43 protein-coding genes and 1 tRNA gene (1 of these 44 running past the window's edge) are annotated in these 53,985 nt (G+C 63.6%); 24 read left to right on the top strand and 20 right to left on the bottom strand.

The features are described 5' to 3' along the window. The 11 genes from acs to infB all read left to right on the top strand — a co-directional run. Window positions 1-1,881, top strand: a 1,881-nt coding sequence (gene acs / locus ACP15I_RS16665; RefSeq protein ID WP_424974092.1) for an acetate--CoA ligase, incomplete at its 5' end; no start/stop codon positions are given. A gap of 5 nt (window positions 1,882-1,886) precedes the next feature. After that, complete coding sequence (locus tag ACP15I_RS16660; RefSeq protein WP_424975946.1) at window positions 1,887-2,576, top strand: adenylate kinase; 690 nt, start codon at window positions 1,887-1,889, stop codon at window positions 2,574-2,576. Window positions 2,577-2,632: 56 nt separating this feature from the next. Beyond that, window positions 2,633-2,890, top strand: coding sequence for a DUF4212 domain-containing protein (locus ACP15I_RS16655; RefSeq protein ID WP_424967220.1), 258 nt, complete (start codon window positions 2,633-2,635; stop codon window positions 2,888-2,890). An 18-nt stretch (window positions 2,891-2,908) separates the two neighbouring features. After that, the gene (locus ACP15I_RS16650; protein WP_424967219.1) at window positions 2,909-4,678 is read left to right on the top strand and encodes a sodium:solute symporter family protein; all 1,770 of its coding nucleotides are present in this window, start codon (window positions 2,909-2,911) and stop codon (window positions 4,676-4,678) included. Window positions 4,679-4,795: 117 nt separating this feature from the next. Then, a complete protein-coding gene (locus tag ACP15I_RS16645; RefSeq protein WP_424975945.1) occupies window positions 4,796-6,616 on the top strand; it encodes a putative nucleotidyltransferase substrate binding domain-containing protein in 1,821 nt (606 codons plus the stop codon). 12 nt (window positions 6,617-6,628) lie between these two features. Beyond that, window positions 6,629-7,144 (top strand): hypothetical protein, encoded by a 516-nt coding sequence (locus tag ACP15I_RS16640; RefSeq protein ID WP_424975944.1) that lies wholly within the window; start codon window positions 6,629-6,631, stop codon window positions 7,142-7,144. A gap of 50 nt (window positions 7,145-7,194) precedes the next feature. Continuing rightward, window positions 7,195-8,622, top strand: coding sequence for an exonuclease domain-containing protein (locus ACP15I_RS16635; protein ID WP_424967216.1), 1,428 nt, complete (start codon window positions 7,195-7,197; stop codon window positions 8,620-8,622). A gap of 163 nt (window positions 8,623-8,785) precedes the next feature. Then, complete coding sequence (gene rimP, locus ACP15I_RS16630) at window positions 8,786-9,376, top strand: ribosome maturation factor RimP (protein WP_424967215.1); 591 nt, start codon at window positions 8,786-8,788, stop codon at window positions 9,374-9,376. A 14-nt stretch (window positions 9,377-9,390) separates the two neighbouring features. Then, window positions 9,391-11,028: a transcription termination factor NusA gene (nusA, locus tag ACP15I_RS16625; RefSeq protein ID WP_424975943.1), complete on the top strand. Its 1,638-nt coding sequence runs from the start codon at window positions 9,391-9,393 to the stop codon at window positions 11,026-11,028. A gap of 20 nt (window positions 11,029-11,048) precedes the next feature. Beyond that, the gene (locus tag ACP15I_RS16620) at window positions 11,049-11,687 is read left to right on the top strand and encodes an RNA-binding protein (protein WP_424975942.1); all 639 of its coding nucleotides are present in this window, start codon (window positions 11,049-11,051) and stop codon (window positions 11,685-11,687) included. Further along, window positions 11,684-14,173, top strand: a complete 2,490-nt coding sequence (infB, locus tag ACP15I_RS16615; RefSeq protein ID WP_424967212.1) for a translation initiation factor IF-2 — start codon at window positions 11,684-11,686, stop codon at window positions 14,171-14,173. The genes ACP15I_RS16620 and infB overlap by 4 nt, the downstream gene beginning before the upstream one ends. Before the next feature lie 366 nt (window positions 14,174-14,539). Here the strand turns inward: infB and ACP15I_RS16610 are convergent, their stop codons facing one another. The 3 genes from ACP15I_RS16610 to ACP15I_RS16600 all read right to left on the bottom strand — a co-directional run bounded on the left by ACP15I_RS16610 (window position 14,540) and on the right by ACP15I_RS16600 (window position 17,108). Further along, window positions 14,540-14,938, bottom strand: a complete 399-nt coding sequence (locus ACP15I_RS16610) for a (deoxy)nucleoside triphosphate pyrophosphohydrolase (protein WP_424975941.1) — start codon at window positions 14,936-14,938, stop codon at window positions 14,540-14,542. Further along, a complete protein-coding gene (gene argJ / locus ACP15I_RS16605) occupies window positions 14,935-16,143 on the bottom strand; it encodes a bifunctional glutamate N-acetyltransferase/amino-acid acetyltransferase ArgJ (protein WP_424975953.1) in 1,209 nt (402 codons plus the stop codon). The genes ACP15I_RS16610 and argJ overlap by 4 nt, the downstream gene beginning before the upstream one ends. Window positions 16,144-16,265: 122 nt before the next feature. Continuing rightward, a complete protein-coding gene (locus tag ACP15I_RS16600) occupies window positions 16,266-17,108 on the bottom strand; it encodes a peptidylprolyl isomerase (RefSeq protein WP_424975940.1) in 843 nt (280 codons plus the stop codon). 227 nt (window positions 17,109-17,335) lie between these two features. Between ACP15I_RS16600 and secA the strand changes: the two genes are divergently transcribed. After that, entirely contained in the window at window positions 17,336-20,053 is a 2,718-nt protein-coding gene (gene secA, locus ACP15I_RS16595) for a preprotein translocase subunit SecA (RefSeq protein WP_424975939.1), read from the top strand. Further along, entirely contained in the window at window positions 20,032-21,564 is a 1,533-nt protein-coding gene (locus ACP15I_RS16590; RefSeq protein WP_424975938.1) for a hypothetical protein, read from the top strand. Before secA ends, ACP15I_RS16590 begins: the two co-directional genes overlap by 22 nt. On the opposite strand, the gene radC is transcribed toward ACP15I_RS16590, so the two are convergent. From radC to dnaK, 3 genes are all read right to left on the bottom strand, one after another. After that, window positions 21,536-22,297: a RadC family protein gene (gene radC, locus ACP15I_RS16585; protein WP_424975937.1), complete on the bottom strand. Its 762-nt coding sequence runs from the start codon at window positions 22,295-22,297 to the stop codon at window positions 21,536-21,538. The genes ACP15I_RS16590 and radC overlap by 29 nt on opposite strands. 34 nt (window positions 22,298-22,331) lie before the next feature. After that, window positions 22,332-23,489 carry a molecular chaperone DnaJ gene (gene dnaJ / locus ACP15I_RS16580; protein WP_424975936.1) on the bottom strand — a complete coding sequence of 386 codons (1,158 nt, stop codon included), beginning with the start codon at window positions 23,487-23,489 and terminating at the stop codon, window positions 22,332-22,334. Between the two features lie 75 nt (window positions 23,490-23,564). Then, window positions 23,565-25,484: a molecular chaperone DnaK gene (dnaK, locus tag ACP15I_RS16575; protein ID WP_424967205.1), complete on the bottom strand. Its 1,920-nt coding sequence runs from the start codon at window positions 25,482-25,484 to the stop codon at window positions 23,565-23,567. 166 nt (window positions 25,485-25,650) lie between these two features. On the opposite strand from dnaK, the gene ACP15I_RS16570 reads away from it, so the two are divergent. Then, window positions 25,651-26,286, top strand: coding sequence for an alpha-ketoglutarate-dependent dioxygenase AlkB family protein (locus tag ACP15I_RS16570; protein WP_424975935.1), 636 nt, complete (start codon window positions 25,651-25,653; stop codon window positions 26,284-26,286). A gap of 10 nt (window positions 26,287-26,296) precedes the next feature. Here ACP15I_RS16570 and ACP15I_RS16565 read toward each other — a convergent pair whose 3' ends face one another. Continuing rightward, entirely contained in the window at window positions 26,297-27,121 is an 825-nt protein-coding gene (locus ACP15I_RS16565) for an ABC transporter permease (RefSeq protein WP_424967203.1), read from the bottom strand. Window positions 27,122-27,263: 142 nt separating this feature from the next. On the opposite strand from ACP15I_RS16565, the gene cysQ reads away from it, so the two are divergent. From cysQ to ACP15I_RS16525, 8 genes are all read left to right on the top strand, one after another. Then, window positions 27,264-28,061, top strand: a complete 798-nt coding sequence (gene cysQ, locus ACP15I_RS16560; protein WP_424975934.1) for a 3'(2'),5'-bisphosphate nucleotidase CysQ — start codon at window positions 27,264-27,266, stop codon at window positions 28,059-28,061. Continuing rightward, window positions 28,061-28,861, top strand: coding sequence for a 3-deoxy-manno-octulosonate cytidylyltransferase (locus ACP15I_RS16555; RefSeq protein ID WP_424967201.1), 801 nt, complete (start codon window positions 28,061-28,063; stop codon window positions 28,859-28,861). The genes cysQ and ACP15I_RS16555 overlap by 1 nt, the downstream gene beginning before the upstream one ends. Beyond that, window positions 28,858-30,138: a glycosyltransferase family 2 protein gene (locus ACP15I_RS16550; protein WP_424975933.1), complete on the top strand. Its 1,281-nt coding sequence runs from the start codon at window positions 28,858-28,860 to the stop codon at window positions 30,136-30,138. Before ACP15I_RS16555 ends, ACP15I_RS16550 begins: the two co-directional genes overlap by 4 nt. A gap of 116 nt (window positions 30,139-30,254) precedes the next feature. Then, window positions 30,255-31,148 (top strand): UTP--glucose-1-phosphate uridylyltransferase GalU, encoded by an 894-nt coding sequence (gene galU, locus ACP15I_RS16545; protein WP_424975932.1) that lies wholly within the window; start codon window positions 30,255-30,257, stop codon window positions 31,146-31,148. A gap of 69 nt (window positions 31,149-31,217) precedes the next feature. Next, complete coding sequence (locus tag ACP15I_RS16540; RefSeq protein WP_424975931.1) at window positions 31,218-32,405, top strand: glycosyltransferase family 4 protein; 1,188 nt, start codon at window positions 31,218-31,220, stop codon at window positions 32,403-32,405. A 79-nt stretch (window positions 32,406-32,484) separates the two neighbouring features. Then, on the top strand, window positions 32,485-33,501 hold the full coding sequence (locus tag ACP15I_RS16535; RefSeq protein ID WP_424975930.1) for a glycosyltransferase family 2 protein: 1,017 nt from the start codon (window positions 32,485-32,487) through the stop codon (window positions 33,499-33,501). Further along, window positions 33,498-35,207 (top strand): beta-1,6-N-acetylglucosaminyltransferase, encoded by a 1,710-nt coding sequence (locus ACP15I_RS16530; RefSeq protein ID WP_424975929.1) that lies wholly within the window; start codon window positions 33,498-33,500, stop codon window positions 35,205-35,207. Before ACP15I_RS16535 ends, ACP15I_RS16530 begins: the two co-directional genes overlap by 4 nt. 4 nt (window positions 35,208-35,211) lie before the next feature. Beyond that, complete coding sequence (locus ACP15I_RS16525) at window positions 35,212-36,639, top strand: sulfotransferase domain-containing protein (protein ID WP_424975928.1); 1,428 nt, start codon at window positions 35,212-35,214, stop codon at window positions 36,637-36,639. A 9-nt stretch (window positions 36,640-36,648) separates the two neighbouring features. On the opposite strand, the gene ACP15I_RS16520 is transcribed toward ACP15I_RS16525, so the two are convergent. From ACP15I_RS16520 to ACP15I_RS16480, 9 genes are all read right to left on the bottom strand, one after another. Further along, window positions 36,649-37,113: a PTS sugar transporter subunit IIA gene (locus ACP15I_RS16520; protein WP_424967228.1), complete on the bottom strand. Its 465-nt coding sequence runs from the start codon at window positions 37,111-37,113 to the stop codon at window positions 36,649-36,651. 38 nt (window positions 37,114-37,151) lie between these two features. After that, complete coding sequence (gene hpf / locus ACP15I_RS16515) at window positions 37,152-37,727, bottom strand: ribosome hibernation-promoting factor, HPF/YfiA family (RefSeq protein ID WP_424967194.1); 576 nt, start codon at window positions 37,725-37,727, stop codon at window positions 37,152-37,154. Between the two features lie 86 nt (window positions 37,728-37,813). Next, window positions 37,814-39,130: an RNA polymerase factor sigma-54 gene (locus tag ACP15I_RS16510; protein ID WP_424975927.1), complete on the bottom strand. Its 1,317-nt coding sequence runs from the start codon at window positions 39,128-39,130 to the stop codon at window positions 37,814-37,816. A gap of 7 nt (window positions 39,131-39,137) precedes the next feature. Continuing rightward, window positions 39,138-39,896: an LPS export ABC transporter ATP-binding protein gene (gene lptB / locus ACP15I_RS16505; protein WP_424975926.1), complete on the bottom strand. Its 759-nt coding sequence runs from the start codon at window positions 39,894-39,896 to the stop codon at window positions 39,138-39,140. After that, a complete protein-coding gene (locus ACP15I_RS16500) occupies window positions 39,893-40,402 on the bottom strand; it encodes an LptA/OstA family protein (RefSeq protein ID WP_424975925.1) in 510 nt (169 codons plus the stop codon). Before ACP15I_RS16500 ends, lptB begins: the two co-directional genes overlap by 4 nt. A 13-nt stretch (window positions 40,403-40,415) precedes the next feature. Then, window positions 40,416-41,018 carry a hypothetical protein gene (locus ACP15I_RS16495; RefSeq protein ID WP_424967190.1) on the bottom strand — a complete coding sequence of 201 codons (603 nt, stop codon included), beginning with the start codon at window positions 41,016-41,018 and terminating at the stop codon, window positions 40,416-40,418. Between the two features lie 3 nt (window positions 41,019-41,021). Next, window positions 41,022-41,984, bottom strand: a complete 963-nt coding sequence (locus ACP15I_RS16490) for a KpsF/GutQ family sugar-phosphate isomerase (protein ID WP_424975924.1) — start codon at window positions 41,982-41,984, stop codon at window positions 41,022-41,024. Between the two features lie 11 nt (window positions 41,985-41,995). Continuing rightward, the gene (locus tag ACP15I_RS16485; RefSeq protein WP_424975923.1) at window positions 41,996-42,607 is read right to left on the bottom strand and encodes a ribonuclease D; all 612 of its coding nucleotides are present in this window, start codon (window positions 42,605-42,607) and stop codon (window positions 41,996-41,998) included. Window positions 42,608-42,680: 73 nt separating this feature from the next. Continuing rightward, window positions 42,681-42,767: transfer RNA gene (locus tag ACP15I_RS16480), tRNA-Leu, on the bottom strand. A gap of 171 nt (window positions 42,768-42,938) precedes the next feature. Here ACP15I_RS16480 and ACP15I_RS16475 point away from each other — a divergent pair. Next, window positions 42,939-43,922, top strand: a complete 984-nt coding sequence (locus ACP15I_RS16475) for a complex I NDUFA9 subunit family protein (protein WP_424975922.1) — start codon at window positions 42,939-42,941, stop codon at window positions 43,920-43,922. 72 nt (window positions 43,923-43,994) lie between these two features. On the opposite strand, the gene xrtE is transcribed toward ACP15I_RS16475, so the two are convergent. The 4 genes from xrtE to ACP15I_RS16455 all read right to left on the bottom strand — a co-directional run bounded on the left by xrtE (window position 43,995) and on the right by ACP15I_RS16455 (window position 52,481). After that, window positions 43,995-45,623 carry an exosortase E/protease, VPEID-CTERM system gene (gene xrtE, locus ACP15I_RS16470; protein WP_424975921.1) on the bottom strand — a complete coding sequence of 543 codons (1,629 nt, stop codon included), beginning with the start codon at window positions 45,621-45,623 and terminating at the stop codon, window positions 43,995-43,997. A 103-nt stretch (window positions 45,624-45,726) separates the two neighbouring features. Next, the gene (locus tag ACP15I_RS16465) at window positions 45,727-45,921 is read right to left on the bottom strand and encodes a hypothetical protein (protein WP_424972650.1); all 195 of its coding nucleotides are present in this window, start codon (window positions 45,919-45,921) and stop codon (window positions 45,727-45,729) included. Between the two features lie 142 nt (window positions 45,922-46,063). Then, complete coding sequence (locus ACP15I_RS16460; RefSeq protein ID WP_424975920.1) at window positions 46,064-51,274, bottom strand: SdrD B-like domain-containing protein; 5,211 nt, start codon at window positions 51,272-51,274, stop codon at window positions 46,064-46,066. A gap of 403 nt (window positions 51,275-51,677) precedes the next feature. Further along, complete coding sequence (locus ACP15I_RS16455; RefSeq protein WP_424975919.1) at window positions 51,678-52,481, bottom strand: undecaprenyl-diphosphate phosphatase; 804 nt, start codon at window positions 52,479-52,481, stop codon at window positions 51,678-51,680. Between the two features lie 219 nt (window positions 52,482-52,700). Between ACP15I_RS16455 and ACP15I_RS16450 the strand changes: the two genes are divergently transcribed. Beyond that, window positions 52,701-53,985: the 5' portion of an NAD(P)-dependent oxidoreductase gene (locus tag ACP15I_RS16450; protein ID WP_424975918.1), read on the top strand. Its footprint extends 155 nt past the window's final position; only the first 1,285 of its 1,440 coding nucleotides appear in the window; the start codon lies at window positions 52,701-52,703; its stop codon lies off the right edge, out of view.

Below are 53,985 nucleotides of genomic sequence, written 5' to 3'. Positions count from 1 at the left end.
GACGCGATGTATTCTGCGTCGGTTTCTGATCCTGAGGGGTTTTGGGGGGAGCATGGTCGGTCTTTGGACTGGATCAAGCCCTATACGAAGGTGAAGGACACGTCCTTTGCGCATGATGATGTGCATGTGAAGTGGTTCGAGGATGGCACGCTGAACGTGGCGGCCAATTGCATCGACCGGCATCTGGCCACGCGCGGGGATCAGACCGCGATCATCTTCGAGCCCGATGATCCTGCCGAGCCGGCCCAGCACATCACCTACAAGGCGCTGCACGCTTCGGTCTGCAAGATGGCCAATGTTCTTGAAGAGATGGGCGTGCGCAAGGGCGACCGGGTCATCCTCTATCTCCCGATGATCCCCGAGGCGGCCTATGCGATGCTCGCCTGCGCGCGGATCGGCGCGATCCATTCGATCGTCTTTGCGGGCTTCTCCCCCGATGCCCTGGCCGCCCGTGTGAACGGCGCCGATGCCAAGATTGTCATCACGGCCGATTACGCCCCCCGTGGCGGCCGTCAGACCCCGCTCAAGTCCAATGCGGATGCGGCCCTGCTGCACACCAAGGACAGCGTCAAGATGCTGGTGGTCAAGCGCACCGGCGGTCAGACCACCTGGGTCGACGGGCGCGATTTCGACTATAACGAGATGGCGCTGGAGGCCTCGGACCACCACATGCCCGTCGAGGTCGAGGCCGAGCATCCGCTGTTCATCCTCTATACCTCCGGCTCCACCGGTCAGCCCAAGGGCGTGGTGCACAGCTCGGGCGGGTATCTTCTCTATGCGGCGATGACCCAGAAATACGTCTTCGACGTGCATGAGGGCGACATCTACTGGTGCACGGCCGATGTGGGCTGGGTCACCGGCCACAGCTACATCGTCTATGGCCCGCTCGCCAATGGCGGCACCACGGTGATGTTCGAGGGCGTGCCGACCTATCCGGACGCGTCCCGCTTCTGGGAGGTCTGCGACAAGCACAAGGTCACCCAGTTCTACACCGCCCCCACCGCGATCCGCGCGCTGATGGCGAAGGGGCCGGAGTTTGTCGAGAAATGCGATCTGAGCACGCTCAAGGTGCTGGGCACCGTGGGCGAGCCGATCAACCCCGAGGCCTGGAACTGGTACAATGACCATGTGGGCAAGGGCAAATGCCCGATCGTCGACACCTGGTGGCAGACCGAGACCGGTGGGCACCTGCTGACGCCGCTGCCCGGGGCCACGGCCCTGAAGCCCGGCTCGGCCACGACGCCCTTCTTCGGCGTCCAGCCCGTCGTGCTCGAGCCCACCACGGGCGAAGAGATCACCGCGACCGAATGCGAGGGCGTGCTCTGCCTCAAGGACAGCTGGCCGGGCCAGATGCGCACGGTTTACGGCGACCATGAGCGCTTCGTGAAGACCTACTTCTCGGACTACAAGGGCTACTACTTCTCGGGCGATGGCTGCCGCCGGGACGCGGATGGCTATTACTGGATCACCGGCCGGGTCGATGACGTGATCAACGTCTCGGGCCACCGGATGGGCACCGCCGAGGTCGAAAGCGCGCTCGTGGCCCATGCCAAGGTCGCCGAGGCCGCCGTGGTCGGCTACCCGCACGAGATCAAGGGCCAGGGCATCTATTGCTACGTGACCCTGATGAATGGCGAAGAGCCCTCCGAGGAGCTCCGCAAGGAGCTGCGCACCTGGGTCCGCACCGAGATCGGCCCGATCGCCGCGCCGGACCTGATCCAATGGGCCCCGGGCCTGCCGAAAACCCGCTCCGGCAAGATCATGCGCCGCATCCTGCGCAAAATCGCCGAAGACGACTTCGGCGCCCTCGGAGACACATCAACCCTCGCAGACCCCTCCGTCGTCGACGACCTCATCGAAAACAGAATGAATAAGGGGTGATCGACATGGATGGCGCAACTCTGACAACTGCGAAAACCGTCAATGTGATCCTGCTCGGCCCTCCGGGGGCCGGCAAGGGCACCCAGGCCCGGATGCTCGAAGAGAAGTTCGGCCTGGTCCAGCTCAGCACCGGAGATCTGCTTCGCGCGGCTGTGGCGGCGGGAACCGAGGCGGGCAAGGAAGCCAAGGCCGTGATGGAGTCCGGTGGGCTGGTCTCTGACGAGATCGTTCTGGCGATCCTGAAGGATCGTCTGGCCGATGATGATGTGAAGGCCGGGGTCATCCTCGACGGCTTCCCGCGCACCACGGCTCAGGCCGAAGCGCTGGACACGCTGCTGGCGGATACCGACCAAGGTATTGATGCGGCAATTTCGCTCGCGGTGGATGACGAGGCGATGGTCGAGCGGATTTCCGGTCGCTTCACCTGCGGAAGCTGCGGCGAAGGCTATCACGATACGTTCAAGGCGCCTGCGAAATCAGGCACTTGCGACAAATGCGGCGGCACGGACATGAAGCGTCGTGCCGACGACAACGCTGAGACGGTGCGCGAGCGGCTCAAGGCCTATCACGCCCAGACGGCACCCCTGATCACCTACTACGACAAAAAGCGCAGTTTGACCGAGATCAATGCCATGGCGGCGATCGATGAGGTTGCATCCTCGCTTGAGACTATCGTTAAGCGTGTTTTGGGATAACCCATGGGAGCGCCTCGCGCAGGGGCGTCTTCCTGATTTTGGAAAGGGAGAGAGTCGTGTCGGACAATTCTGACAATAGTGGCTACTGGGCGGCCAATATTCGCCTTGTGAAAATCTGCCTCGTAGTCTGGGCGCTTGTGTCGTTCGGATTTGGCATTCTACTGCGTCCGTTGCTTTCGGGCATCGCGGTGGGGGGAACAGACCTGGGCTTTTGGTTCGCCCAGCAGGGATCGATCCTCGTATTCCTGGCACTGATCTTCTTCTACGCCTGGCGCATGAACAGCCTCGACAAAGAATACGGCGTCGAAGAGTAATCCGAGGGACACGGAACAATGGATCAGTTTACCTTGAACCTGCTGGTGGTTGGCGCGACCTTTGCGCTTTACATCGGCATCGCGATCTGGGCCCGTGCGGGTTCCACATCTGAGTTTTACGCCGCGGGTCGCGGTGTTCACCCGGTCACCAACGGTATGGCGACTGCGGCAGACTGGATGTCTGCGGCCTCGTTCATCTCGATGGCGGGCCTCATCGCCTTCACCGGCTATGACAACTCCTCCTTCCTGATGGGTTGGACCGGTGGTTACGTGCTTCTGGCGCTGCTGCTGGCTCCGTATCTGCGGAAGTTCGGCAAGTTCACCGTGCCGGAATTCATCGGCGACCGCTTCTATTCGCCGACCGCGCGCATGGTGGCCGTGATCTGCCTGATCGTCGCCTCCGTGACCTACGTGATCGGTCAGATGACCGGCGTGGGCGTGGCCTTCTCCCGCTTCCTCGAAGTGGACAATGCGACCGGCCTCTTCATCGGCGCGGGCGTTGTGTTCTGCTACGCGGTTCTCGGCGGCATGAAGGGTGTGACCTACACCCAGGTGGCGCAGTACTGTGTTCTGATCACCGCCTATACGATCCCGGCGATCTTCATCTCGCTGCAGCTGACCGGCAACCCGATCCCGGGTCTGGGTCTGTTCGGCACGCATGTGTCCTCTGGCCAGCCGCTCCTGCAGCAGCTCGACCAGGTGGTTCAGGAGCTCGGCTTTGCGTCCTACACGGGCCACCATGCCGATACGCTGAACATGCTGCTCTTCACGATCTCGCTGATGATCGGTACCGCGGGTCTGCCCCACGTGATCATGCGCTTCTTTACGGTGCCCCGCGTGGCTGACGCCCGTTGGTCCGCTGGCTGGACGCTGATCTTCATCGCCCTGCTGTATCTCACGGCTCCGGCGGTTGGCGCCATGGCGCGGATCAACCTGATCGACACGGTCTACCCGAACGGCACGCAAGCACAGCCGCTCGAGTACGAAGCACGCCCTGATTGGATGAAGAACTGGGAAGTCACCGGCCTCCTGAAGTTCGAAGACAAGAATGGCGACGGTCAGATCCAGTGGTACAACGACAAGTCCGCAGCCTTCGCAGAAACCGCAGCCGCAAATGGCTGGCAGGGCTCCGAGCTGACCGTGAACCGCGACATTCTCGTGCTGGCCAACCCCGAGATCGCACAGCTTCCGGGCTGGGTCATCGCGGTGGTCGCTGCGGGTGGTCTGGCTGCGGCTCTGTCCACGGCGGCGGGTCTGTTGCTCGCGATCTCCTCGGCTGTGTCGCATGACCTCTTCAAGGGTCAGCTGACACCGAACATGTCCGAGAAGAGCGAGCTGCTGACGGCGCGTCTCTCCATGGCGGTTGCCATCGGTGTGGCTACCTATCTGGGTCTGAACCCGCCGGGCTTCGCCGCGCAAACCGTGGCTCTGGCCTTCGGTCTGGCGGCAGCATCGCTCTTCCCTGCGCTGATGATGGGTATCTTCTCGAAGACCATCAACAACAAGGGTGCGGTTGCCGGTATGCTGATGGGTCTGGTGACAACCCTGATCTACATCTTCCTGCACAAGGGCTGGTTCTTCATCCCGGGCACCAACAGCTTCGATGACAGCGACCCGCTTCTGCTGACCATCAAGTCGACCTCGTTCGGCGCGGTTGGTGCGGCTCTGAACTTCGCGACGGCTTACTTCGTGTCCAGAGCGACGGATCCGGTGCCGGATGAGATCGTCGAACTGGTCGAAAGCGTGCGCATCCCCAAGGGTGCAGGCGCAGCGGCTGCTGACCACTAAGCTCCTCCTCTGGATGGGACCGGCCCACCCGGTCCCATCCCACCCCAAATCCTTGCGTCCCGGCCTGTTTCAGGTCGGGGCGCATTCTTCCTCGGTTCCAGCTGATGAGCGTGCAACATGTTGCAAGACCTGACGAAGATCCAGGCGTTCCTCGCCCATGTACATCCCTATGACAGTCTGACCGAAGCCGAGCTGGCCGCCCTTGCGGGCCGCGTCGAGCGGGTCGAGATTGCCGCCGGGGAGACGATTTATGCCCTCGGCGAGACTTTGCGCGGGGTCTATGTGATCGCCGCCGGCGAGGTCGCGATCGCCGACGAGACCGGTGCGCAGATCTCCCATCTCGGGGTCCGCAACAGTTTCGGCGAGCGCGGTTTGGCGCGTGACGGGCTGGCCGTGACCACCGCCACTGGCGCCAGCGATGCCGAGCTGCTGGTGGTGCCGGTCGAGGTGTATCACGAGCTCATCGAGGCCCATCCGGCCATCGCGAAATTCTTTGACCGCTCCCGCGGTTCCGACATCCGCAAGACCGATCTGGCCACGGCCCGGATTTCCGAGCTGATGACGCGGCAGGTCCTTGGGATCACCGCCGATGCCACGATCGAGCGGGCCGCCCATCTGATGCATTCCAAGCGCGTCTCGTCCTTGGCGGTGATGGAGGGCGGGCGACTGGCCGGCATTCTCACCGTGCGCGACATGACCCGGGTCGTGGCCGATGGCATCGCCACCGAGCGCCCGGTCTCGGAACTTATGGCGCGCGACCCGATCACCCTGTCGCCCGATGCGCTGGGATCGGACGTGCTGCATACCATGCTCGAGCGCAGGATCGGCCACCTGCCGATCACCGACAAGGGCGCGCTTGTGGGCATTGTCACCCAGACCGATTTGATCCGATTCCAGGCGCTGTCCTCGGCGCAGCTGGTTCATGACATTGTCTATGCCAAGACCCCGTCCGAAATCGCGCTGGTCACCAAGCGGCTGCCCGAGTTGCTCGCGCAGCTGGTCGGGGCGGGCAACCCGCACGAGGTTGTCACCCGGCTGATCACCGACATCGCCGATGCCGCGACACGGCGCCTTCTGACACTGGCCGAAGAGAGCCTCGGCCCCCCGCCCGTGCCCTATCTCTGGCTCGCCTGTGGCAGTCAGGGCCGGCAGGAACAGACCGGCGTGTCGGATCAGGACAATTGTCTGATTATCGATGACGCCATGACCCCCGGCATGGACGCCTATTTCAAGGCGCTCGCAACCTTCGTCTGCGACGGTTTGAACGAGGCGGGTTATGTCTATTGCCCCGGCGACATGATGGCGACGGCGGATCGCTGGCGTCAGCCGCTGCGGGTCTGGAAGTCGTATTTCCAGAAATGGATCGCCAAGCCCGACAATGAGGCGCAGATGCTTGCCTCGGTCATGTTCGACCTGCGCGGGATCGGCGGGGAGCAGAGCCTGTTCGAGGATCTGCAGGAAGCGACGCTGAAAGCTGCCTCGGCCAACAGCATCTTCGTCACCCATATGATCGCCAACTCGCTCAAGCATACGCCGCCGCTGGGCATGTTCCGGGGCTTTGCGACGATCAAGTCGGGCGAGCACAAGAACCAGCTCGATCTGAAGCATAACGGCGTGGTGCCGGTGGTGGATCTCGGCCGGGTCTATGCCCTGCAGGCCCGGCTGACGGCGGTCAACACCCGCGCCCGGCTCGAAGCCGCGAAGGAGAACGGGGTGATCTCCACCTCCGGGGCGGCGGATCTGCTGGATGCTTACGACCTTATTGCGGAATCCCGGCTACAGCACCAAGCTCGGCAGGTGCGCGCGGGCGAGAAGCCGGACAATTACATGTCCCCGACCAGCCTCTCGGATTTCGAGCGCAGCCACTTGCGGGACGCCTTCGTGGTGATCCGAACCATGCAATCCGCCGTCGGCTCCGGCCGGGGTGCGGTCACCTAAAGAAAGCGCCGTATGTTTCTCGAACTCATTGCCACATTCGTCATCGGCTTCGGCGTCGCCGGTGTCGTCCTTTTGCTGAACCGGGTCTCGGGCGGGCGGTTGCCCCGGGCGATGCTGCCGATTGCGGCCGGGCTCGCCATGATCGGCTTCACCGTCTGGAGCGAGTATTCCTGGTACGACCGGACGGTCAGCCAGTTGCCCGAGGGCGTCGAGATCCTCGTCGTGCATGAGCAGCAGACCTTCTATCAGCCCTGGAGCTACGTGAAGCCCTTTGTGAGCCGGTTTCTGGCGGTGGATCTTGCGCGGGCCATGCGCAATGACACCCAGCCCGATCAGGTGATCGTCCCGCTCGTCTCCATGGAGCGGTGGCAATTTGGCAGCGAGGTGCCCGTGGCCGTGGATTGCGTTGGGTCAAGGCGCGCGGACCTCGCGGACGGTATCGAATTTGATGAAGTGGGAGCTTTGGTGGACGCAGACTGGATCACCGTGGAGGCGGATGATCCCTTGCTGGAGGCTGTGTGCACGTAACGATCTGAAGGGGGAGTGCGATGTTGGAGACATTGAGTTTACGACTGCGCGTGTTTTTGTTTTTTGCCTTTGTCGCTGGGGGGGCCGTTCTGGCCGTGGCGGGGGCGCTCGTGCTGGGATACCGCCAGCTCGGCAGTGCCGACGCGCTGTCGGCCTTTATCACCAGCGGTGCTGTGGCGGGGTTCGTGATCCTGTCGCTGGTCACCTGGGTCTGGCTGCTCTTTGACGAGAATGTCGCCAAGGCGCTGGAAAACCTCGCCACGGATATGCGCGCCCGCGCCCATGCGGATGTGGAACGCGACCTCGATCAGGGCACGGCCAAGTATCTCGGCGATCTCGCGCCGGCGGCGGCGGCCGTGACGGCCAATCTGTCGGACATGAAGAACGGGCTGGCACAGGCGGTGATGCGCGAGACGACCCTGCTCGCGGCGGAAAAGAGCCATCTGGAGGCGCTGCTCTGCGATCTGCCCACGGGCGTGGTGCTCTGCAATGCCCATCATCAGGTGGTCTTCTATAATGGCCGGGCCCGGACCCTGCTGGAGCCGCTGGGCGGGATCGGGTTGGACCGGTCGTTGGCCACGGTGCTCGACGCCGCGCCGGTCGAGGCGGCCTATGCCCAGCTCATCGCGCAGCCGCGCGAAAGCTGCGCGGATATGCGGCTTGAACTGAATGAAGGGCGGCTGCGTCTCGGCGTCGGCATGCGTCTGGTCGAGCCCTTGCCCGATAGCGAGATCGAGCCGGGCTATATCCTCACCCTGCGGGATGCGCCGCGCACGGATGCACCGTGCCAATGGCCGATCTCGATCCCGCGCGAGACCGCCTTTGATTTCGACCTGCTCCATGCGCGCCCGTCGCGGGATGTGATGGAGCATCGGCTCGACGACCTGAAATACGTGATCTTCGACACCGAGACGACGGGCCTCTTGCCGGATCGCGGTGACGAGGTGTGTCAGATCGCGGCCTGCCGGGTGGTCAATGGCAAGATGGTCAAGACGGAGGTCTTTGACACGCTGGTCAATCCGAACCGCCCGATCCCGCTCTCGGCGACGAATATCCATGGGATCACCGATGCCATGGTCGCGGATGCGCCGGATTTCCTGACGGCGGGCAAAGCGTTTCACGATTTCTGCGACGGGGCCGTTCTGATCGCGCATAACGCGCCCTTTGACATGGCGTTCTTCTATCGCAAGCAGGGGGAGATGGGCGCGCGGTTCGATCACCCGGTGCTCGATACGGTGCTGCTCTCGGCGGTGATCTATGGGCAAACGGCCCAACATTCACTGGATGCGATTGCCGAGCGGCTCCATGTCACCATCCCCGAAGAGGCCCGCCACACGGCCCTCGGCGATGCGCTGGCCACCACGGAAGTGTTCCTCAAGATCCTGCCGATGCTGCAGGCCAAGGGGATCGAAACCTTCGGGGATTTGCTGGCCGAGACCAAGAAACATGGGCGCTTGCTCGAAGATCTCAACGCCTGAGCCCCTCGGGGGCTTGTCCCGAGGGGGATTCGCGCGTATATCGCCTTCAACAGCGGCGGCTGCGGGTCCAAACCGAAGCCTCCACCGATCTGATCCGACGGGCCGCAGGGCCCGTTTTTTTGTTTCCAACGACCAGACCTGCCGAGAAAGGCCGACCGATCCCGTGACCGATCTGATTGCCAAAACCACGCTCGATCAGCGCATCGCGGCCATTGTGGCCCCGGTGATCGAGGATATGGGATATGAGCTTGTGCGCCTGCGGGTGATGAGCGGCAAGACCCGCACCCTGCAGATCATGGCCGAGAAGCCCGAGGGCGGGATCGAGGTCGATGATTGCGCGGCGATCTCGACCGCCGTCTCGGCGACCCTCGATGTCGAGGATCCGATCGAGGACAACTACACGCTCGAAGTGAGCTCGCCGGGCATCGACCGCCCGCTGACGCGGCTCAAGGATTTCGATGCGTGGCAGGGATATGAGGCCAAGATCGAGACCACCGAGCTGATCGATGGCCGCCGCCGGTTCAAGGGCAATATCGTCGGAACCGAGGACGGCGAAGTGCTGATCGAGATCGAGGAAGGCACGATTGGCCTGCAATTCGACTGGCTCAGCGATGCGAAACTTGTGCTGACTGACGATTTGATCCGGGATGTCCTCAAAGGCCGTAAGGATGCGGGCCAGGTGGACGAAACCCAGTTTGACGAAATCCAGACCATCATCGACGGCGATGATGAACCACCCGCGAACACCGCGTAAGGGGAGAGAGACGAATGGCAATCACCTCCGCCAACCAGTTGGAGCTTTTGCAGACCGCCGAAGCGGTGGCCCGCGAAAAGATGATCGATCCCGTTCTGGTGATCGAGGCCATGGAAGAGAGCCTCGCCCGGGCGGCGAAGTCGCGCTACGGCTCGGAGATGGACATCCGTGTGTCCATCGACCGCAAGACCGGCGTGGCGACCTTCACCCGCGTGCGCACCGTGGTCGAGGATGAAGAGCTTGAGAATTATCAGGCCGAACTGACCGTGGAGCAGGCCAAGCCTTATCTTGACGATCCCAAGGTCGGCGATACCATTGTCGATCAGGTTCCCCCGGTGGAAATGGGCCGGATCGCCGCCCAGTCGGCCAAGCAGGTCATCCTGCAAAAGGTGCGCGAAGCCGAGCGGGATCGCCAGTTCGAGGAATTCCAGGACCGTGCGGGCACCATCATCAACGGTGTGGTCAAGCGCGAAGAGTATGGCAATGTCATCGTGGATATCGGCCGGGGTGAAGGCGTGCTGCGCCGGAACGAGAAGATCGGCCGCGAGAGCTATCGCCCGAACGACCGGATCCGCTGCTTCATCAAGGATGTGCGCCGCGAAGTGCGTGGCCCGCAGATCTTCCTGAGCCGCACCGCGCCGGAATTCATGGCCGAGCTTTTCAAGATGGAAGTGCCCGAGATCTATGACGGCATCATCGACATCAAGGCCGTGGCCCGCGACCCGGGCTCGCGCGCCAAGATCGCCGTGATCTCCTATGACAATTCCATCGACCCGGTCGGGGCTTGTGTCGGTATGCGGGGCTCCCGCGTGCAGGCGGTGGTAAACGAACTTCAGGGCGAGAAGATCGATATCATCCCGTGGAATGAGGATCAGCCGACCTTCCTCGTGAACGCGTTGCAGCCCGCCGAGGTCTCCAAGGTGGTTCTGGACGAGGATGCCGAGCGGATCGAGGTCGTGGTGCCCGACGAGCAGCTGAGCCTCGCCATCGGCCGCCGGGGTCAGAACGTGCGTCTGGCCTCGCAGCTGACCGGGCTCGACATCGACATCATGACCGAGGCGCAGGAATCCGAGCGTCGTCAGGCCGAGTTCGCCGAGCGCACCAACATGTTCGTCGAGGCGCTCGACGTGGATGAGGTGCTGGCGCAGCTTCTGGTGTCCGAAGGCTTCACCTCGCTCGAGGAAGTCGCCTATGTGGATCAGGACGAGCTGCTGGTCATCGACGGGTTCGACGAGGACACCGCCGAAGAGCTGCAAACCCGCGCCCGCGAGTTCATCGAGGAGCAGGCCAAGCAGGCTCTGGCGCGTGCCCGTGAGCTGGGCGTCGAAGACAGCCTGGTTGACTTCGAGGGCCTGACACCCCAAATGCTGGAAGCCCTGGCCAAGGACGGTGTGAAAACCCTTGAGGACTTCGCGACCTGCGCGGATTGGGAACTGGCTGGCGGCTGGACCACCATCGATGGCGAGCGCGTCAAGGATGATGGTGTCCTTGAGCCTTTCGATGTGTCTCTCGAAGAAGCCCAGCTTCTGGTGATGACAGCCCGCGTTCAGCTGGGCTGGGTCGATCCGGCCGATCTCGAGCCAGAGGCTGAGGAAGAGACGTCCGAGGAGGGCGATATCGAAGGCTCCGCCGAGGAGGAGACCCAGGCCTGAGCGCAGGCACGGGCGCTGACATGACCCGGGGTGGGCGAAAAAAGGACCGCGCGGCGGAAACGGCGCGCAAATGCATCGCCACAGGTGATATCCTGCCAACGGCAGAGCTGATCCGGTTCGTGACCGGCCCCGATGGCACGGTGGTTCCGGATCTGGCGGGCAAGCTGCCCGGTCGGGGGATGTGGGTCAAAGCTGAACGCGCGGCCCTCAGCCGCGCCGTGACCAAGAATCTCTTCCCGCGCGCCGCCAAGGCGCCGGTGAAGACGCCGGACGATCTGGTGGCGCAGGTCGAAGATCAACTTCAGGCGCGCGTGGTGTCTCTTCTGGCACTCGCACGCAAAGCCGGGCAGGCGATCTGTGGATTCGAAAAGGTCCGCGGCTCTCTGGATACCGGCATGGCGGTCGTGCTTTTGCAGGCTGCTGACGGCTCTGAACGGGGCAAATCGAAGCTGCGGGCCCCGGATGGCCCGGCAAGCTATATCGGCTGGCTGTCTGCCCGGGAATTGGGTTTGGCATTTGGCCGCGATAGTGTGATACATGGCGCCTTAACGGCTGGCGGACTCACAATGCGTGTTGTAGAGGAAGCCACGCGGCTTGCAGGCGTCCGCGAAAACGATGACGGCGGGTCCGCCGCCGGAAAGGATACGACAGACGTATGAGCGATACAGACGGCAAGAAAACACTCGGCCTCCGCAGCGGGTCCCGCACCGGACAGGTGAAGCAGAGCTTCAGCCATGGCCGGACCAAGAACGTTGTGGTCGAAACCAAGCGCAAGCGCGTTCTGGTGCCGAAGCCGGGTGCTCAGGGAGCTGGCGGTCGCGGCGATCCCAAGAAGCCGGGTGGCGCCACCGATGCGGAGATGGAGCGTCGCCTGCGCGCGCTGCGTGCAGCGAAGGCCAACGAGTCCGAAGAGGCCGAGCGCCGCGCAGCCGAGGAGAAGGCGCGCGAGGAAGAACGCGCGCGCCGTCGGGCCGAGATCGAAGCCAAGGAACGCGAAGAGCAGGAGCGCGCCGAGCGCGCCCGTCAGCGTGCCGAAGAGGAAGAGGCCCGCAAGAAAGCCGAAGCGGCTGCTGCGGCCAAACCAGCCGCACGGGCGAAACCCAATGATCCGGCGCCTGTCGATCCCGCGGCGGCCCAGGCGGCCGAAGCTGGACGCGGCGGGGCCAAGCCCTCGTCGGGTGCGCGCAAGGATCGCAATGATCGCGCGCAGCCCCGCAAGGAACAGAAGGGCAAGGGCGATGACCGTCGCCGGTCCGGCAAGCTGACCCTGAACCAGGCGCTCTCGGGCGATGGCGGGCGTCAGAAATCCCTCGCGGCCATGAAGCGTAAGCAAGAGCGCGAGCGCCGCAAGGCCATGGGCGGAAGCCAGGAGCGCGAGAAGGTTGTCCGCGACGTGCAGCTGCCCGAGACCATCGTGGTCCAGGAGCTTGCCAACCGGATGGCCGAACGTGTCGCCGACGTGGTCAAGGAGCTCATGAAAATGGGCATGATGGTCACGCAGAACCAAAGCATCGACGCCGACACCGCGGAACTCATCATCGAGGAATTCGGCCACAAGGTGGTCCGGGTTTCCGACGCTGACGTGGAGGACGTGATCGCCACGGTCGAGGATGACGACGACGACCTCAAGCCGCGTCCGCCGGTCATCACCGTCATGGGCCATGTCGACCACGGGAAAACCTCGCTGCTCGACGCGATCCGGAATGCGAAGGTCGTCTCCGGCGAAGCCGGCGGGATCACCCAGCATATCGGCGCCTATCAGGTGCAGACCGATGACGGCACGAAGCTGAGCTTCCTCGACACGCCGGGCCACGCGGCCTTCACGTCGATGCGGGCGCGCGGTGCGCAGGTGACGGATATCGTCATCCTCGTGGTCGCCGCCGATGACGCGGTGATGCCGCAGACGATTGAGGCGATCAACCACGCCAAGGCGGCGCAGGTTCCGATGATCGTCGCGATCAACAAGATCGACCGTCCCGAGGCCAACCCGGACAAGGTGCGGACCGATCTGCTGCAGCATGAAGTGATCGTCGAGAAGCTTTCGGGCGATGTGCAGGATGTCGAGGTCTCCGCGATCAACGGCACCGGCCTCGACCAGCTGCTCGAATCCATCGCGCTGCAGGCCGAGATCCTGGAACTGAAAGCGAACCCGGATCGTGCGGCCGAGGGTGCCGTGATCGAAGCCCAGCTCGATGTGGGCCGGGGTCCGGTGGCCACGGTTCTGGTTCAGAAGGGCACGCTCAAGCGCGGCGATATCTTCGTTGTGGGTGAACAGTGGGGCAAGGTCCGCGCGCTGATCAACGACAAGGGCGATCGCGTGAACGAGGCCGGGCCGTCGGTTCCGGTCGAGGTTCTGGGCCTCAATGGCACGCCCGAAGCGGGCGACGTTCTGAACGTTGTGGCAACCGAGGCGCAAGCGCGCGAGATCGCAGAATACCGCGAGAACGCCGCGAAAGAGAAGCGCGCCGCAGCCGGGGCCGCCACGACGCTCGAACAGCTGATGGCCAAGGCCAAGTCGGACGAGAATGTCACCGAGATGCCCATCGTTATGAAGGCGGATGTGCAGGGTTCGGCCGAAGCCATCGTTCAGGCGATGGAGAAGATCGGCAATGACGAGGTGCGCGTGCGCGTGCTCCACTCCGGTGTGGGCGCGATCACGGAATCCGATATCGGTCTGGCGGAAGCCTCCGGCGCGCCGGTCTTCGGCTTCAACGTCCGGGCCAACGCGCCTGCGCGGAATGCGGCCCAGCAGAAGGGCGTCGAGATCCGCTACTACTCGGTGATCTACGACCTTGTGGATGACGTGAAAGCGGCGGCAAGCGGGCTTCTGTCTGCGGAGATCCGCGAGAAGTTCATCGGCTATTCCGAGATCAAGGAGGTCTTCAAGGTCTCCGGCGTTGGCAAGGTTGCGGGCTGTCTCATCACCGATGGTGTCGCGCGTCGCTCTGCCGGTGTGCGTCTGCTGCGGGACAACGTGGTCATCCACGAGGGCACGCTCAAGACGCTCAAGCGCTTCAAGGACGAGGTCAAGGAAGTGCAGTCGGGACAGGAATGCGGCATGGCCTTCGAGAATTACGACGATATTCGCCCCGGCGATGTCATCGAGATCTTCGAGCGGGAAGAGGTCGAGCGCAGCCTCGACTGACCCCTTGGGCCCCCGCACTTCGGGGGCCTGCACGCACAGCCGATACGGCAATAAAAAAGGGTGGCTGTTCGGGCCACCCTTTTTCCGTTCTGAATCGCGTAACCGTTAGGCTGCGTGTCCGATCGGCAAACCTTCAAATGTGCGCGTTCCCACACGCACAACAATCCGACCGTTATCCAGCGTCTTCACGAAAAGACCCTGGATGGAAACGCAGCTCCCGAGAGTGATGGTACGAAGCATGTGTGTCTCCAGTGTAGTGCCAGACACATATAGCATTCATAACGGTTTGATTCATCTAAAAACTGCCACAAAAACGTTACTAAAATTTCGGCGGCAGGTCACAAATTGGGCGAATTGTTTATGAAGTCATAGCCAATCACGTAAAATCGGGATGAGTGGAATGTCCGCCGGAGGCATCGGATAATCGCGCAGCCTGGAGGGCTCGACCCATTTAAGGACCTGATTCTCAACAGGTTTCGGAATTCCGTCCCATTTGCGGCACACGAAAAGTGGCATCAGAAGGTGGAAATCTGCATAGGTATGCGACGCGAATGTCAGCGGCGCGAGACAACTGTCCCAGGTTTCGATGCCGAGCTCCTCGCGCAACTCCCGAATCAGGCAATTTTCGGGCGTTTCGCCCGGTTCCACCTTGCCCCCGGGGAATTCCCAGAGACCTGCCATGGACTTTCCTTCGGGGCGTTGGGCCAGCAGAACCCGCCCATCCGTGTCCACGAGCGCGACCGCGGAGACCAGTATGATTTTCATGAGCGATAGTCCGCGTTGATCTCGATATAGCGTTTCGTGAAGTCGCAGGTCCACATGGTCGCCGCACCTGAGCCGAGGCCGAGATCCGTGTGGATCGTGATCTCTTCGCGGCGCATATAGGCGGCCCCGTCTTCCTCGGTGTAGCTCGCCGCGACCCAACCGGCCTCGGCCACAAGGATATCGCCAAACCGGATGGTGAGCCGATCGCGATCTGCCTGCGCGCCCGACTTGCCCACGGCCATAACGATGCGTCCCCAGTTCGGGTCCTCGCCCGCCGCCGCGGTCTTCACGAGCGGAGAGTTCGCAATGCTGCGCGCCACGGCCCAGGCATCCTCATCGCTCGCCGCGCCGGTCACCTCCACCTCGATCAGCTTCGTGGCGCCTTCGCCATCGCGGACGACCTGTTGGGCCAGATCGTGGAAGACGGCACCCAAAGCGTCGGCAAAGGCTGCGCCCTCGGGGCTGTCTGGATCAGTGATCGTCGCGTGATCTGCCGCACCGGTGGCCGCGCAGATCAAGCTGTCCGAGGTCGATGTATCACCATCCACCGTGATCGCGTTGAAACTCCGCGCATTGAGCCGCGCGACAAGGGTTTGCAGCGCGGGTTGCGTGATCGCCGCATCGGTAAAGACATAGACGAGCATCGTCGCCATATCCGGCGCGATCATGCCCGAGCCCTTGGCGATCCCTGCGACCGTCACCTTGGTGCCGCCGATCTGCGCCGTGGCCGTCGCAGCCTTGGCATAGGTGTCGGTCGTCATGATCGCATGGGCCCCGGCGCGTAGGCCGTCCGCGTGCAGGCCGTGCTTCAACTCCGCGAGCCGGTCGATGATCTTGGCATGGGGCAGCGGCTCGCCGATCACGCCGGTCGAAGCGGTGAAAATCCGCGACACCGGCACCGAGAGGCAGGCGGACAGGGCCTCGGTCACGGCCTCGACCGTGCCGGATCCGGCGCTGCCGGTGAAGGCATTGGCATTGCCCGCATTCACAAGGATCGCGGCCCCGGCCTCCAGATCCGCACCGACCGCCAGCTTTGCCTCGCAATCCAGAACGGGGGCCGAGCGGGTGGCCGATCGGGTGAAGACACCCGCCACGACGGAGCCGGGCGCAAGCTCTGCCAGCATCACATCATCACGGTTGCGATATTTGATCCCCGCCGCGCAGGTCGCGAGGCGCAGCCCGGCTATCTCGGGCAGCGCGGGCATTTCGGGCGGCGCAAGGGGCGAGACCACCGGCCCGGCGGGCGCATTCGGCGCGCGCAGAGCCTTGCGCAGCCGCGCGTTTTCTTGCCAGCGCGCGCGGCGGGACCTGTTCCGGCGCATGAGGCTTAGTCCAGAAGACTGGTGTCGCGGATCAACGCCGGGTCAATCTCGGTTTCGGACCGTGTGACCTCGACAGCGCCCACCAGGGACTCCACGACCTCACTGGCGGCGGCCTCGGACAGCCGCTCTTCGATTGTGCCACGCACTTCTGCGAGGTCGGGCGCTGCGGAATCCCGTGTGTCATTGAGCCGTACCACGTGCCAGCCGAATTGGGTCTGCACCGGGGGCGAGATGCCTTCAGGCTCCAGCGCGAGGACAGCAGCCTCGAAAGGCGCGACCATCATGCCCTTGCCGAACCATCCCAGTGAGCCGCCATTCGGGCCGGACGGCCCGGTCGACCGGGCTTGCGCGAGCTCGGCGAAATCCGCGCCGCCGTCGAGCTCGGCGATCAGGTCGAGCGCTTCTTCTTCGGTTGCCACGAGAATGTGAGATGCGTTGAATTCCTGCTCCGGCTCGACACTCGCAAACTGAGCATCATAGGCCGACTGCACTGCGTCTTCGGTGACGGCGGCTTCGATCGCGCCGGAAATCACCGTGTTCGCCATCAGGGCCCAACGCTGGCTTTCCAGCGACAATTCGAGCCCAGTGGGCAGGGTGTCCCCGAGGGATTGCGCGATGGCGGCCTGACGCACCAATTGCTCAAGAAGACCCGAAAACAGCTGATCATCGTCCATCTGCTGGAACTGCGCGGGGAGGCTGTCGGCCACCGCAATCAAGTGTCCAAGCGTGATCTCTTCGTCTCCGACCGTGGCCAGAATGGTGCTCGCATCCTGGGCCTGCGCCGAGATCGGAAAGAGCAGTGTCATCCCAAGCGCGAGCCTGGCGAGGGGGGTGCTGATGATGTTCACGAAGGCGTCTCCTGTTGCACGCGCGTTAGCGGCGTTTTTGCCTTGTCTACAAGGCCACATTGACAGTTTCGGGCCCGCCCCTTAAGTGCGGTATGTCCCCGGGGGCCGTGTGGCCGCACCGTCTCAGATGCCGTTTGTAAGCCGCACCCGAGGCGTGGGCAAGCGCGGAGCTTCGGGCAAGGATCACGAACGGTCGATAGGGCCGCAACCGGAGTACGATATCGACAATGCTGGGTCTTGGAACCATCACCAAAAAGGTCTTCGGGACCCCCAATGATCGCAAGGTCAAATCCGTCCGCCCGCTCGTGGCCAAGATCAACGCGCTCGAGGACGAGTTCAAAGCCCTCGACGACGCGGGGCTGATCGCCAAGACCGCCGAGTTCAAGGAGCGGATCGCCAACGGCGAATCCCTCGACGCGCTGCTGCCGGAGGCTTTTGCCAATGCACGCGAAGGCGCGCGCCGTGCGCTGGGTCTGCGGGCGTTCGACACGCAGCTCATGGGCGGGATCTTCCTCCATCAGGGCAATATTTCCGAGATGAAGACTGGCGAGGGCAAGACCCTCGTGGCGACCCTGCCGGCCTATCTCAACGCGCTGACGGGCAAGGGCGTGCATATCGTGACCGTCAACGATTACCTCGCCCGCCGTGATGCGGAGTGGATGGGCAAGGTCTATGCCCAGCTCGGGCTGACCTGTGGCGTGGTGGTGCCGTTCCAGGCCGAGGATGAGAAGGCCAAGGCCTATGCCGCCGATGTCACCTATGCGACCAACAACGAGCTGGGCTTCGACTATCTGCGCGACAACATGAAATCCGAGTTGAGCCAGATGTCCCAGCGCGGTCACAATTACGCGATTGTCGACGAGGTGGATTCGATCCTGATCGACGAGGCGCGTACGCCGCTGATCATCTCGGGGCCGAGCCAGGACAAGTCCGACCTCTACACGGCCGTGGACAAGGTCATTCCCGAGCTCACCGACGAGCATTTCACGCTGGACGAAAAGACCCGTGGCGTGACCTTCACCGATGAGGGCAACGAGTTCCTCGAGGCCAAGCTGCACGAGGCCGGGATCCTGCCGGAGGAGCAATCGCTCTATGATCCGGAATCGACCACCGTCGTTCACCATGTGAATCAGGGCCTGAAGGCGCACAAGATCTTCCACAAGGATCAGCATTATATCGTCCGCAATGGCGAGGTCGTGCTGATCGACGAGTTCACGGGGCGGATGACCCCGGGTCGCCGCATGTCCGAAGGGCTGCATCAGGCGCTGGAGGCCAAGGAAGGCGTCGAGATCAAGCCCGAGAATGTCACCCTCGCCTCGGTGACCTTCCAGAACTACTTCCGGCTTTATAACAAGCTGGGCGGCATGACCGGCACGGCCTCGACGGAGGCCGAGGAATTTGCTGAGATCTATGGGCTGGGCGTGGTCGAAGTGCCGACCAACCGTCCGATCCAGCGCGAGGATGAGCACGACCAGATCTACCGCACGGTCAAAGAGAAGTTCGATGCCATCGTCGAGACGATCAAGAAGGCCCATGAGAAGGGTCAGCCGATCCTTGTGGGCACGACCTCGATCGAGAAATCCGAGTTCCTCGCGCAGTTGCTGAAAAAAGAGGGCGTGCCCCATAACGTTCTGAACGCGCGCCAGCATGAACAGGAAGCCCAGATCGTCGCCGATGCGGGCAAACTGAATGCTGTGACCATCGCGACGAACATGGCAGGCCGCGGAACCGATATTCAGCTCGGCGGCAATGTGGAGATGCGCGTGCTGCAGGCTTTGGCCGAGACGCCGGATGCCAACCCGGACGAGATCCGCACCCGGATCGAGGCCGAGGTGCAGGACGAGAAGCAGAAGGTGCTCGATGCGGGCGGCCTCTTCGTTCTGGCCACCGAACGCCATGAAAGCCGCCGGATCGACAACCAGTTGCGCGGCCGCTCCGGGCGTCAGGGGGATCCCGGGCGGTCGTCCTTCTTCCTGTCGCTCGAGGATGATCTCATGCGGATCTTCGGGTCCGAGCGTCTCGACAAGGTGCTGAGCTCGCTGGGCATGAAGGATGGCGAGGCCATCGTCCACCCTTGGGTGAACAAGTCGCTCGAAAAGGCGCAGGCGAAGGTCGAGGGCCGGAACTTCGACATCCGCAAGCAGTTGCTAAAATTCGACGACGTGATGAATGACCAGCGCAAGACGATCTTCTCGCAGCGCATGGAAATCATGGAAACCGAGGATGTCGCCGAGATCACCCGGGACATGCGCCATCAGGTGATCGATGATCTCGTCGATGAATTCATTCCGCCGAAAACCTATGCGGATCAGTGGGATGCCCATGGGCTCTATGCTGCCGTTCTGGAAAAGGTCGGGGTCGACACCGATGTCATCCGCTGGGCTGAAGAAGAAGGCGTCGATGATGAAGAGATCCGCGAACGGCTGGAGCGGGCCTCGGATGAATTCATGGCGGCCAAGACCGCGCAGTTCGGCGTCGACAACATGCGGCGCATCGAAAAGCAGGTTCTGCTGCAGACCATCGACCAGAAGTGGCGGGAGCATCTTCTGACGCTCGAACATCTTCGCTCGGTCGTCGGGTTCCGGGGCTATGCGCAGCGTGATCCGCTGAACGAATACAAGACCGAGGGCTTCCAGCTTTTCGAAGGCATGCTCGACAGTCTGCGGGTGGAAATCACCGACAAGCTCGGCAAGATCCGCCCCCTGACCGAGGAAGAGCAGCAGGCGATGATGCAGCAGATCGCGGCTCAGCAGGCTGCGGCCGCCGCTGCCGCCCAGGCGCAGGCACAGGCGAAGCCGGTCCTGCAGCCGGCCGAGGCGGCCGGTGCCGTCGCCGAAGGCTTTGTCGAGGACGATCCGAGCACTTGGGGCAACCCGGGCCGGAACGACCCTTGTCCCTGCGGATCCGGGAAGAAGTTCAAGCATTGCCACGGGCGCTACACCTGAGGATAGGGCGCGCGGTCGGCCTCGGGCTCGCCGCGCTCGCGATCTGCGGCGGGGTGCGGGCCGAGCCCGTCACCCTGACATCGCGCTCTGACGGGTTCGCCGTGACCGGGGCATTGCACGCCTTCGATGGCCGGTTTTACCAGATCGACGCGCAGCATGGCCGTCTCACCCTGGCCGCGGACCAGGTGATCTGCGACGGGGCGGGCTGCCCCGCGCCCAATCAGACGACCGGCTTTGCGGTCACCGCGGCCCATGGCCCGGGGACGGTACTGCTTCCTGCGCTGTTGCAGGCCTATGCGCGGGGGCGAGATCTTGCCGTCTCCCGCGTGGCGGTGGACTCCAACCATTTCGAGGTTCAGCTCGGCGGCCCCGATGCCGCGCAGTGGTTCACCGTCCGTGTGCGCCTCGCGGTCCCGGCCGAAGGCTTTGCCGATCTCGCCGTGGGCGAGGCGGATCTCGTGCTCAGCGATCGGCTCGTGTCCGAGGACGAGCGTGCGATTGCGCGGGATGCGGGGATCGGGGATCTGACCGCGCCAGCGCAGGAAGGCGTGCTGGCCTTCGACGCGCTGATTGCCGCGACCTCGCCACGTCGTGCGCCGCGGGCGGTGACACCGGAGGCCTTTCGCACGCTCTGGTTCAGCCGCAATCCCGACTGGGCGGCGCTTGGCCATCCGGCGGCGCCGTTGCGTTTGCATGCCCGCGCCCATGGGGAGGATCTTGCTAAGCTCGATGACAGCGCGGCGTCACCGGGCGCGCCGGTGACCTATCACGCGCAGGGCGCGGATCTGGCGGCGGTGCTGCGCGATCAACCCTCAGGACTTGGGTTGCTACCCTTGTCGCGGCGGGGCCCGGCGCAAGCTCTCCCAATTGCCGGGGCTTGTGGATTGGCCCACGCGGCCACGGCCACCGGCGTTGCGCTGGGGCGATATCCTTGGATCTTTCCGCTTGCGCTCTACACGCCGGACCGTCGCGCACCCACGGATCTCGAGGCGTTCGTGACCTTCTTGAACACTGCCGAGGCGCAGCCTGTGTTGCGCCGGGCGGGCTATGTGCTGCCCTCGGCTCGTCCTGTCGAGACCTCCCTGCCGGAACAGGTCTTTGCGGCCATGGCGGCGGCGGATGAGGCGGAATTGCGTGTGTTGCAGGATCTGGCGCGCGGTCTGAACGGGGCCACGCAACTGGGCCTGTCTCTCCGGCCCTCCGCGACCGCTCGGGACCTTCGCGCCCTGAGTGCCGCCGCGTTCGATGCTCTGGCAGGGCTCGAAACCGACGCGCAACTGGTTCTGGTCGCCTATGCCGAGACGGCGGCTCAGGCGCAGGCGGATGCGCAGCAGGTGCTCATCGATCTGACCGCCGCGCGGGCGGATCGCCCGCCCCTCAAGACCGAGATTGTCGCGGTCGGGCCCAGCCTGCCGATCGCCTGTGCAGGGGAAGAGTGGTCTGCCGAGATGACCCGCCGGATCGATATCTGGCAGCGACCGGTTACAGATAGCCTTCGGATCGAAAACTGACCTCGCGCGATTTGCCGATCACCAGGTGATCGTGCAACCGCAGGCCGAGAACTTCCGCCGCATCGCGGATCGCATAGGTCATGGTGATGTCCTGCTCCGAGGGCGTCGGATCCCCCGAGGGATGATTATGCACGAGGATCAGCGCAGAGGCGTTCAGCTCCAGCGCCCGTTTGGCGATCTCGCGCGGATAGACCGGCACGTGATCCACCGTGCCCTGCGCCTGGGGTTCATCGGCGATCAGTACATTTTTGTTGTCGAGATAGAGCACCCGAAAATGCTCCCGGTCGAGATGGGCCATGGCGGTCTGGCAGTATTCGAGCAGCGCGTCCCAGCTGGACACCACCGGGCGGTCGAGCACCTTGCCCCGGGCAAGGCGATGGGCTGCGGCCTCCACGATCTTGAGTTCCAGCGCGACAGCCTCCCCCACGCCATCTACGGCCAGGAGCCGGGGCAGGGGGGCGGCCAGAACATGGGTGAAATCGCCGAAGGTCTCGATCAGCCGCCGGGCCAGGGGTTTGACATCCTGCCGTGGGATCGCGCGGAACAGAACAAGTTCCAGCAGTTCGTAATCGGGCACGGCATCGGCCCCGCCTTCGAGAAACCGCTGCCGCAACCGCTTGCGGTGATCCTTGATATAGGAGGGTTGCTGTGCCGGTTTGGCAGGGCGCGCCGACGTCGCCGCCTCGGCAAAGAGGGGCATCGGAGCTTCGTGAAAGGCGCGGGTGCGGGGCATGGCGCTAGCCTGCCCCGCGATGGTTTCCGAAGGGTTAACTCTTCATCCCGTCCCAGAAATTCTTCACGGTTTTGAAGAATTTGGAGGTTTCGGGCTGGTTATCCTGCGATTCCGCCTCGAATTCCTTGAGCAACTCGCGCTGGCGCGAGGTCAGGTTCACGGGCGTCTCGACGGCGAGTTCGATGAACATGTCGCCGGTTCCGGCCCCGCGCAGGGCTGGCATGCCCTTGCCGCGCAGGCGCATCTGTCGCCCGGATTGCGAGCCCGAGGGGATCTTCACCCGGCTGCGCCCACCATCGATGGTCGGCACCTCGACATCGCCGCCGAGGGCCGCCGAGGACATACTGACCGGAACGCGGCAGAAGAGATCCAGCCCGTCGCGCTGGAAAATCGCGTGTTCCTGGACTTCGATGAAGATGTAGAGGTCGCCCGAAGGGCCGCCGCGCATGCCCGCATCGCCTTCGCCGGCCAGACGGATCCGCGTGCCCGTCTCGACACCCGCGGGGATGTTCACGCTGAGCGACCGGGTCTTTTCCTCGCGTCCCGCGCCGCGGCAGACCGGGCAGGGGTTCTTGATGATCTGACCGACGCCGGAGCAGGTGGGGCAGGTCTTCTCGATGGTGAAGAAACCTTGCTGCGCGCGCACCTTGCCCATGCCGGAACAGGTCGGGCAGACCACGGGTTCGGCCCCGCCCTCGGCCCCGGTGCCCTCACAGGCAGTACAGGGGACGCTTCCCGGGACGGATATGGTCTTTTGCAGGCCGCGATAGGCCTGATCGAGGTCGATCCGCAGATTGTAGCGCAGGTCGGAGCCGCGCGCGGCACGCTGACGTCCGCCGCCACCGCGCTGGCCGCCCATGAAGTCGCCGAAAAGGTCCTCGAACACATCCGAGAAGGCCGAGGCGAAATCGCCCTGACCTTGCCCGCCGCCAAAACCCTGGGGTCCGCGCGGACCGCCCGTGCCATTTTCAAAGGCCGCGTGACCATAGCGGTCATAGGCCGCCTTCCGGTCCGGGTCCTTCAGGATGTCATAGGCCTCGTTGGCCTCTTTGAATTCGGCCTCGGCATTCGGGTTGTCCGAGTTGCGGTCCGGATGCAGTTCCTTGGCCTTCTTGCGAAAGCCTTTCTTGATTTCGTCGGGAGATGCCCCCTTGGACACGCCGAGGACATCATAATAGTCGCGTTTGGCCATGACCGGGTCCCTTCACTTGAACGCGGACGCCGACCCGCGCGGGGCGGATCGGCGTCATGTCGTGCATTGGAGGCGTCAGCCCTGTTTCCGGTCGTCCAGATCTTCGAAATCCGCGTCCACGATGTCGTCATCCACACTGCGCGGCTCGTCTTCACCGGCATCGGGGGCGTCTTCACCCGAAGCTTCCTGCTGCGACTTGTAGATCGCCTCGCCCAGTTTCATGGCCGCATCGGTCACGTTCTGGACGCCTGCCTTGATCTTGCCGGCATCGTCGGTCTCAATGGTTTCCTTGAGCGCGGACACGGCCAGTTCGATCGCCTCAACGGTCGAGGGATCGACCTTGTCGCCATGCTCCTCGAGGGATTTCTCCGTCGAGTGCACGAGGCTTTCGGCCTGGTTCTTGGTCTCGACCAGTTCCTTGCGCTGCTTGTCGGCGTCGGCATTCGCCTCGGCGTCGCGCACCATTTGATCGATCTCTTCGTCCGACAGACCACCGGAGGCCTGGATCGTGATCTTCTGCTCCTTGCCGGTGCCCTTGTCCTTGGCGGACACCGAGACGATGCCGTTCGCGTCAATATCGAAGGTCACCTCGATCTGCGGCAGACCACGCGGCGCGGGCGGAATATCCTCGAGGTTGAACTGGCCAAGCATCTTGTTGTCGGCCGCCATCTCGCGTTCCCCCTGGAAAACCCGGATGGTCACCGCGTTCTGGTTGTCCTCGGCGGTCGAGAAGACCTGGGATTTCTTCGTCGGGATGGTCGTGTTGCGGTCGATCAGGCGGGTGAACACGCCGCCCAGCGTCTCGATGCCCAGCGACAGCGGGGTCACGTCGAGCAGCACCACATCCTTCACGTCGCCCTGCAGAACACCGGCCTGGATCGCCGCGCCCATGGCCACAACCTCGTCAGGGTTCACACCCTTGTGGGGCTCCTTGCCGAAGAACTTGGACACTTCCTCGATCACGCGCGGCATGCGGGTCATCCCGCCGACCAGCACGACCTCGTCAATCTCGGAGGTGCTGAGACCGGCGTCTTTCAGCGCGTCCTTGCACGGCTTGAGCGAGGCCTTGATCAGGTCGCCCACGAGGCTTTCCAGCTTGGCACGGGTCAGCTTCATGACCATGTGCAGCGGCTGGCCGCCATTCGGGTCCATCGAGATGAACGGCTGGTTGATCTCGGTCTGGGTCGAGGAGCTGAGCTCGATCTTGGCTTTTTCCGCAGCTTCCTTGAGGCGCTGCAGGGCCATCTTGTCCTTGGTCAGGTCGACGCCATGCTCCTTGCGGAACTCATCCGCCAGGTAGTTGACGATGCGCATGTCGAAGTCTTCACCGCCGAGGAACGTGTCGCCATTGGTGGATTTCACTTCGAACAGACCATCGTCGATCTCGAGGATCGTGATGTCGAATGTCCCGCCGCCGAGGTCATAGACCGCGATCGTCTGGGTTTCGGACTTGTCGAGGCCATAGGCCAACGCGGCCGCGGTCGGCTCGTTGATGATCCGCAGCACCTCGAGACCGGCGATCTTGCCCGCATCCTTGGTGGCCTGACGCTGGGCGTCGTTGAAATAGGCCGGAACGGTGATGACCGCTTGGGTCACGTCCTCGCCAAGATAGCTCTCGGCGGTTTCCTTCATTTTCTGCAGGATGAGGGCAGAGACCTGCGCCGGAGAGAACGTGTCCCCCTGAACGCCCACCCAGGCATCGCCATTGCCGCCATTGACGACCGCATAGGGCAGGTTCTTCTTGTCTTTTTCCAGATCCTCGTCGTCGAACCGGCGGCCGATCAGGCGCTTGACACCGAAGACGGTGTTCTCCGGGTTCGTGACGGCCTGGCGTTTGGCGGGCTGACCCACGAGCCGCTCGTCGTCGGTATAGCCGACAATCGAGGGCGTGGTGCGCGCGCCTTCAGAGTTTTCGATGACCCGCGGTTGCGAGCCGTCCATGATGGCAACACAGGAGTTCGTGGTGCCGAGGTCGATACCAATGACTTTGCCCATTGCTATAGTCCCTTTCGTCGTGGCGATTGTTGAGAGACAAGATCCGTACGCGGCCTCTCATCTCAGATCCCAAGAAAGATCACGGGGCCCGCGATCAACGTCTCGGCGTATATAAGGAGGGGGTTGGACCCCTGCAAGCGTCCCGGCGATATCTGGAGGGTTTGAAATGGACAAATCGCGGCAAGATGTCCGGATCCCGGCCCCGGACCTGTGGTTGCGGGGGGTCGCGATCCATTCCGGCTTGCTCGACCGGGCCGCGCAGGAGGCGATGGTGGCCGACCTGCGGGCGGTGGCGCGGGTCGTGCCGTTCCAGCGGATGGTCACACCCTCGGGGCGGCGGATGTCCGTGCGGATGACCGCCGCGGGGCAGTTCGGCTGGGTGTCGGACCGGCAGGGCTATCGCTATGCGCCGACCCATCTGAACGGGACGCCCTGGCCCGCGATTCCCCCCAGCATCCTGTCGGTCTGGGAGGCGGTGTCCGGCAGTGCCCGCACCCCGGAATGCTGTCTGATCAACTTCTACGACGCGGATGCGAAGATGGGGATGCATCAGGACAAGGACGAGGCGGACCCTTCGGAGCCGGTGGTGTCGATCTCGCTCGGGGATGCCGGGCGGTTCCGGGTCGGCTCCGTGACGAGGGGCGGGACGACGGAATCGCTCTGGCTCTCTTCGGGGGATGTGGCGGTGATGGGGGGCGCGGCGCGTCTGATCCATCACGGGGTCGATCGGATCAAGGCGGGCAGTTCGACGCTCCTGCCTGATGGCGGGCGGATCAACATCACCCTGCGCGTCGTGACCTGACCGCGCGGCGTTAGCGCGCGGCGCTCCAACTGATCGAGGCACGACGGCGGGTATAAAACTCCCCCATCAACCCGATCATCATGCAGCCGACCATGATCCAGAACGGGTATTCCAGATTGGTGTGCCGGGGCGTGTAGTTCAGAAACACGTAGCCGCGCATCTGATCGATCAGATGAAAGAGCGGGTTCCAGGCAAAGAGCGGCAGCATGAAGGCCGGCAGCGTGTTGGCCACGAACATCTTGCCGCTGGCAAACATGTTCACCCGGCTGAAGATGGTCTGGATCATCTTCGTGCCGTTCGGGGCCCAGGGCTTGGCGGCCAAAAATACCATGCCGAGCGCCGCCCCACCGGTCCAGGCCAGCAGCATGACCTTGGCCGCGCCGCCGGGATCGTGGATGGCCACGTTATGGGTCACGAGCTGATACCCGGTCAGGATCACCAGCACCGACATCGATTGAATATAGAGACTGCTCAGCGCCGCCGCGCCGATCGCCACCATGGTGTTCATCGTCGGATGTTTCATCATGGGCGAGGCCGGACCTTCGGAGCTGAACACCGCCCCCATGGTCTTGGTAAAGGTCATGAACAGGAACACCCCGCTCAGGACATACATCATGAAATCCCCGCGCAGCCCCGCGCCCCGCACGCCCATCAACTGAAAGATCACGTAGAAGGCGACGACAAAGACGATCGTCTGGAACAGGTTGATGAACAGGCTCACCAGCGCGTTGCCATGGGTCTTGCGCACCGAGCGCACGGTCGCATGATAAATCAGCGACAGCGTTCGGAACGCGGTCGCAAAGGGGCTGGAGGATCTTTCTTCGACGCGAAACACGACAGGACGACCGTTTCTTTGGAGTGACACCTTGTCCGACAGAACAACACAATGGTTGCGGATCATTTAACCGGGAAGCATAGAAAATTCAGATCAATGGGCAACCGCGCGCATGCACCCGGGTGAGCCACAGGAGAGTATCATGGATTTTGACACAGTTATTCCCGTTCTACGCAAGCTGTCGCTGGAGGCGGGCGATGCCATCATGGAGATCTATGGCTCCGATGACTTCGATGTGCGCGCCAAGTCCGATGACAGCCCGGTTACCGCGGCCGATGAGGCGGCGGATGCGCTGATCTCGGCGGGGCTCAAGGCGGCCTTTCCCGACATCCTGACGGTGACCGAAGAACAGGCGGCGTCCCACAGCCAGACGGCCGGGTCCTTTTTCATCGTCGATCCGCTGGATGGCACGAAGGAATTCGTCCATCGCCGCGGGGATTTCACGGTCAATATCGCCTATGTCGAGAATGGCACGCCCGTGCGCGGGGTGGTCTATGCCCCAGCCAAGGAACGGCTCTTTTACACCCTGGCCGATGGCCGGACGGTTGAAGAGACCGGGCCCTTTGACAAGGACCAGCCGGGCGAGATCACGCCGCTCTCGGTCAGCACGCCGGACAATGCCGCGCTGATGGTCGTGGCCTCGAAGTCCCACCGGGATCAGGCGACCGACGATTATATCGGCCAATATGGCGTGCGGGACATGACCTCGGCGGGCTCTTCGCTGAAATTCTGCCTCGTGGCGACCGGGGAGGCGGATCTCTATCCCCGTCTGGGCCGCACCATGGAATGGGACACCGCCGCTGGCCATGCGGTGCTGCTCGGCGCGGGCGGGCAGGTCGTGCGGTTCGATGATCACACGCCGCTGAGCTATGGCAAGGAGGGGTACGCCAACCCGTTCTTCATCGCCTATGCCCCGGGCGTCGACCTCAAGAGCGCCTGATGTCGGTTCTGGTCGTCATCCCCGCGCGCTATCCGTCGGTCCGTTACCCGGGCAAGCCGCTGGTCGAGCTGCGCGGGGCCACCGGCGTGTCGCGCTCGCTGATCCGGCGCAGCTGGGATGCCGCCCAAGCGGCCGAGGGCGTGGACCGGGTCGTGATCGCGACCGATGACACCCGTATTCAGGAACATGCGGAGGCGTTTGGCGCCGAGGTCGTGATGACCTCCGATCAATGCCGCAACGGGACCGAGCGCTGTGCCGAGGCCATCGCCCGCATGAACATCAGCCCCGAGATCGTGGTCAACCTGCAAGGCGATGCGCCCCTGACCCCGGCGTGGTTCGTGGCGGATCTGGTCGAGGGGCTGCGCGCGGCGCCGGATGCCTCGCTGGCGACGCCCGTGCTGCGCTGCGACGGCGCGGCCCTGTCGGGCTTTCTTGAGGATCGCCGCGCGGGACGCGTGGGTGGCACGACCGCGGTCTTCGATCGCAACAATCATGGGCTCTACTTCTCCAAAGAGGTGGTGCCCTATACCACGACGGACTACCCGGCCGATGATCCGACCCCGGTCTTCCACCATGTGGGGCTCTATGCCTACCGACCCGATGCGCTGACCGCCTATGGCACCTGGCCGGTCGGTCCGCTCGAGACCCTCGAGGGGCTGGAACAGCTCCGCTTCCTCGAGAATGGCCATACGGTGCTCTGCGTAGAGGTCGAGGGTCGGGGCCGGGCGTTCTGGGAGCTCAACAACCCCGAGGATGTGCCGCGCATCGAGGCGATGCTGGCCCAGATGGGGCAAGAGTGATCCCCGAAGCCAGCGTCGTTATCGTCAGCCGGGGGCGGGGTCCGCAACTCGCCCGATGTCTGCAGGCGCTGTCCTTTCAGACCTGTCCTGCCTTCGAGGTGATCGTCGTCGGCGACACGGCCGCGCGTCGGGCGGTCGCCGATGGGCCGGGTGCGCCTGCGGTCACCTATGTGCCCTTTGCCGAAGCCAATGTCTCGGCGGCGCGCAATGCGGGGATCGCTCTGGCGCGCGCGCCTTACGTGGCCTTTCTCGACGATGACGCAGTGGCTGAGCCTTGCTGGCTGGAACAGTTGCTGAAGGCGTTGCGCGTGCCGGGTGTGGTGCTCGCGGCGGGGTATGTGCGCGGTCCGGATGGGGTCCGGTTCCAGTGGCAGGGCGAATGGCTCACGGCGGAGGGAACCTCCCATCCGATGACGCCCTGGCCCGAGGAGATCGCCATCATCGCGCCCCGATCCGGTCGGGTGCCCGGGGCTATGGGTACGAATTTCGCCGTGCTGCGGCAGGCGGTGCGGCGCATGGGCGGGTTCGATCCGCGCCTGCGCTACTTCCTCGACGAGAGCGATCTGGTCTGGCGCTTGGTGCAGGGGGACGGTCAGGTTGCCTATGCCCCGCAGGCGCAGGTGATCCATGCGTTGGCCCCGGGCCCCTACCGTCAGCAGGACCGCACGCCGCGAGATCTCTTCGAGATTGGCCGCTCGGCTGCGATCTTTGCCCAGACCCATGCGTCTCATGGGCCTGCGGCGGCTGTGCGGACCCATCGCAAGGTCCAGCAGACCCGACTTTTGAAGCGCATGGTGTCCGGGCGATTCTATCCCGACGAGGTCTGGCGCCTGCTGCGCAGCTTCGACCGGGGCGCGGCCGAAGGGCTGGCGCTTACAGAAGGTCAGGCAGGCCCAAAAAAGATGCAGGATCTGAACGCGGCGCCTGAGCATAAACCCGCCACCCGGCTGTTCAAGGCGCGTCGCAAAACCGATCCGAACCTGAACCCGCTCTGGACCACCTCCCCCCGATTTGAGATGCCGGGCGCCTTCGCACGTGCAGCAAAACAAGCGGAGAAAGGGCGTGTCGTCACGCTGGTTACCTCGGCCAACCGGCGCGCCCCAGCCCGTGTCGTTTTCCGCGCGCCGGGGGTGTGGATCCACGAGTTGCCCGATTCTATCTGGCAATCAGCAAGTTCTCGCCGCATTTCCGACGGAGTTTACAAAGACTACATGGGAATACGTATAAAGGACGCACCAACGTCCAAGGACGATGGCACAGAGTTGGACACGGATTAGAAATGCTGCAGTGCGACAACAGATCCACCGAGATTGGTGATGAAAGCCTGTTGTTTCTCTCCCGAGCCGTAGAAACTCTGCTATGCTGAAGACAATGATTTATGTAGGGTCCGATAATGTCTCGAAGTGTTAAAACCGCCGTTTTCCCCGTCGCCGGCATGGGGACTCGTTTTCTTCCAGCGACAAAGTCGGTTCCGAAAGAGATCATGACCCTCGTGGATCGTCCGTTGGTGCAATACGCCATCGACGAGGCGCGCGCCGCCGGGATCGAGGAATTCATCTTTGTGACCTCGCGCGGCAAGAGCGCGCTTGAGGACTATTTCGATGCCGCCCCCCAGCTGGAACAGACGCTCGAGGACAAGGGCAAGACCGAACTGCTCGAGACCCTGCGCGGCACCAATATGGACAGCGGCGCGATTGCCTATGTGCGTCAGACCCGTGCCCTGGGCCTTGGCCACGCGGTCTGGTGCGCCCGCCGTCTTCTGGGCAATGAACCCTTTGCCGTTATCCTGCCCGATGATGTGATCGCCGCTGAAAAGCCCTGCCTCGCGCAGATGGTCGAAGCCTATCAGGAAACCGGCGGCAACATGGTTGCGACCATGGAAGTGCCCATGAGCAAAGCCTCCGCCTATGGCATCGTCGATGTCAAAGAGGATATGGGGTCCATCGTCCAGGTCAAAGGCATGGTCGAAAAGCCCAAGGCCGAAGAGGCTCCGTCGAACCTTGCTGTGATCGGGCGCTACATTCTCAGCCCCGATGTCCTCGATAATCTCGACAAGGGTCAGGTCGGAGCCGGGGGCGAGATCCAGCTTACCGATGCCATCGCCCATGAGATCACCGCCCATGACAATGTCTATGGCTTCCGCTTCGCCGGGCAGCGGTTCGATTGTGGGTCCAAGGCGGGCTTCCTGCAGGCCACGGTGTCCTTCGCGCTGGCCCGTCCGGATCTGGCCGATGAGCTGTCGGACTTCCTGCAGGAACTGGCCTTCTCCCGCAAAGCCGCCCAGTAAGCGGGCGGCCGTTTCGGAACCGCGCCGATCTTGAGCGGGCGTCCGGAGCCTCTTCCACGCCTTCTGGATGTGACACGACTGGTGTCCCGCGTGGGCACCGGACGGCTTTCCGGCGTCGACCGGGTCGAGGCGGCCTATCTGCGCCACGCGCTTGATCAGACGCCCGAGGCGTTCGGGCTCGTGCGGACCCATGCGGGCTATCTTCTGTTGGGCCAAGACGGTCTTGCCCGTCTGCGTCAGGGGGTCGAGGATTCGACCAAACCCTGGGACGCTCCGGATCTCCTCTCCCGTCTGGCGCGGCACCGGGCCACCCCGCGCGCGCGGGTCGAGACCAGTTTGCGCAAGCTGGCCTGCGGGAGATCGGTGCATTGGGGCCTTGCCCGGATGCTGCGCCGGGCTCTTCCCGAGGGGGCGCATTACCTCAATGTCGGCGAAACGAACCTGACGGACCGGGTGATTTCCGCGCTGCGTCGCCTGCCGCGCAGCCGGATCGAGGTGGTGCTCCATGACACGATCCCGCTCGATCTGCCCGAGATGGTGACCCCCGCCTCGCGTCGCCGCTTCGCAGCGCGGTTTGACCATCTGCGGCGGGATGTCGACCGGATCATCACCGCAACGGAGCAGGTGAAGGCTCAGGCCATGGCCCATCTCGGGGCGGATGGCACGCGGCCGGACTGGTGCGTTGCGCCCTTCGGGTTGGATCTTGCAGCGCCCGAAACCGGTGCAGCCGCGACGCAGGGCCTCTCCACCCCGTATTTCCTCGCGCTGGGCACGCTTGAGCCCCGCAAAAACCTCGAGCTGCTGCTGGAGACCTGGCGCCTTGCGGCGGCAGAGCTTGGTGCGGCGGTCCCGACCCTTGTCCTGTGCGGGGCGCGGGGATGGTTGCCGCCCGAAGCCTTCGCCGCGCTGGAGGCCAACCCGCTCTACGGGCGCAAGATTGTCGAGATTAACGGTGCCTCGGATAGCCATGTCGCCGGCCTGATGTCCGGGGCCCAAGCACTGCTCTTTCCCACCCGCGCCGAGGGCTTCGGTTTTCCCGCGCTGGAGGCGGCGGCGCGAGGCGTTCCGGTGATCTGCAGCGACCTGCCGGTCTTTCGCGAAACGCTCGGAACCTTGCCCGTTTACCTCTCCCCCGACGATAGTTACGCTTGGTTATCAATAATTAAGCAAGCCGGTGCAAAACCGGAGCATAGGGAACGTCCCGATCTGACGGAGCGGTTCACATGGGAGAGACATTTCGCGCAGGTGTTCGGCTAGCTGCCGACCCGTGGCCGGGGGCCGTCCCCGCGCCTGTGCTGCTGTCTGCCCCATTGTTCCGGGCCGGGGGATCTGCCCAATGAAATGGGTCGAGCGATACCGCCTGCGCCTCAAGCGCAAGCGCCTGTTATGGCGCAGTTTTCGCCGACGGCGCCAGTTGACACCGGCCTCGGACCGAACGGGTCAGATCGCGCGTCAGGATATCCTCGCCTTCGTCACCCTGCGGAATGAGCGGATCCGTCTGCCCTTTTTCCTCGACTACTATCGCAAGCAGGGGGTCGATCATTTCCTGATTGTCGATAACGGGTCCGAGGATGGCTCGGCCGCCTATCTCGCAGCGCAGAAAGATGTCTCACTCTGGACCACGCCGCACAGCTATCGCCGGGCCCGGTTCGGGGTGGATTGGCTGACCTGGCTGCAAATGAAGTTCGGGCATGGCCATTGGTGCCTGACCGTCGATGTGGACGAGTTCCTGATCTACCCGTTCTGCGAGACACGCCCCCTTGCGGCGCTGACGGACTGGATGGATGCCTCGGGCCTGCGGGCGTTTCCGGCGATGTTGCTCGACCTCTATCCCAAGGGGCCACTCGACAGGGCGGTCTATGCGGAAGGCCAGAACCCGATGGAGCTGGCCTGCTGGTTCGACAGCGGCAATTACACGATCACCCGCAATCCCGAGCTCGGGAACCTCTGGATCCAGGGCGGACCACGGGCCCGGGCGTTCTTTGCAGACCGGCCCGAGGCAGCGCCCGCACTGAACAAGACCCCGCTGATCAAGTGGGACCGCAGCTACGCCTATGTGGACAGCACCCATATGGTCCTGCCGCGCGGGCTGAACAATGTCTATGAAACCGGTGGGGGCGAGCGGATCTCGGGCTGCCTGCTGCATACCAAGTTCCTCGATACCTTCATCGAGAAATCCGAGGAGGAGATCGTCCGGCAGGAGCATTATGCCCGGGGGCGCGAGTACAAGGCCTATGCCGAGACGCTGGAGGCCTCGGGTCCACCGTCGCTCTGGACCGAGATGTCCGAGCGCTATGTGTCCTGGCGCCAGCTGGAGATCCTCGGCCTGCTGTCCAAGGGGAGCTGGGCATGACCGGCGGGGTGTCTCCGGGGTTTGTCATGCTCGCCCATACCGAGCTTGGGCGCGTGGCCGAGCTTGCGCGGTATCTCGACCATTTCAAATGTCCGGTGGTGATCCATGTGGACCGCAAGACCTGCGCCAAGGCCTATGCCGGTCTGCGGGCGGATCTTGCGGATCTGACGCGGGTGCAGCTTATCCGGCAGCATGATTGCGGCTGGGGCCGTTGGTCCATGGTGCAGGCCACGGAAAGCGCGGCTGAGATCCTTCTCGAGAGCCATCCCGAGGTCACCCATGTGGCGTTGATCAGCGGCGATTGCCTGCCCTTGCGCCCGCTGGACCGGCTCATCGCGTTTCTCGGGGCGAATCCCGACACGGATTTCATCGAATCCGTCACGGTTTCGGACGTGCCCTGGACTATCGGCGGGTTGCAGAATGAACGGTTCACCCTGCGCTTTCCGTTCTCCTGGCGCAGTCAGCGCAAACTCTTTGACCGCTATGTGGATCTGCAGCGCAAGCTGGGCGTCAAGCGGCGGATCCCCGACGGGATCGAGCCGCATCTCGGCTCGCAATGGTGGTGTCTGACGCGCCGCAGCCTCGAGGCGATCCTCGGTGATCCGCGCCGCAGGGAGTTCGACCGCTATTTCAAGCGCGTCTGGATCCCCGACGAATCCTACTTCCAGACCCTTGTCCGGCGCGTTTCCACCCGGATCGAGAGCCGGTCCCTGATGCTGTCGAAATTCGACACGCAGGGGAAACCCTTTGTCTTTTATGACGATCACTTGGATCTGGTGGGGCAGTCGGACTGCTTTCTGCTGCGCAAGGTCTGGCCCCGGGCGGATCGGCTCTATGCCCAGTTGCTCGACCCCGATCAGGGCGCGCCCGAGCGTGGCCCGAGCAATCCGCACCGGATCGAGCAGGTCTTTGATGAGGCGATGGATCGGAACCGCGAGGGCCGTGCCGGGCTCTTCATGCAGAGCCGCTTTCCCAGTGACACCTGGCAGGCGGGCAAGACCGCCGCGCCCTATTTCGTGTTCCAGGGCTTTGACGAGGTGATCGCCGATTTCGCGCCCTGGCTGTCCAAACGCACCGGCGCGCGGGTGCATGGGCATCTCTTCGACTGGCGGGAAATTCCCTATGCGGAGGGTGCGAAAGGCTTCAACGGCGGCCTGTCGGACAGCGTGTCCTTGCGCGATTACAACCCGCAGAGCTTTCTGACCAACCTGATCTGGAACAGCCGGGGCGAACCCCAGTGTTTTCAGATCGCGCCCTATGACCGGCAGGACCTGAACACGTATATGATGTGGGATCCGAACGCCCATATCTCGGTCGTCACCGGCGCATGGGCGCTGAAGCTCTTTCGCGACGACCTGCCCTTTGAACAGGCCCGGCGCGAGGCCGCCTGGATGCAGAAGGTCGAGGATCACTTCCTCGGCCAGCTGCGCAACAAGAGCCTGCCGGCCACGGTGCGGGTGACCTCTCTGGCGGAGTTTGTCGCCGATCCCATGGTGCAGTTGCAGGATGTTCTCGACCAGATGACGCCCTTTACCCGGCGACGGATGGTCCATGCGCCCGAGCTGGTGGACCTGACCGGGTTCGGCGCGTTCCTGCAGGCGCTCAAGAATGCCGGGATGAAGCCCTATCTCACCGGGGATTTCCCGCTCGATACCAGCGATCTGACTGCTCCTGCCACGCCCGCGCGCCCCTATCTCGTGACCTGATCCGATGACCCAGCGCTTCGACTATTTCGTGATCTTCGCGGGCATGCGCACCGGCTCCAACTATCTGGAGCGGAACCTGAACGCCGCCCCGGATGTGCGCAGTTTCGGAGAGCTCTTCAATCCGTATTTCATCGCCCATGAGGGCCAGGAGGAGTATCTGGGCCTGTCCCTTGCCGATCGCGAGGCGGACCCGAACGCGCTTGTGACCCGGGTGCGTGCGGAGGCCACCGGCCTTGCCGGGTTCCGTCTCTTTCATGACCACGACCCGCGCATGCGGGCGCAGGCGCTGGCCGATCCCCGGGCGGCAAAGATCGTGCTGACGCGCAATCCGCTGGACAGCTTTGTCTCCTATCAGCGGGCGCTGGCGTCGAACCAATGGGTGCTCACCGATGCGAAAGGCCAGGTCGAGACCGATGCGATCCCCTTTGACCCCGAGGCGTTTGCTGCCTTCATGGGGCCCTATACCGCGTTTCTGACCGATATCCGTCAGGGGCTGGCGCGGGCGGGGCAGACGGCTTTGACCCTGCGCTACGAGGATCTGCAGGATCTCGACGTGATCAATGGGGCGCTGGCCTATCTCGGCTCGCGGCACAGGTTGCCCCGGCCCGAGCGGACGCTGAAGCGCCAGAACCCCGAACCGTTGGAGACCAAGGTCACCAATATGGAAGAACTGCGGGAAGCCGTGGCGGCGCTGGATCCCTTCGGGCTCGACCAAGTCCCGCCGCAACCCGTGGATCGTGGCCCGGCCGTGCGCAGCTACGTGGCCTGCCCGGGGACCGGGTTGCTCTATCTGCCGATGGAGGGGCCACAGCCCGATCCGGTGCTCGATTGGATGGCGGCGCTGGATGGCTGCGCGCCTGCGGATCTGATCACCGGGATGCGCCAGAAGGATCTGCGCGACTGGCGCGCGGCGCATCCCGACAGTCGCACCTTCACCTTGCTGCGGCACCCGCTGGCCCGGGCCTATACGGCCTTTGTCACCCGGATCCTGCCGAGTGACCTGCAATCCTATGCCGAGCTGCGCCACGGATTGATCGCGGCCTACAAGGTGCCTCTGCCGCCGCGCTATCCGGCGGAGGATCTGCCGCAACAGGCTCTGCAAAAGGCGTTTCGCGGGTTCCTGCGGTTCCTCAAGCCCAATCTCGCGGCGCAGACCAGCCTGCGGATCGACCCCTCATGGATGGCGCAAACGACGGTACTGCAGGGCATGGCGCAGGTCGCTCTGCCGGACCGCATCCTGCGGGACGGGCCGGGGCTTGCCGAGGATCTGCGTGCGCTGGCTGCCGAGCTTGGCCGCCCGGCACCAGATCAAGTGCCGCGGTTTGACACCAGCGGGCTGGACGCGATCCACGGGCCCGAGCTCGAAAAGCTCGCACGCACCGCCTATGCCCGCGACTTCGCGACCTTCGGATTTCAGGATTATCGGGGATAACCGCGCGGCTCAGGCCGCGCGGGTGCTCTCAACTTCGGTCAGGACCGTGTAGAGGGTCCCGCTGTCGCTATTGGCGCGCAGTTTGGCGCAGACGCCCGGGTCACGCAGGGTGCGCGATACCAGTGCCAACGCCTTGAGATGGGCAACGCCGCTGTCTTCGGGTGCGAAGAGACCAAAGATCAGGTCCACCGGCTGCCGATCGACGGAATCAAACGCCATGGGCTTTTCCAGACGGACAAAGACACCGACCACCCGGTCGATATCCTTGAGCCGCGCATGGGGCAGGGCAACACCATGCCCCACGCCCGTGGGTCCCAGAGCCTCACGTTCCTGAAGCGCGTCGACAGCATTGACCGGGCACACGCCATAGGCCGAGCAAACGATGTCGCTCAGGTCCTGCATAAGGCGTTTTTTGCTGCTCATATTCCCGAATACCTTCACGGCATCGGGGACCAGCAAATCTGACAGATCCATATCAAACGCTTTCATTCCCGCCAGGAGACCTGGTCGGTTTAACTATCCAACTTGGTATCAATCCAGCCGATATTGCCGTCCTCGCGGCGATACACGACGTTGATCCCTCCGTGTCCCTCGTTGCGAAACACCAGGACAGGCGCCTCCGCAAGCTCCATCTGCATCACCGCCTCCCCGACGGAGACAGATGGGATCGTCGTTTCCATTTCGGCAACGATGATCGGCTGAAGCGTCTCGGGCTCATGTTCCTCGGACACTTCGGCTGCGTCGAGGATATATGAAGCAGCGCCGGAAAGTGCAACGGGTTCCGTCCGCTCGCGGTGATGGTTCTTCAACCGGCGCTTGTATCGCCGAAGCTGCTTCTCCATCTTCTCGCTGCATTTGTCAAAGGCCGCATAGATATCACCGGCAGAGGCCTTGGCCTGGGCTGTCAGCCCTGTGGACAGATGAACCGTCGCTTCGCAAACGTGGTTATAGGCGTCCTTTGAGAACACGACATTCGCGTCGGTCGGGCGCTCAGCATATTTGCTGACGGCCTCCGAAAGCTCGGCCTTCACATGGCTCTGCAAGGCTTCGCCGATATCGATCTGTTTGCCGGTGATTTGGTAGCGCATGGTACCTCCCTGAATGCGCAAGCCGAATGGCACCTGTATTCAGGTGAGAAACCATGGGCTTACATGAAGTGGGATCATCCGGGTGGTCACACCCGGCCGCGCATCCGTGCCGCTGCCCTGAGGCGCTTGCGATCGTAGGATGACGGGATGTTCAAGCATCCCCTGTATTTGGCGACAGTTCGACGTGCGATGTCAACGCCTTCGTTTTTCAACTTATGGGCAATTTCCGTGTCCGTCAGGATCGCGTCTTCGGTTTCCCCGGCCACGAGGGCCGCAATCCTGGCCTGGGCGCCATAAGCGCTCACTGCATCTTGTGAGTCTGCGCCCAAAGTCGCTGAAAAGAACGCCGAAAGCGGCACAACCCCGCCGGGATGCGCGAGGGTCTTGTCTGCGACAGCACGCCCCACCGTTGTGGGGTGCAGCTTGAGCTCCTGCGCCAGTTGGGTGCGTGTCAGGGGCTTCATGGCGGCCCCGCCCTCACGAAAGAATCCGATCTGATAATCCCCGAGAAAGGCCACAATCCGCGTGAGAGTCGTCGTCCGATAGCTCAGCGCCCGGCGGAGTGCCTCGGCTTCGGTGCCATAACTGGCCAGTGCCGTATCTGATTCGAGCCGCGCAACGCTCAGAAGCTCTTCGTCGAGCTCCAGGGTCCGGGCGTTGCCGCGCAGCACCGTGATCTCAGGCGATGCGCCGTCCGGGAAGCGCAGCTCGACATCCGGCAGGCTCACCCGGGGGGCGGGCAAGGCGGCCTGCCCGGGATAGGGGGTCAATTTGGGCAGAGCCTCGGCAATTTCGGCCAGCGCGGTGGTGTCCAGACCCGTGGCGCGGGCGGCCTTGGCGATCTCACCGGCGGCGAGCCTGTCGAGAACCCGCGTTGCCGCCTGGGCCAGATCCGCCTCGAAGCCTAGTTCGATCAGTTGCAGTGACAGGCACTCCGCCAGCGACCGTGCGCCCACCCCCGCGGGCTCGCAGGCCTGCAGCGCCGCAAGGGCGGTCTCGATCCGGTCCGCGGGCAGCTGCACCTCCTGCGACAGATCCGCGAGGTCGACATCAAGATAACCGGTATCGCTGAGGGACCATGTCAGCACGAAGGCGATGTCCTGAATCTGTGGCTCCAGCGCCATAAGGCTCAGTTGCGCGCGCAGTCGCTCGCCCAGCGACCGCTCTGCCCCCGTGGTGTCGAGCGCCAGATCATAGGCCGATGGCCCGCCCGGCGCGGCCCCGCTGGCCTCGGATCTCGGGCGGCGCAGGGTCAGGATCGGGTTTTCGGCCGCCTGCGCCTCCAGATGCTCCTGAAGCGCGGTGCCGGACATGCGCAACACCGACAGGGTCGTGCGCATTTCAGGGGTGAGCGTGAGCCGCTGCTGCTGGCGGAGGGTCAGGCCATCGCGCTGCGCAGGCATCGGGGGCTCAGGTGACCGAGAAGGTGTTGCCGAGATAGACGCGCCGCACATTCTCGTCGCGGATCACCTCTTCACGGGTCCCGCTCATCAGGACGACGCCGTCATGGAGGATATAGGCCCGGTCCACGATCTCCAGCGTCTCGCGGACATTGTGGTCGGTGATCAGGACGCCGATCCCACGGGTCTTGAGCTGGGCGACCAGCGCGCGGATATCGCCCACGGCAATCGGATCGACCCCGGCAAAGGGCTCGTCCAGCAACAGGTATTTCGGATCCGCCGCGAGGCAGCGCGCGATTTCGACCCGCCGCCGTTCCCCGCCCGAGAGCGCCAGTGCCGAGGTGCGGCGCAGATGCTCGATATTGAACTCTGACAGAAGTTCCTCGAGCCGTTCCATCCGCTTGGTCCGGTCGCGCGTGTTCACCTCGAGGATCGCGCGGATATTGTCCTCCACGCTCATGCCGCGAAAGATCGACATTTCCTGCGGCAGGTAGCCGATCCCGAGCTTGGCCCGGCGGTACATGGGCAGCATCGTGGCATCCCGCCCGTCGATCGAGACGATCCCGGCCTCGGGCGTCAGCAGCCCTGCGATGGCGTAGAAACAGGTGGTCTTGCCCGAGCCGTTCGGACCCAGCAGGGCCACGGCCTCGCCGCGGGTGACCTCAAGGCTGACATCGCGGATCACCGGGCGGCGTTTGTAGCTCTTGCGCAGGTTGCGGATGTTCAACCCGACCGAGCCCTCGGTCACTTCGAACGCGGCGGGGCTCATTGCGGCTGCAGAACGGTGCGGACCCGCCCCTCCATCTGGCCGATGCCGGTGGTCAGATCGACCACGAGGGCATCGCCGGCGATCACGATCTGCCCCTGGCTCAGCAGGACATCGCCGCTCAGCCGGATCTCGTTGGCGCCGGGGGTGTAGATCGCGCGCTGGCTCTCGGCGGCGTCGGGGCCCGACACCATCAGGACATTCCCCTCGGCGCGCACTTCGCGGATTGCGCTCTGGCCTTCGGCGGCGGCCTCATCATAGCTGACCTGAACCTCGTCGGCCTCAAGCTTGAGCGCGCCCTGGGTGACACGCACATTGCCGGAAAACACGGCGCTGCCATCCTGCCGGTTCACGGCCAGCGCGTCCGCATCGATCTCGACCGGGGCAGAGCGGTCGACCCGCGCGGCCCCGAGCGAGATTTCCGTCCCCTGGGCGGCGGCCATGTTCCACAGCGCTGTCGCGGCGATCATCGCCCCTGCCAGTGCATTTCTTACCAAGACCAAACCCATGGAACCTCCAACGTCACTGGGGTGTGTATACCAGTTTCACACCTTGTGTGAACAGCAGCTGCGCCGCGCCGCTCTCGGGGTCGCGCCGATACTCGGCAGATCCGGCATTCAGGGTGATCCCCGGCCCCAGAACGATCACATCGCCCCGGCTTTGGGCGGTTTGCCCATCCAGACGGGCCTCGGCCCCTTCGGCGCTCAGGACAAAGCCATCCGTGCGGGACAGGCGCAGCCCGCCTTCGACGCGCACGGTGTCGGTGGCATTGTCGACGACGCCGCGCGCGGCGCGGATATCGACCTGCAAGCCGTCCAGGGCGAAGACCCGGCCCGAGATCTCGTTGGCCATGAACTGGTTGGGGTTGGTCAGTAGGGGGCGGGCACTTTCGGCGACAAGTTCAAGCTCGGAGCCATCGTCCAGCACGGTCTGATAGCGCGGCTGAAAGATCCGCTGCCCTTCGACGATCTCTTCGAGCTCGACCTCGGAGAACGGGATCTCCTGCTGGGTGTCGCCCGCGCCCGAGATCAGGAACAGGCTCGACATCAGGCCCAGCCCGGCCAGCGGCAGGATGATCTTGGCCGCCGAGACGAACTGCGAATAGCGGTTGTCGGCCCGGGGCATGACTCAGCCGATCCCGGCGCGCAGGCAGTCATGGATATGCAGGAACCCGGCGGGCACCCGCGGTCCCTCGGCGGGCACCACGAAGAGGCATGTGATCTTGCGATCGTTCATGATCGCCACCGCCTCTTCGGCCAGCGCCTCCGGCGCAATGGTCAGCGGATCGCTTGTCATGACATCGCCAGCCCGCAGCTCCAACAGGCCGGACATATGCCGCCGCAGGTCGCCATCGGTGATCACCCCGGCCAGCGCGCCCGCTCGGGTCACGCCGACAACGCCAAAACCCTTCTGGCTGATCTCCAACAGGGCGTCGCCCATCTCTGCGGTTTCGGCGATCAGCGGGAGCTCGTCATCGCGATGCATCAGATCGGCGACCTTCGAGAGCCGCGCGCCCAGCTTGCCTCCCGGATGGAAGTCACGGAAATTCTCGGGGCTGAACTGGCGGTGCTCCATCAGGGCCACGGCCAAGGCATCCCCGAGGGCCAGCGTCATGGTGGTCGATGTTGTGGGCACGATGCCCGTACCGCAGGCCTCGGGTGCCTTGGGCAGGACCAGCGCCACGTCAGACTGACGCAAAAGTGTGCTCTCGGGCTTGCTGGCCACTCCGATCAGCGGGATGCGGAAGCGCCGTGTATAGGCGACCAGATCCGCAAGCTCGGGCGTCTCGCCGGAATTCGACAGCACCAGAACCACGTCGCCCGCCGCCATCATGCCCAGATCGCCATGGCTCGCCTCAGCCGGGTGGACAAAATGCGCCGGGGTCCCGGTGGAGGCAAAGGTCGCCGCCATCTTGCGCGCGATATGCCCGGATTTGCCCATGCCCGAGACGATCACCCGTCCCCGGGCCTCAAGAATCGTCTCGACCGCGCGATCAAAGCTGTCATCGAGCCCGGCGGCCAGTTGCGCGAGGCCGTCGGCCTCGATGCCGATGACGCGTCGTGCGATCTCCTGGAACGACGTCTGTGCCATTGCGCGGCCTTTCAGTGGTGGAAGATGTCCATCTCGGACCAGCCGCCCAGATCGAGCTGTGCCCGGGTCGGCAGGAAGTCGAAACAGGCCTGTGCCAGCTCGGTCCGACCCTCGCGGGCGAGCATGCCGTCCAGCACCTCCTTGAGGCGATGAAGATAGAGCACGTCCGAGGCCGCGTATTCCACCTGCGCCTCGGTCAGGGTGGGCGCGCCCCAATCAGAGCTCTGCTGCGCCTTGGAGACATCCACCGCCAGCAACTCATGCAGCAGCGCCTTGAGCCCGTGGCGATCCGTATAGGTGCGTACAAGCTTGGAAGCGATCTTGGTGCAATAGATCGGCGTGGTAGTCACCCCAAAGGCCTTTTCCAGTGCCGCCACATCGAATCGCGCGAAATGAAAGAGTTTGGTCACCGCCGGGTCCGCCAGCATCCGGCAGAGATTCGGGGCCTCGGTCTGCCCTTGGGCGATCTTGACCACATGCGCGTTTCCGTCCCCGGAGGACAGCTGCACGACGCAGAGCCGGTCGCGCTGCGGCACAAGGCCCATGGTCTCGGTATCAATGGCCACAACCGGCCCCAGATCCAGCCCATCAGGCAAATCATTCATGTGCAGGTGATTGGTCATCTGACCCCCTTCTGTGATCGGTGTCTCGTCGCGAAAGGCGACATGACCCTGTCAATGCGGCACGGAAGGGGAATGGTGCCCAGGAGAGGACTCGAACCTCCACGTCCATACGGACACTAGCACCTGAAGCTAGCGCGTCTACCAATTCCGCCACCTGGGCAGGTGTCGTGAGGCGGTGAGTTACAGAGGCTTTGAGGGGGTGTCAACGGCCCGCAATCGCCTTTCCGAAGTTTTTCTGCTAGGTCGGTGACAAGGCCGCGACGACCTGCGCCTTGTCGGCCATTTTCCGCACCGCTAAACCCTTTGGGGACTCGGGATCAAGGAGCACCAGATGTCCAAACTCGTGACCATCTTTGGGGGATCCGGCTTTGTCGGCCGGTACATCGCTCGGCGCATGGCGCAGGAGGGCTGGCGCGTGCGCGTGGCTGTGCGCCGTCCGAATGAGGCGATCTTCGTGCGCTCCTATGGCGCGGTCGGTCAGGTCGAGCCGGTGCTGTGCAACATTCGTGACGACGCCTCGGTTCAGGCGGTGTTGCAGGGCGCGGATGCGGCGATCAATTGCGTGGGCATCCTGTCGGAGAGCGGCAAGAACACCTTTGGCCTCGTGCAGAGCCATGGCGCGGCCCGGGTGGCCAAGATGGCCGCCGCCGAAGGCATCACCAATTTCGTGCAAATCTCCGCCATCGGTGCCGATCCCGCGGCCAAAAGCGATTATGCCCGCACCAAGGGCGAGGGGGAGCAGGCCGTGCTTGCGGCGATCCCCACTGCCGTGATCCTGCGCCCCTCCATCGTGTTCGGGCCCGAGGACGAGTTCTTCAACCGCTTCGCCTCGATGTCGCGTCTGGGGCCGATCCTGCCCGTGGTCGGGGCCGAGACGAAGTTCCAGCCGGTCTATGTGGATGATGTGGCCAAGGCCGCCGTCAAGGCGGTGACCGGCGCGGCCGCACCCGGGATCTATGAGCTGGGTGGCCCGGATGTCAGCAGCTTCCGCGACTTGATGGGGCAGATGCTGAAGGTGATCAACCGCCGCCGTCTGGTGCTCAATGTGCCCTTCCCGATTGCGACCGTGATGGGCATGGGCTTTGACCTCTTGCAAAAGCTGACCCTTGGCGTGATCCATAACGGCATGATCACACGGGATCAGGTGCGCAATCTGGCCAATGACAATGTGGTCGCCGCGGACGCCAAGGGCTTTGACGAGTTGGGCATCGACCCCGTCGCGCTGGAGGCCGTGCTGCCGGACTACCTGTGGCGCTTCCGTCCCTCGGGCCAGTATGAAGAGCTCAAGCGGTCGGGTCGCAACCTGCGGACCTGAACCGACTTCTGTGCTGAACGCAAAAGGCCCGGCTCGCTCCGGGCCTTTGTCATGTTCGGATGCCGGTCTTGATCAGATGATATGCCAAGCCCCCATGGCCAGGGCCCAGGCGGCGATGGTGGCATTGGCGCCCGCATGGCTGACGATGGCGTCGGTGATGTTGCCGGACCGGTAGACCAGCGCGCCGAAGACAAGCCCGGCGAGCCCAGCGGCCAGCCAGCGGTCATGGAGCAGGGCAAAGAGCCCGGCGCTGATCACGATGGCCACAACCATCCGCACGCCCTTGCCCGAGGGGGCCAGACGCTGCAGCAGGTAGTCGCGGAAGAGAAGCTCCTCGATGATCGGGACAAGAACCGCCGTACCGATCACCCGCGTGAGGATCCACAGCGCCAGCATGCCGCCGGTCAGGGCACCAAAGGGCGGCGGACCTTCGGCAGCCGCGGAGGTCGCGATCCAGGCGATGCCGATGGCCACCCCGCTTGCGAGGGATAGCGGGTCGAGCCGCCAGGGCAGCGCGCGCAAGACCTGCCAGAACAGTGCCAGCGCCAGCGCCATGGCGAGCGCGCGGAACGGGTAGAGCAGGCTGGGCGTCTCGCTGAAGGTCGAGGCCAGCAACGCCGAGAGCATGAAGATCGCGAAGGGCAGCACCTTCGCCACCACCGGGTCCTGAAAGAAGGGCGGCAGCGGCGCGCGCGGCGCGGCCAGCACCTCGGCCTTGTTGAAGAAGGCGACGTTCCGCGCCACGAGGATCAGCCCGACCGACAGGGTGGTGAAGGCCAGCCAGCCCGCATGGCTGTGAAAGCCGCCAATGGCCAGTTCGGGCGAAACCTCAAACCCGAGGCTCAGCAACGCAGAGATCCGCAGCACGTTGAATACCCAGCTCAGCAGGATCCCGATGGGAAAGAGCAAGAGCGCCTGCGGGAAAGCCAGATCCCGGCGGAACAGGGCGATATACACGGTCAGGAACACGGTGATCAGGGCGAACCCCTCGACGCCGGAACACTCCTTGCCCACGGCCACAAGGAAGTTTTCCACGTCGCCGGTGCCGAAGATCCCGATGATCTTGGTCTCCGGGTTGCCATCCACGGTGTAGCCCACGAGGTCGAGCACCCAGAGCACAGAGTCAAAGGTGATGTCGGTCACCCAATCCGCGTGCCAGAGCGGTTGGATCCGGTCGGCGATCTCGGGCAGGGCCATGCCTGCCACGAGGAGCGCGCCGAGCACCGCGCCTTTTTCGGCCAGAAGGGTGCGCCACGCGTGCCATGGGGCGAGGATCAGGGCGGCTCCCGCCGCGGCCAGTGCCGCACCGCCGAGCCAGCCCGCCCCGCCAAGCGCCACAAGGCCCGGCCCGCTCGCATCGCTGAGAAAGAGCCAGGGCGCCAGCGCAAGGGCCAGCCCGGCAAGGCTCAGTCCCAGCCCGAGCGGTCGGGGGCCCGGTATGGCCAGCGTGCGCTTGATCAGCTCGGAATAGGCGAGGGCGAACACCCCGAAGGCGGCCAGCACACCCAAGGCGCGCGGCACGATCCGTCCGGCAAAGGCACAGAACCCGTCCGGGGCCAGGTCCCGGCAAGTGAAGTCAAAATTATGCTGGTAGAGGACCGAGATCAGCAGGAGCTCGACGCCAAGCAACCCGGCGGCCAAAGCCCAGGCCAAGCGACGCGCGGAACTCGGAGGAGCGGTGGGGGCAGTTACATCGGTCATGTGCGCGTCATCTCAGAAAATGGGGACTAAACGGGGGCACAAATAGATCGGCCCCGTGGCAGACGTCACGGGGCCGACAATGATTTTTGCGTGAGACTTAGTCTCAGGCCGCGCGGCGGCGACGCTCCCAAACCAGAGCAACGACGGCGAGGACAGCTGCGAGCGCTGCGGTGCCTTCGAGGGCGCTGATTTCCGGAACGGTCGGGCAGTTGCCGACGAGCGAGCAATCGGTCGTCGCCATGGCAGCGCCCGCGGTCAGGGCGAAAACCCCTGCGGTGGTGAGTGCGGTACGAAGCATATTCGTAACTCCTAAGGATGATGGTTTCATGCGCGAAATCCATCTTACAAAGTAACGCGCGGCGCATCGCGTCTTCAAAGCCGGTTACGGCCACAGCAACGGCGGGACAGGGTCCCGCCGTAAACCTTTCGTTAATACCTTATCAGCACAGGCAGTCGATGTCATTGAAATCGATGCCTATGATGAACGGCTGGCTGTTCGTCGATGACGCAGGGTTCGGATCGATCATCAATCCGACCACATCGCCCTCACCGGCCACGAAACCTTCACCATTCGCCTCGGCGAGTGCCACGATTTCACGCACATCTTCAAGCTCACCCAGATCCGGGCGGATGAAATCGATGCTGTCGGTCAGGCTCCAGATGGCACCCTGCACCTCGAAATCGGTGTAGCCCTGGCCCTGGAAGTCCTGGTTCAGGATCCAGTTGATCAGGTCGAGGTTATCCTCGGCGCTCTGGCCGTTGATCCCCGTCTGGCCAGCCAGCACGCTGTCAGGCAAGAGGCTCGCCTCGGCGACATAGAGATCCCCGGTCAGGATCGGCGCGTTGGTGAAGTCCGTTCCGCCATCAGCCGGATCAAAGGCGCTGGCACAATAGGCCGCTTCGAACACGATGTCGTCGAGACGGACATCGCCGGAACCGGTGACCTTGATCGTGAAGCCATCGGTGGTACCCGCTGCCGCTTCGTCGATGATCTGGTAGTTCACCTGAGCCGGCAGGCTGTCAGCGATCCCCTGCAGGTCTTCGGCGGTGCCACAATAGGCCACGTCGATGAAGGCGTCCGAGAAGCCACCCATCCCGTCAGAGACGGTATAGGTGTACTGCACATCCGCTTTCTCGCCGATATCGAGATCGATGAAGGCCGCTTCGCCGTCAAAGGTCAGCTCGCCACCGTTCAGGGTGATGAACACACCGTCGACATTGATCGTCTCGCCCTCCGAGATCGATGTCCCGTTGACCGCGGTCACGCTCAGGGTGTCGCCATCCGGATCGCTGTCATTTTCCAGCACAGCCAGCGTCAGCAGCTCATTGGCACAGATCATGCCCGCGTCGTCCTGCGGGGTCGGGTCTGCATTCTCGACAATAAGGCCCGCATCGACGGTGAGGTTCTCCTCCCCGATGTCCAGAGTGACTTGCGCCGTTTGACCGTTGCTCGGATCTGCGTCGCTATCGGCCGCGTCGTTGCCACCTTGATCCTGAACGGTGAAGTCGAACCCGTCCGGCTCCCCGAACTTGACCGAGTAGGTGCCCGCATCCAGACCGCCGAAGAGGTAGTTGCCATTGCTGTCGGTGGAGGTGGTGGCGATCGGGGCGCCATTCTCGTCCAGAAGCATAACCGAGACATCGGCCACGCCCTGCTCGCCCATGTCCTGAACGCCATTGCCATTCAGGTCGAGGAAGACCTTGTCACCCAGCGATGCGGTGCCCGGATCTTCGACGCCTGCGTCGATATCCTCGACCGTTTCGCCGATCTCGACCGAGATCACGCCGGTTTCGCCGGTGCTCGGGTCGACATCGCTGTCCACGGTGTCGTCGCCACCTTGATCCTGGTCCACGAAGGTCTTGCCGGTCGGATCCGCGTCGAACCGCACCTTGTAGTCACCCGCGTCGAGGCCGGTGAACTCATAGGTGCCGTCCGCCGCCGTGACCGTGTCGGCCACGAAGACGCCCGCTGCGGTCAGAAGGGTGACGGTGACGCCGCCAATGCCGGGCTCGGCATCGTCCACATCATTGTCGTTCTCGTCGCAGAAGTAGCGGCCTTTCAGGGCTGCGGTGCCCGGATCCTCGACCCCGGCATCCACGTCGCGGATGGCGTCGCCGATTTCGACCTGGATCGGGCCGGTTTCACCGGTGTTCGGGTTCACATCGCTGTCCACGGTGTCGTCATTGCCCTGGTTCGGCGCGACGAAGGTCTTGCCGGTGGGCTCTGCATCGAAGCGCACCGAGTAGGTGCCTGCCTCGAGGCCGGTGAACAGGTAGTTGCCGTCGCTGTCGGTGAGCTGGCTGTCGACCACGTTGCCGCCGGCATCCAGCAGGAAGACCTCGACATTTGCGACGGCCGGTTCGGAGTCGTCGACATCGTTGTCATTCTCGTCGCAGAAGTAACGACCGCCCAGCGAGGCTGTGCCCGGATCAACGAGACCCGCATCGATGTCACGCTCGGCTTCGCCGATGCTCAGATCGAATTCGCCGGTCATGCCGGTGGCCTGATCCGCGTCGCTGTCATTATTGACGGCATCATCCGCAGCAGCGCCTTCGGTGGTGAAGACCAGCCCGCCGGTGGTGGAGGCATCGAAGGTCACCTTGTAGGAGCCTGCATCCAGACCATCGAACAGGTAGTTGCCGTTGCCGTCGGTGACGTCGTTGGCGGTGGTGTCATCCGCCGTGCCAAACACGCCGTCAGCACCTGCGCCCGTGAGGGTCACGCTCACACCGGAAACCCCGGATTCGCCACCATCCAGCACGCCGTTGCCATTGGCATCGAACCACACGGTGTCGCCGACCGAGGCGGTGCCCGGATCCTCGACGCCTGCGTCGATATCCTCGACCGTTTCGCCGATCTCGACCGAGATCACGCCGGTTTCGCCGGTGTTCGGATCGACATCGCTGTCCACGGTGTCGTCGCCACCTTGATCCTGCGCCACGAAGGTCTTGCCGGTCGGATCCGCGTCGAACCGCACCTTGTAGTCGCCCGCGTCGAGGCCGGTGAACTCATAGGTGCCGTCCGCCGCCGTGACCGTGTCGGCCACGAACACGCCCGCTGCGGTGAGAAGGGTGACAGTGACGCCGCCAATGCCGGGCTCGGCATCGTCCACATCATTGTCGTTCTCGTCGCAGAAGTAGCGGCCTTTCAGGGCTGCGGTCCCCGGATCCTCGACCCCGGCATCCACGTCGGTCTTGTTCTCGCCGGAGGCCAGCATGATCGGACCGGTTTCGCCGGTGTTCGGATCGACATCGCTGTCCACGGTGTCGTCGCCACCTTGATCCTGCGCGACAAAGGTCTTGCCATCGGCATCCGGGGCAAAGCGCACGGAGTAGGTGCCCGGCCCGAGATCCTCGAAGATGTAGTCGCCATCGGCATCCGTGGTCGTGGTGTCGATCACATTGCCCGCGGCGTCCAGAAGCTCGACCGTGGCGCCTGCGATCCCGGGTTCGCCATCGTCGATATCATTGTCGTTCTCGTCGCAGAAATAACGACCTGCGAGGGAGCCCAGCTCCACGGGCGGATCGCCCGGCTTCCAGCAGAGGTCATCCACAGCGCCGGACCCGACGAGGTTGATTTCCATGCTCGCGACATCCGCCGCGCTCAGGTCCACCAGCTGGTTGGAGTTGTTGCCCGCTGCCGGGATGGCCACGGTCTTGATCAGGTTGCCGTCCTCATCGAACAGCTTGATCGTGCCGCCCTGCTCTTCGATGTCCAGCAGACGGATGTTCTGCAGGTCCGACGGGGCGTCGAAATCGAAGGTGATCGTGCCGCCACCCGCATTGTCGTCGGGGTCGGAGGCGTCGTTGTCCTCGGAGATGATCAGGATGTTGCCAAGACCATTGTAACCGAGATCGTTGTCGCCGCCCGTGGGGCTGTTGCTGTCGAAGATCATCGCGTCATTGGCGGAGTTCGCACCGTCGCCGGATTTCTGCGCCGTGATGGTCACACCGTCGAACTGGTTCGACACAGTGGTGCCCTTCTGCAGGCCCGCAAAGTCGAGCTTCATGTAGTCCGGCGGGCAGGTCTTGCCGTCTTCGCACAGGACGATCTTGTCGATCCGCGCAAACTCGGCGCAATCGGTGTAGCCCACGAGGCTGATCACGTCGCCCGTGTCGAGCTGCAGGTCCTGGAACACGTCTTCGGAGAAGGTGGAGCCGGAATTGGCACCGCCGCCGCCGTCATTGCCCTGGTCGAGCCAGATCGTGTCGACATACTGACCGTTCACATAGACGTCGATGGCGCCGTTGCCGTCATTCTCATCCATGGAGAAGACGCTCAGGTCATAGGTGCCGGCCGGGCCGTTGAACACGGTTTCGGCAATGCCGTAATGGCCGGTGGCCTTGATGTTCGCGCCACCGGAGGCGTCGCCGTTATGCTCGACCGAGTAGCCGCACAGGTGCATGTCCTCGGCTTCGACCACGATGCAGACGGGCTCGGGCTCGTCCACGTCCTTGACCTTGATCCAGAGCGGCTTGACCTCTTCGCCGCCTTTGCCGTCGCTGACCTTGACGGTCACGTCATAGGTGTTGTTGCCACCGCCGGATGTCGGGTTCTCGTAGTCCTTGGCCGCCTTGAAGGACAGCTCGCCGGTGTTCGGGTCGATCGTGAACATGTCGCCATCGCGGCCGCCCACGATTTCGTAGGTCAGGCTGTCGCCATCCGCGTCGGAGGCGTCGATATCGGCGACGAAGGTCTCGTTCTCGTCGACACAGATGACGCCATCATCGGGCAGGTTGTCGAAGCTCGGAGCTTCGTTCTCGGGCAGGTCATCGACCTTCTTCAGCTCGAGCTTGTCGATCCGGACCCACTCGCCGCAGTCTTTCCACGCCTGAATCTCGATCTCTGCGCCTTCGTGGATCTCCAGACCTTCAAGGGTGAAGCCGGTGAAGCCGCTATGGTCGCTGCCGCCGCCATTGGTCTGCTGGTCCAGCATGATCGTGCCGACATGCTCGCCATCCACGAACACGCGCAGCTTGGACACGCCGTCGGTCTCGTCCTGAGCATAGAGGGTCAGGTCATAGACCGCCGAGGGGCCGTCGAAATCGGTGGTCAGCTTGCCGTCATTGCCTTCGATCTTGACCAGCTGGCCGCCGGAGGCCTTGTCGCCATGGACCGTGCGGAAGCCATGGTCGTTCATGTCCTCGGCTTCGATGGTGATGCACTCGGCATCCGACCCGTCGCCGTCCAGCGGGCCTGCGCCGAGATCTTCGTACTTGATGCCGTCCTTGACGCCACAGGAGTCGACCGTCTTCAGGGTCGTGCCCGCCGGGGGAACGTCGCCGATGAAGGTGAAGAAGTCGTCGCCCTGACCGGGTGCGTGGTAATCCTCGACCTCGATTTCGGCCAGATAATACGTCTTGCCGTCCGAGCCCTTCACCACGAAGTATTTCTCGATATAGACCTGCTCGCCGGAGATCTCGACGCCGTTGATGACCGCGATCTGACCGGAGCTGTCCTTCGCGTTGTCGTCCTTGTCCTTGCCATAGTCGCCGGACAGGACGTTGTCGTCATCCTTCGTCGAGATGACCGTGGTTGCCGCGGCGGGCATGACGAATGTCTCGCCTTTGCCCAAGCCACCGCCGATCGTGCCTTGCTGGACCAGATCGTCCTCGGTGAAGGCGGTAAACTCATATGTCCTGGTGGTCATTCTGCTGTTCCCTCATCAGACCTTGTCGACAACGTGCCGACATCAAGTTCGAAGGGAATGGGGCCATAAAAAGTGCACAGAACTTTCCCGCAACGACACACACACGCGCTCACCAGCGCTGTCGCAGGTTTCCTAAATCAATGACTTTTTGAACCAAGCCGTCTCGGTCTATTTTCCCGCGACCTATCGACGGAACCATTACCTCACTACTAAAAACGTGATGGGACGTTACGCGGAGATTTGCCGACGTTTCAAGCGTGTTAAAAAAACGTTAACGAAACCGCTTTGAAAACATAAGAAAATATCGGTTTTTAATTGTTACAGTTTGAAACAATAGGGTGTTATGTGAACTTTTGTTGACTCAATTGCCGATAGTGTCTGCACAAATTTTGGGCATTTTAAATTAACTATACGCGAGCATAAGCAGAATCACGCCGAGCACGATGCGGTAAATGACATAGGGCGTGAAGCTCACCGACTTGAGCAATCGCATCATCAGAACCAGCGCAGCGAGGGCCGCGACAAAGGCAAAGAGCGCGGCGATGGCCCCGTCGACCAGAAGCTGCCAGTTCGCATCCGCCGCGACCTCGAGCCCGAGAAGGCTGCCCGAGGCGATGATGGTGGGAATCGACATGAGCATCGACAGCTTCGCGGCGTCCTCCCGCTTGTATCCGAGAAAGCGCGCGCCGGTGATCGTGATCCCCGAGCGCGAGGTGCCGGGGATCAGCGCCACCGCCTGCCAGAGGCCCATGATCAGCGCATGTTTCAGGGTCCAGCCGCCGGCGTCCCGCGTGCTCGGGCCCTTCTGGTCGGCCCAATAGAGGACGATCCCGAAAATGAGCATGGTCCAGCCGATCACCGCCATGCTCCGCATCATATCGTTCAAACCGGTCACGCTGAGAATTAGCCCGACCAGGATCACCGGGCCGGTTGCGATCACGAGGCACAGGGCCAGGAACGCGCCGGGCGTATCCACCTTGCCCCGCGCCAGCCGGGTCAGCCCCCCTGCCGCGACTTTCACATCGGCCCAGAAATACAGAACCACCGCGAAAAGGGTGCCGACATGAACAGCCACATCAATGGTTTGGCCTTGATCCTCCATCCCGCTGAGCGCGGGGAGAAGGATGAGATGACCCGAGGAGGAGACCGGCAGAAACTCGGTCAGGCCCTGGATGATGGCGACAAGGAGGAGATGGAACAGGGGCACTACGTACGCTTCATTGATTCGAGGGCAATTTATCCAGCGTAACTGTAAAAGAAAAACCACCCATTGACGCAGGGTAGGTATCACATGCTGACCTAAATTAGGCGGATTTATCGCCGCAGACCGCAAGGGCAGTGCATTTTTTTAATTTAAGGTCAGTAAAGGTGACTTTTATTTCCCGCGCACCGCGTTTATACAGCGCGCGTTAGCCAGGAGGACCTTATGGCCCATCAGCCGATGCTCAAATTCGTCAAGATCGAAAAGGACATGCCGGAGAAGCGGCCGCCCGATCTGCGCAAGCAGGACTTTGACGAGATCTACCGCGAGTATGCGACCGAGAAGGCCGCGGAGCAAGCGTCCCGCTGCTCGCAATGCGGTGTGCCCTATTGTCAGAGCCACTGCCCGCTGCACAACAACATCCCCGACTGGCTCAAGCTGACCGCTGAGGGCCGCCTGCAGGAGGCCTATGAGGTCAGCCAGGCGACCAACACCTTCCCCGAGATCTGCGGCCGTATCTGCCCGCAGGACCGGCTTTGCGAGGGCAATTGCGTCATCGAGCAATCGGGTCACGGCACGGTCACCATCGGCTCGGTCGAGAAATACATCACCGACACCGCGTGGGAGCAGGGCTGGGTCAAGCCCATCTCCCCAGCCCAGGAGCGCCCGGAGAGCGTCGGCATCATCGGGGCGGGCCCCGGTGGCCTCGCCGCGGCGGACGTGCTGCGCCGTCAGGGCATCCAGGTCACCGTCTATGACCGCTATGACCGCGCGGGCGGGCTGCTGGTCTACGGGATCCCGGGCTTCAAGCTGGAAAAAGACGTGGTCACGCGCCGCAACGAGCAGCTCGAGCAGGGCGGCGTCACCTTCGAGCTGAACTGCGACGTGGGCACAGACATCTCCTTTGCGAAGATCCGCGAGAAGCATGACGCGGTGCTCATCGCCACGGGCGTCTACAAATCCCGCGATCTGGGCGGGCCGGGCGCAGGTGCGAACGGCATCGTGCGGGCGATCGACTATCTGACCGCTTCGAACCGCAAGAGCTTTGGCGACGATGTGCCGGAATTCGACAGCGGCGAGCTCAATGCCGAGGGCAAGCGCGTCGTCGTGATCGGCGGCGGGGACACGGCCATGGATTGTGTGCGCACGGCGACCCGTCAGGGCGCGACCAGCGTCAAATGCCTGTACCGTCGGGACCGGGCGAACATGCCAGGATCCCAGCGCGAAGTGCAGAATGCCGAGGAAGAAGGCGTTGAATTCGTCTGGCTGACTGCCCCCAAGGGCTATACCGGCGACACGGATGTCAGCGGCGTGATGGTCCAGAAGATGCGTCTGGGTGCCCCCGATGCGACGGGCCGTCAGGCCCCCGAGCTGATCGAGGGTGCGGATTACGTCGAGGACGCGGATATCGTGATCAAGGCGCTGGGCTTCGAGCCTGAGGATCTGCCCACGCTCTGGGGCGAGCCCGAGCTGGAAGTGACCCGCTGGGGCACGGTGAAAGCCGATTTCC

The organism is Dinoroseobacter sp. S124A, assembly GCF_049801015.1.
Classification (GTDB): Bacteria; Pseudomonadota; Alphaproteobacteria; order Rhodobacterales; family Rhodobacteraceae; genus Dinoroseobacter.
This window is presented reverse-complemented; position numbering and strand designations above follow the sequence as displayed.

Bases quoted from the DNA above. Each gene is read 5' to 3' on its own strand.
- ACP15I_RS16660 (WP_424975946.1), top strand. From the start codon at position 1,887: ATGGATGGCGCAACTCTGACAACTGCGAAAACCGTCAATGTGATCCTG.
- ACP15I_RS16650 (WP_424967219.1), top strand. From the start codon at position 2,909: ATGGATCAGTTTACCTTGAACCTGCTGGTGGTTGGCGCGACCTTTGCG.
- ACP15I_RS16645 (WP_424975945.1), top strand. From the start codon at position 4,796: ATGTTGCAAGACCTGACGAAGATCCAGGCGTTCCTCGCCCATGTACAT.
- ACP15I_RS16640 (WP_424975944.1), top strand. From the start codon at position 6,629: ATGTTTCTCGAACTCATTGCCACATTCGTCATCGGCTTCGGCGTCGCC.
- nusA (WP_424975943.1), top strand. From the start codon at position 9,391: ATGGCAATCACCTCCGCCAACCAGTTGGAGCTTTTGCAGACCGCCGAA.
- ACP15I_RS16620 (WP_424975942.1), top strand. From the start codon at position 11,049: ATGACCCGGGGTGGGCGAAAAAAGGACCGCGCGGCGGAAACGGCGCGC.
- infB (WP_424967212.1), top strand. From the start codon at position 11,684: ATGAGCGATACAGACGGCAAGAAAACACTCGGCCTCCGCAGCGGGTCC.
- ACP15I_RS16610 (WP_424975941.1), bottom strand. From the start codon at position 14,938: ATGAAAATCATACTGGTCTCCGCGGTCGCGCTCGTGGACACGGATGGG.
- argJ (WP_424975953.1), bottom strand. From the start codon at position 16,143: ATGCCCGCGCTGCCCGAGATAGCCGGGCTGCGCCTCGCGACCTGCGCG.
- secA (WP_424975939.1), top strand. From the start codon at position 17,336: ATGCTGGGTCTTGGAACCATCACCAAAAAGGTCTTCGGGACCCCCAAT.
- radC (WP_424975937.1), bottom strand. From the start codon at position 22,297: ATGCCCCGCACCCGCGCCTTTCACGAAGCTCCGATGCCCCTCTTTGCC.
- dnaJ (WP_424975936.1), bottom strand. From the start codon at position 23,489: ATGGCCAAACGCGACTATTATGATGTCCTCGGCGTGTCCAAGGGGGCA.
- dnaK (WP_424967205.1), bottom strand. From the start codon at position 25,484: ATGGGCAAAGTCATTGGTATCGACCTCGGCACCACGAACTCCTGTGTT.
- ACP15I_RS16570 (WP_424975935.1), top strand. From the start codon at position 25,651: ATGGACAAATCGCGGCAAGATGTCCGGATCCCGGCCCCGGACCTGTGG.
- cysQ (WP_424975934.1), top strand. From the start codon at position 27,264: ATGGATTTTGACACAGTTATTCCCGTTCTACGCAAGCTGTCGCTGGAG.
- ACP15I_RS16555 (WP_424967201.1), top strand. From the start codon at position 28,061: ATGTCGGTTCTGGTCGTCATCCCCGCGCGCTATCCGTCGGTCCGTTAC.
- galU (WP_424975932.1), top strand. From the start codon at position 30,255: ATGTCTCGAAGTGTTAAAACCGCCGTTTTCCCCGTCGCCGGCATGGGG.
- ACP15I_RS16535 (WP_424975930.1), top strand. From the start codon at position 32,485: ATGAAATGGGTCGAGCGATACCGCCTGCGCCTCAAGCGCAAGCGCCTG.
- ACP15I_RS16530 (WP_424975929.1), top strand. From the start codon at position 33,498: ATGACCGGCGGGGTGTCTCCGGGGTTTGTCATGCTCGCCCATACCGAG.
- ACP15I_RS16525 (WP_424975928.1), top strand. From the start codon at position 35,212: ATGACCCAGCGCTTCGACTATTTCGTGATCTTCGCGGGCATGCGCACC.
- ACP15I_RS16520 (WP_424967228.1), bottom strand. From the start codon at position 37,113: ATGGATCTGTCAGATTTGCTGGTCCCCGATGCCGTGAAGGTATTCGGG.
- hpf (WP_424967194.1), bottom strand. From the start codon at position 37,727: ATGCGCTACCAAATCACCGGCAAACAGATCGATATCGGCGAAGCCTTG.
- ACP15I_RS16510 (WP_424975927.1), bottom strand. From the start codon at position 39,130: ATGCCTGCGCAGCGCGATGGCCTGACCCTCCGCCAGCAGCAGCGGCTC.
- lptB (WP_424975926.1), bottom strand. From the start codon at position 39,896: ATGAGCCCCGCCGCGTTCGAAGTGACCGAGGGCTCGGTCGGGTTGAAC.
- ACP15I_RS16500 (WP_424975925.1), bottom strand. From the start codon at position 40,402: ATGGGTTTGGTCTTGGTAAGAAATGCACTGGCAGGGGCGATGATCGCC.
- ACP15I_RS16495 (WP_424967190.1), bottom strand. From the start codon at position 41,018: ATGCCCCGGGCCGACAACCGCTATTCGCAGTTCGTCTCGGCGGCCAAG.
- ACP15I_RS16490 (WP_424975924.1), bottom strand. From the start codon at position 41,984: ATGGCACAGACGTCGTTCCAGGAGATCGCACGACGCGTCATCGGCATC.
- ACP15I_RS16485 (WP_424975923.1), bottom strand. From the start codon at position 42,607: ATGACCAATCACCTGCACATGAATGATTTGCCTGATGGGCTGGATCTG.
- ACP15I_RS16475 (WP_424975922.1), top strand. From the start codon at position 42,939: ATGTCCAAACTCGTGACCATCTTTGGGGGATCCGGCTTTGTCGGCCGG.
- xrtE (WP_424975921.1), bottom strand. From the start codon at position 45,623: ATGACCGATGTAACTGCCCCCACCGCTCCTCCGAGTTCCGCGCGTCGC.
- ACP15I_RS16465 (WP_424972650.1), bottom strand. From the start codon at position 45,921: ATGCTTCGTACCGCACTCACCACCGCAGGGGTTTTCGCCCTGACCGCG.
- ACP15I_RS16460 (WP_424975920.1), bottom strand. From the start codon at position 51,274: ATGACCACCAGGACATATGAGTTTACCGCCTTCACCGAGGACGATCTG.